This is a genomic window from Rhodococcus ruber (genome assembly GCF_016804345.1).
GTDB lineage: Bacteria > Actinomycetota > Actinomycetes > Mycobacteriales > Mycobacteriaceae > Rhodococcus > Rhodococcus ruber.
The window spans coordinates 2,404,970-2,462,640 of record NZ_CP044211.1 but is presented as its reverse complement, the minus strand read 5'-3'; the positions used below and the strand labels follow the sequence as shown (position 1 = coordinate 2,462,640).

Genomic DNA, 57,671 nt, shown 5'->3' with positions numbered 1-57,671 from the left:
GGCCGCGGCGGCGACGGGAGCCGCTCTCGCTGCGCGCGGGCCGGCCACCGTCCTCGGCGGCGGCGACCTCGACGGGTTCGCTGTGCACGAGGATGCCGCGGCCGTGGCAGTGCTCGCAGGTGGTGGAGAACGCCTCCACGAGACCCGTCCCGAGCCGCTTGCGCGTCATCTGGACGAGTCCCAGCGAGGTCACCTCGGAGACCTGGTGACGAGTGCGGTCCCGGCCGAGCGCCTCGGTCAGGCGTCGCAGCACGAGGTCCCGGTTCGACTCGAGCACCATGTCGATGAAGTCGACGACGATCATGCCGCCGATGTCGCGCAGCCGCATCTGCCGCACGATCTCCTCGGCTGCCTCGAGGTTGTTGCGCGTGACGGTCTCTTCGAGGTTGCCTCCGGCGCCGGTGAACTTGCCGGTGTTGACGTCGACGACCGTCATCGCCTCGGTGCGATCGATGACGAGAGTGCCACCGGACGGCAGCCACACCTTGCGGTCGAGCGCCTTGGCGAGTTGCTCGTCGATGCGGTGTGCGGCGAACACGTCACGCGCGCCCGACTCGGAATCGTGCCGCTCCACGCGGGGCAGCATGTCCGGGGCGACGGTCCGGATGTAGTTCTCGACAGTGTTCCAGGCGTTCTCACCCTCGATGACGAGCTTGGAGAAGTCCTCGTTGAACAGGTCGCGAATCACCTTGACCAGCAGGTCGGGCTCTTCGTAGAGGGTCTTCGGCTGTCCCGAACCGTCGGCCTCGAGCTTGGCGGCCTGCTCCTCGATCGAGGCCCACTGCGTCTGCAGGCGCTGTACGTCGCGGGCGAGTTCGTCCTCGCTCACGCCCTCCGCCGCAGTACGGATGATCACACCGGCCTCGGCCGGGACGACCTCACGCAGGATCTCCTTGAGCCGCTTGCGCTCGGTGTCGGGCAGCTTGCGGCTGATGCCGGTGGACGAGCCGCCCGGCACGTACACCAGGAACCGGCCGGCGAGACTGATCTGCGTGGTGAGCCGGGCGCCCTTGTGCCCCACCGGGTCCTTGCTGACCTGCACGAGCACCCGGTCGCCCGGCTTGAGGGCCTGCTCGATCTTGCGCGAGTTGCCACCGAGCCCGGCGGCGTCCCAGTTGACCTCGCCGGCGTAGAGGACGCCGTTGCGACCCCTGCCGATGTCGATGAACGCCGCCTCCATCGAGGGAAGCACGTTCTGGACGCGGCCGAGGAAGATGTTGCCGACCATCGAACCGGAGCCGGCGCTGGTCACGAAATGCTCGACGAGGACGCCGTCCTCGAGGACCGCGACCTGGGTGATGTTCCCGGGGTTCGCGGTGTCACCGGTCTTCTCCCGCACCACCATGACGCGGTCGACGGACTCGCGGCGGGCGAGGAACTCCGACTCCGTGAGGATCGGGGGCCGACGGCGGCCTGCGTCCCGGCCGTCGCGGCGGCGCTGGCGCTTGGCTTCGAGCCGGGTGGAACCGGTGATGCCCTGAACCTCGTCCTTGGGGGCGCGCGTCTTGGATCGCGGCTCACGTTCGTGGACGACAGTGGGGACCGAGTCGTCCTCGACGGCGGTGTCGGCTCCGTCCGCACTGCCCTTGCGACGACGACGACGACGGCGACGACGGGAAGACCCTTCCCCGGACTCGTCCTCGCCCGGCCCGGACTCCTTCTGCTCGGACTCCGTCTGTCCGGACTCCTTCTGCCCGGACTCCTTCTGCTCGCCTTCGGCCTGGTCCGCGCTCGGCTCGGCGGTCGCGACCTCTTCCGTCGCCGGCTCCTCGGGCTTTGCTTCCGGGCCCTCGCCCTTCTCCGGCGCAGCGCCCTTCTCCGGAGCGGCGCCCTCCTCGGCAGCAGTCTCCGTGGGGGACGTCTCCTCGGCGGTGGTCTCCTCCGACGTCTCGGATTGCTCGCCACGTCCACGGCCCCGGCCGCGTCGACCACGACGGCGACGGCGCGGCTCCTCCTCGGCGGACTCCTCACCCGGCTCCGCCGCAGCGGTCTCCTCGGTGACCTCCTCGGCGACTTCCTCGACGACGGTGGGTTCGGGCGCCTCGGCCGCCCGGCGGGAACGGCGGCGGCGCGGTGCCGCCTCGGCGGGGGCGGTGACTTCCGGCTGCAGGAACAGTGGCGCGCTGACGACGGGTTCGACGGCGCCCGGTTCCGGCGCGGTGAACGCCGGGGTCTCCTGTTCCATGCCGGTGAACAGGGTCGGAGCCGCAGGTGCCGCGGCGGGTTCCTGAGCGGTGGTGTCCTCGACCGCGGTCTCCGGCTCGGCGGCCGGTTCCCCGGCGGGGCCCTCGGCGCCGGCGGGTTCTCCGGGGGGAGCCTCGGCGGTCTCGGCGGCGGGCACCTCGGGTACCTCACCCACCGGTTCCGGTGCGGCTTCCGTCCCGGTCTCGGCGGGCGCACCGAGAGCGGCGCGGATCTGTTCGGCGAGGTCGCGCTGCAGGCTCGAGTGGGCACTGCGCAATTCGGTGCCGAGGTCGGCGGCTTTGGCCATGACCTGCTTGCTCGTGAGACCGAGCAGTTTGGCGAGGGCGTGCACGCGCATCTTCGGCGGCAGCACCACGGTGCCCTCATCGATGGAAGTGTCGTTCGGCGGCGCTTGTTCGGCCACGTAGGTCTCCTCGGGCCCCCGGGCGCGTCCATCCTCGATCTCGAGCGATGTGACGCGGCCACGCGGGGGCGCTGTCTGTGTGGGCTCGCACCGGGAGGCGCGAGATGTGCGGTCTCGCATCGCACGGTCGTCCGGTGCCCGTTTTCACTGCACGGCCGAGCGGTGCCTGGCTGGATCGCGGATCGAGCGCCGGTGCATCCAGCGTGCCACCGGGCGAGGTGTCTCCTGCGTCCCCGGTCACAGCGATGTCGGGCATCGATCCGTGATGTCGTTCGGTCGTTCCGCAACACTCCGAAGCGGGGCGACCTACCTCAGTATCCCACACAGAGGTCCGTGAATACGCCAACGGCGCCCCGAAGGGCGCCGTGGCACGTAGGTCGACGGACGGATCAGGACCCGGCGAGGGCCGGGAACCACAGCGCGATTTCACGCTCGGCCGACTCCACCGAGTCGGAACCGTGCACCAGGTTCTCGCCGGCGTCGAGCCCGAGATCACCGCGAATCGAGCCGGGTACGGCCTTCTCGACGGGGTCGGTGCCGCCCGCGAGCTGGCGGAATGCGGCGATGGCGCGGGGCCCTTCGAGGACCACCGCGACCAGCGGCCGCGAGGTGATGAACTCGATCAGGCCGGGATAGAAGGGTTTGCCCTCGTGCTCGGCATAGTGGGCGGCGGCCACCTCCTCGGTGGCGGTGCGCAGCTCGAGTGCCACGATGTCGAGTCCCTTGCGCTCGATGCGCGAGAGGATCTCGCCGACATGACGACGGGCCACGCCGTCGGGCTTGATCAGTACCAGGGTCCGCTCAGTCACGCGCACAGCGTAGTGGTCAGCCCCGCTGGCCCGGTAGCAGGCCCCGCGCCTCGCGGTCCTTCATGTCCTTGCGCAGGTACAGGATGTAGCCCCACACCGCACTGAAGATCACGCCGACGATGCCGAGCGCGAGGTCGACGAAGAAGCCCAGCAGTGTCAGCACCTGCAGCGCGAGGTTGTACCGGAGCGCCCAGGGCCGGCCCTGCAGCCCGGCGCCCGCGATCATCGCGACGGCGAGGAACACGATGTAGCCACCCGAGAGCCACGTGAGTCCCCCGCCGACGACCGCGACAACCGGTAGCACCAGCAGGACCACGATGGCTTCGAGGACGAGCGTGCCGGCCATGACGCCTCGCAGCCCCTTCCACGGGTCCTTCGCGGGGGGCCGGACGGCGGAGTCCCGGTCCGGCGATGCGGCGGAGTTGTCAGCTGCCTCGCTCACGCGGGGTCCTTTCCGAAGAGAGTGCGGGCGGCGCCGGCGGTCACCACCGAGCCGGTGACCACGACACCCGCCCCCGATACTGCCTCACCCGGCTCGGCGACCTCCTCGGCGATGGCGACGGCGGTCTCGAGGGCGTCGGGCAGTGTCGGCGCGACGACCACGCGTTCGTCGCCGAACCGCGCCACGGCCAGGTCTGAGAGCTCGTCGACGTCCATCGCCCGCGGCGAGCCGTTGTGGGTCACGACGATCTCGTCGAACACCGGCTCGAGGGCGTCGAGCAGACCGGGCACGTCCTTGTCGGCCATCACCGACACCACTCCGACCAGCTTGCGGAAGTCGAACTCGTCGGCGAGGGCCGCAGCGAGAGCCTTCGCCCCGTGGGGGTTGTGGGCGGCGTCGAGGAACACCGTCGGAGCACTACGCACCCGTTCGAGCCGGCCCGGGTTGAGCACCGAGGCGAACGCCGCGCGCACCGCGTCGGCGTCGAGCTGCCGGTCGGCGCCGGCCCCGAAGAACGCCTCCACGGCGGCGAGCGCGAGCGCGGCGTTACGGGCCTGGTGCTCGCCGTGCAGCGGCAGGAAGATGTCGGTGTACACCCCGCCGAGGCCTTGCAGCTCGAGTTGCTGCCCGCCCACGGCGATGCGCCGGGCCAGGACCTGGAACTCGGCGCCTTCGCGTGCGACGGCGGCGTCCGCTTCGACGGCCCGGCGCAGCAGCACCTCCATCACCTCGGGTTCCTGCTGGGCCAGGATTGCGACGGTGTCGCGGGGCACGAGCCCGTCGTCGGGTGCCTTCTTGATGATCCCGGCCTTCTCCCCCGCGATCGTCGCGAGATCGGGACCGAGGTATTCGGTGTGGTCGAGCCCGATCGGGGTGACGACCGCGACCTGCGCGTCGACGACGTTGGTGGCGTCCCAGGTGCCACCGAGTCCCACCTCGACGACGGCGACGTCGACGGGGGCCTCGGCGAACGCGGCGAATGCCATGGCCGTGGTCACCTCGAACTTGCTCATCGCCGGGCCGCCCGCGGCCTGCGACTGCGCGTCGATCATCGCGACGTACGGCTCGAGTTCGCGATAGGTGTCGACGTAGGTGCGCGGGGAGACCGGCGCCCCGTCGATGCTGATCCGCTCCGTGGCCAGCTGCAGGTGCGGGCTCGTGGTGCGGCCGGTGCGCCGGTGCAACCGGGTCAGCAGGGCGTCGATCATGCGGCTCACCGACGTCTTACCGTTCGTGCCGGCGATCTGGATGGACGGATAGCTGCGCTGGGGGGATCCGAGCAGATCCATCAGCGCCGCGATCCGGGTCAGCGAAGGCTCGATCTTCGTTTCGGGCCAGCGCTTGTCGAGTTCGGCCTCGACCAGGGTCAGCTCGGCCAGGTCGACCGGCGACGGCGTCGCCGGGCCGGCCGCGGACCGGTCCTCGCTCACGCCGACCCCAGTTCCTGCAGGCGCGCGGTGATCCGGGCGATCTCCTCCTCCGCGATCTGCCTGCGGGCGGTGATCTTCTCCACGACCGCCGCGGGCGCCTTGGCGAGGAACGCCTCGTTGCCGAGCTTGGCGGACGTGCCCGCGAGCTCCTTCTCGGCGACCGCGAGGTCCTTGCCGAGACGGGCGCGCTCGGCCGCCACGTCCACGGTGCCGGAGGTGTCCAGTTCCACGGTGACGGTGGCACGGGACAGGCGCACCTCGATGGCGGCGGTGGCGGCGAACTCCTCCGCAGGCTCGGTCAGCCGCGCCAGGGACCGTACGGCCGGCACCTGCGCAACCAGGTCGGCGGCGTCGATCTCGGTGAGGCGTGCGGCGACCTTCTGCGACGGCTTGAGGCCCTGGTCGCTGCGGAAACGGCGGACCTCGGTCACGAGCTTCTGCAGATCCTCGACGCGACGCGCGGAGTCGGCGTCGGGCTCGGTGCCGGTGGCGTTCGGCCAGGACGCGACGACCACGGACTCGCCACCGGTGAGGACCTTCCAGAGGGTTTCGGTGACGAACGGGATCACCGGATGCAGCAGGCGGAGCAGCTGGTCGAGGACGTTGCCGAGGACCGCCTTGGTGCCCTGCGCGTACTCGCTGCCGTCGGCCAGCTGCACCTTGGCGAGCTCGAGATACCAGTCGCACACCTCGTCCCATGCGAAGTGGTAGAGCGCCTCGCACGCCTTGGAGAACTCGAACCGCTCGAACGCCTCGTCGACCTCGGCGCGGACCTGCTCGAGCCGGTCGAGGATCCACCGGTCCGCGTCGGTGAGGGCGGTGCGCGCCGGGAGCTCGGTGACGACCGCGCCGTTCATCAGGGCGAACTTGGTCGCGTTGAACAGCTTGTTGGCGAAGTTGCGGGAGGACTGCGCGTGGTCCTCGCCCACGGCGAGGTCGCTACCCGGGTTGGCGCCGCGGGCCAGGGTGAAGCGCAGCGCGTCGGCGCCGTACCGCTCCACCCAGTCCAGCGGATCGATGCCGTTGCCGCGCGACTTGGACATCTTCTTGCCGAACTGGTCGCGCACGAGGCCGTGCAGGAACAGGTCCTTGAACGGCACCTGGACGCCGGATTTCCCGCCGGCGGTGATCGCCTCGTCGTTCGCGACGTACAGGCCGAACATCATCATCCGGGCCACCCAGAAGAACAGGATGTCGTATCCGGTGACGAGAACGCTGGTGGGATAGAACTTCTCGAGCTCCGGCGTCCTGTCCGGCCAGCCCATCGTGGAGAACGGCCACAGACCCGAGGAGAACCAGGTGTCGAGGACGTCGGGATCCTGCTCCCAGCCCTCGGGCGCGGTCTCGTCCGGTCCGAAGCACGCGACCTCGCCGTCCGGGCCGTACCAGATCGGGATGCGGTGACCCCACCACAGCTGCCGCGAGATGCACCAGTCGTGCATGTCGTCGACCCACGCGAACCAGCGCGGCTCCTGGCTGGCCGGGTGGATCACGGTGTCGCCGTTGCGGACCGCGTCGCCCGCGGCCTTGGCGAGCGCATCGACCTTGACCCACCACTGCATCGACAGCCGGGGCTCGATCGTCTCGCCGCTGCGCTCGGAATGACCGACGCTGTGCAGGTAGGGACGCTTCTCGGCGACGACCCGGCCCTGCTCGGCCAGCGCCTCGCGCACCCGGACCCGCGCCTCGAACCGGTCCATGCCGTCGAATCGTGTTCCGGTGTCGGCGATCCTGCCGGCCTTGTCCATGATGGTGGGCATCGGCAGGTTGTGCCGCACGCCCATCTCGAAGTCGTTGGGATCGTGGGCGGGGGTGATCTTCACGGCGCCGGTGCCGAATTCGGGGTCGACGTATTCGTCGGCGATCACGGGGATACGCCGGCCGGTGAGGGGATGCTCGAGGGTGGTGCCGACCAGGTGCTGGTAGCGCTCGTCGTCCGGGTGCACCGCGACGGCGGTGTCACCGAGCATGGTCTCGACCCGGGTGGTGGCGACGATCACGTGCGGCTCGTCGTCGTCCAGGGAGCCGTAGCGCAACGAGACGAGTTCGCCCTCGACCTCCTCGAACTTGACCTCGATGTCGGAGATCGCGGTCTGCAGCACGGGCGACCAGTTCACCAGTCGCTCGGCGCGGTAGATCAGCCCGTCGTCGTAGAGCCGCTTGAACATCGTCTGCACGGCCCGCGAGAGCCCCTCGTCCATGGTGAACCGGTCGCGGGACCAGTCGACGCCGTCCCCGATGCGGCGCATCTGCCCCTGAATGGTGCCGCCGGATTCGCGCTTCCAGTCCCAGACCTTCTCGACGAACAGTTCGCGACCGAAGTCCTCCTTGGTCTTCCCGTCCACCGCGAGTTGCTTCTCGACGACGGTCTGGGTGGCGATGCCGGCGTGGTCCATGCCGGGCAGCCACAGCACCTCGTAGCCCTGCATACGTCTGCGGCGCGAGAGCGCGTCCATGAGGGTGTGGTCGAGTGCGTGACCCATGTGCAGGCTGCCGGTCACGTTCGGCGGTGGCAGCACGATCGAGTAACCGGGCTTGTCGCTGGACGGATCGGCGGCGAAGTAACCGGCGTCCACCCAGCCCTGGTACAGCTCGTCCTCTACGGCGCTGGGGTCCCAGCTCTTGGGGAGGGCGTCGGCGGGGTTCTGGTGGTTCTCTGGCGCACTGGTCACCCCGCAATCGTAGTCAGCGGAGGCAAACCGCCTGCACACGCCCCACGTGCCCGGATCGGGCCTGCTGGACTGCGGATCACGGGTACGGCACCGTGGCAGACGTGAACGAGTTCCGCTTCGCCACGAACGTCTTCACCCTGGAGTCGGCCGGCGCGTTCGCCGGCCGATGCCGCCGCATCGAGGCGCTCGGGTACGACACGCTGTTCGCCGCGGACCACCTGGGGGTCGTCGCGCCGTTTCCCACGCTCGTCGCCGCGGCGCAGGCGACCGAGCGGTTGCGAGTGGGCACGCTCGTCCTCAACGCTCCGTTCTGGAACTCGGAGCTGTTGGCCCGCGACGTCGCGACCACCGACGTCCTCACCGGTGGCCGGCTCGAACTCGGCCTCGGCGCCGGGCACATGAAGTGGGAATTCGACGAGGCCGGCATCGGCTGGGATCCGATCGGCCGCCGCGTCGATCGGCTCGAGGCCCTGATCGAGGGTCTGGGGCGCCGCTTCGCGGAGGGCGGGTACCCACAACAGGCCGAGCTGCGCGCCGGCCTGGACCTGGCACCGCTGCAGCCGGTCCAGCGGTGCGGGTTCGGCGGCACCGGTCCCCCGCTGCTGATCGGCGGTACCGGGGACCGGGTGCTGCAGCTGGCGGCCGAGCGCGCCGACATCGTGGGGGTGGCCGGTGCCGTGCAGGTGCCGGGACAGGCGCCCGGGGTGCTGCGCATCGCGACGGCCGCCGAGGCCGACGAACGCGTGCGGTTCGCCCGCGAGCGCGCCGGCGCCCGCGCGGACCGCCTCGAGTGGCAGGTGCTGGTCCAGGCGGTCGTGGTGACCGACGACCGAGAGGCCGCGGCGCGGGCACTGCTCGAGCGCTTCGGTCCGATGACGAGCGTCGAGGAACTGCTGGACACGCCGTTCGCACTGATCGGCACGGTGGAACGGATGGCCGATCAGGTCCTGCGCGACCGCGACCGCTACGGCTTCACCTACTACACCGTCCACGGGCCGTACCTCGAGGCGTTCGCCCCGGTGCTCGAGCGGGTGCGGACGCTGGGCGGGTGAGCGTCGCCCCCGACGGAGATGCCGTTCGACTCCCGCGCCGCGCACCGCCGGGATCCGCGTCAGCCGAGCACCTCGGGCAGTTCCCGGGGACGCGCGAGCACGTGCTCCGCGAGGAACGCCTCGACCACCTCGTACCAGATCTTCGCGTGCTGGGGGCCGAGCACCCAGTGGTTCTCGTCGGGGAAGTAGAGGAAGCGATGCACGGTGGAGCCGTCCTCGGCGGCGGGTGCCCCCGACTCGGAGAGCAGTTCGTACCACAGTCGCAGCCCCTCCCCGATCGGCACGCGATAGTCCTTGTCGCCGTGGATCACCAGCATGGGAGTGACGATGTCGGCGACATACAGGTGCGGTGAGTTCTCCACCGCCATCTCGGGGGTCATCTCCCGCGCCCAGTACCAGGCCGAATCCGTGGTGGGTCCGAACTGGTCGAGAGCCCACAGGCTCGCGTGGGTGACGATCGCCCGGAACCGGTCGGTGTGCCCGGCCACCCAGTTGGCCATGTACCCGCCGAAGGAGCCGCCCATCGCGGCGGTGCGGTCGGCGTCGATCTCGGGGAGCTCGATCGCGGCATCGGTCAGCGCCATCAGGTCGGTGTAGGGCTCCTTGCCCCATCTGCCCCACCCGCGCCGGACGAAGTCCTGCCCGTAGCCGGAGGACAGGGCGGGGTCCGGGAGCAGCACGGCGTAGCCGCGGGCGACGAGAAGCCACGGGTTCCATCGCCACGACCAGGTGTTCCAGGAGCTGAGGGGGCCACCGTGGATCCACAGCAGCAGCGGTGCGGGGGCGTCGGGGTCGGCGGTGGCCGGCAGGGCCAGCCAGGCCCGCAGCGGGGTGCCGTCGGCGGCGGCAGTGGTCAGTTCCGTGAGGCGGCCGGGGAGGTCCGGCAGCTCGGCGGGAGCGCGCAGAACGGTGACGGCGCCGGAGCCGTCCAGCGGGATCCGCACCGGGTGCGGCGGAGCGTCGTAGGCCGCACGCAGGGCGTAGACGCACGTTCCGTCGGGTGCGACGCGCAGGTCGGTGTAGGCGGCCGGGTCGGTGGTCAACGGGGTGGGGACGTCGGCCCACAACGCGACCTGGAAGATCGGCGCGCGGCCGTGCTCGTCGGCGGTCACGAGCAGCGCCCCGGAGTCGGGACGCCAGACGACCGACGTCGGCCACCGGTCCCATCCGGGCACCAGAACCGTCGTGTCTCCCGATCGAAGATCGAACAGCCGCAACGTGATTGTCGGCGCGGTCTCGGGGTCGGAGTGTGTCTCGTGCAGGAATGCGATCCGGGTGCCGTCCGGCGAGATCGCGGGGGCGAACACGTCGGCGGTCTCGTCGTCGACGAGGACCGTGCGCAGTCCGGTGTCCGTGTCGATGCGCACCAGGGTGGTGCGGCGGGAGGCGAGCGGCCCGGGGACCGACCAGGTGGTGACGACGAACGTGCCGTCCGGGGCGAGGTCGAGGGTGGCCTCGCGCAGCGCGCCCCCGGGTCCGGGAGTCAGGTCCGACAGGGGCGGGTGGAGGCCGTCCGCGAGGGCGAGCAGGTGCGGCTCGGCCGGGCCGAGGTCGTGATCCCAGTGCCGGATCGGGTATCCGGTGTGCAGCACGGCGGAGATCTTGTGCTTCCTGCGGGCGTCCCGGATCCGTTCGTCGTCGCCGTCGGTACGGCCGAGCACGTCCGCCGTCACCACGATCCGGTCGGCGGCCCGCGCGGCGTGCACTGCGCGTACCCCGCCCTTGCGGGACACGACGCGCTGCGCTTCGCCACCGGCCGCCGGCAGCCGCCACAGTGCGACGGGGGCATCGTCGCCGTCCGTCCCGTCGGCCCGGGCCGCGGTGAACAGCAGGTCACCGGTGGCGGTGAAGACCGGGTTCGACTCGCCCTTCGCACCCCACGTGAGCCGCCGGGCGGGCTCCTGTCCGTGCGGGTCGACCTCCCACAAGGCCCCGACGTACCCGGTCCCCTCCTCGTCCAGGGTGGACTGGGCGATCACGACACGGGTCCCGTCCGGCGACAGCGCGAGCGCGGTGACGCGCGGGAGAGCGAGATAGTCGTCGAGGTCGTCGAATGCGGTCATGGTGCCCGAGGGTAGTGCGCGCCGGGGGCGTCACCGGGGAGCCGACACGGCCGTTTCGGACGGCGAATGCCCCTGCCGACCGGCACTGTGGTCTGCGCCGTCGCCGGCGCCGCGTGGGCGCTGCCCCCACGGTCGGACTCCTGGCGCCGCGTCACATGCGCGGTTGCCTCATCGCATCACCGGCAGGATCCGCGCGCCCGACCGGCCCGATGCCGCTTCGATGAAGTCCCGCGCGTCCGGGACGGCGGCGAGCACGTTGCGGGTGCGTTCGAGTGCCTCCGATTCGGGCGGCGGTCCGCCGACCGTGTCGACGACGTCGAGCAGGTGGACGGTCGTTTCGAGGATGGCCAGGTCGAGGAGTGCGCCGAGCGTCACCGAGCCCAGCAGAGGGTGTGGGACGACGGTCTCACGATCGAGGCCGGTCAGGCGATCGAACGCCTGCGGCAGTTCGACGGCGAATCGCTCGACGAGCGTCTCCCGGCCGGCGTCGGTGGCGGCGTGGCGGACCATCTCGGCGATCCGTCGGTGCATCGGTTCGGCGGCGACCGGGTCGGCGTTGAAGACGCGGAGCATCTCCGCGGCGCTGGTGACCTTTGCCGTGCCCTCGGGCGCGGGGTCGGCGATCAGGGCGATCAGGGCGTCGGGTGCGACGTGGACGTACAGGTCCCGAACGGTCCAGCCCGGCAGCCGGGTCGGGGCCGTCCACTGCTCGTCGCTCAATGCCCGGGCCCGTTCGGCCCAGGAGCGCCACAGCCGGATCAGCAGGGCTCGATCCCGGTCGAAGGTCGATGTCACCGCTCCCCCTCGTTCGGTCACCCGCGCGGCGGCCTCGGCCGGTGGGTGGTCGTCTTCCTGATGCTCCCGTCGGTGTCGTAGTAGGTCCACTCACCGGTCTTCCTGCCGTGCTCCCAGTGTCCGCTGTCGACGAGTGTCCCCGCCGCCGTCCAGCGTTCCCAGTAGCCGTGCTTGTCACCGTGGGCGAACCCGCCGCGCTGCAGCAGACCACCGGTGGCGCGGTACCAGGTCCAGGGACCGTGCAGGACGCCGCGGTCGTAACCACCCTCGGAACGTAGCGCCCCACCGGCGGAGAAGTGCCGCCACGTTCCGTGACGCTCGCCGTCGACGTAGGTGCCCACCATCAGCCCGCCGTGCGGGTCGGGCTCCGCCCATTCGCCGGTCTTGCGGCCGTGACCGTCCACGGCGTTCGGGCGCTCGAGGGGCGCGCTCACGTCGTGCCCCCGACCCGGGCCGGGGCTTCGCATACGCCGCTCGGTCCTGTGGCTGTCCGCGAGACATCACTCACAGATACCGACTATATGCAAGCAACTGCTTGCATATCAAGGGATCGGCCGATTCATCGCGTCACGGGTTCGCGCCACATCTTCCACAGGGTCGGCCCTCCGTTCGGGACGGCGATCTCGCCGGTGACCCGGAACCCGAACCGCTCGTAGTAGGAGATGTTCTTCTCCTTGCTCGATTCGAGATACGCGGGCATCCCGTCGGCGTCACAGCGGTCCAGCCGCGACCGCAGCAGGGCCTTCCCGAAACCTCCGCCACGCGCCGCGTTTCCGGTTCCGATGGCGGAGAGGTACCAGTGCGGCTCGGCCGGATGCGCCTCGTCGAGCGCGCCGTCGACCTCGGCGCCGACGCGGGCCCGGCGCCCGAGCGCGCGGATCATCCCCGCAGTGACCAGCACGGACCGCCACCCCGGGGCTTTCCAGCGACCCGGCGGCGCCCACATGGTCGCGCCTCCGGCGGAACCGTCCGGCCCCTCGGCGAGCTCGAGTCCGCCGTGCGACAGCAGATGATGCTGCGCCTCGGCGGCGAACATGCGTGGCAGACCTCGGCGCCGGCGCTCGTCGTCGGGCCACATCCACATCATCACCGGATCGTCGAAGAACGCGTCGGCGAGGGTGCGGGCGAAGACCGGTATGTCCCGTCGGGTGGCCGGGCGGACGACAGGGGTCATGCGGACGAGGCTACCGGCCTCGACGGAGCATCGTTGCCGCCCAGCAGGTTTTACGTCGTTGTCACACAGCGAGAACCGCGCGTGTTTCGTTTTATGCAACACTGTTTCCCTGTAAGAAACAACCGAAGTGCGAGCTGTGAGGAAATGCGATGACCGAAACCGCGAACATCGTCATCGTCGGCGGCGGACTCGAGGGCCTGGCTGCGGCCTGGTCCCTCGCCGAGCGCGGCGAAACGGATGTCCTCGTCCTGGAACGCGGGACGATGTGTTCCGGCATGACCGGCAAGTCCAGCGGCATCGTCCGCTGCCACTACGGCGTTCCGTCGCTGGCCGCGATGGCCTGGCACGGCGTGCAGGTGTTCTCCGAAGCCGAGGAGATCTTCGGGGCCGACATCGGCTTCCGGCAGACCGGATACGTCGTCGGCGTCGGGCCCCAGAACACCGCCCCGCTCGCCGCGAACGTCGAGATGCACCGGGCCCTCGGAGTGCCCGTCGAGACGATCGACGCCGGCGAGGTCCGCCGCCTGCTACCGGGGATAGCCCTCGATCCCTTCGCGGCCTTCGCGTACGAGCCCCTCGGCGGCCACGGCGACGCCTACATGACCGGAATGGCCTACGGCACCCGCGCCCGAGCCCTCGGCGTGCGAGTGCGCCAGGGCACCCCCGTCGCCTCCCTCCTGCAGCGCGAGGGCGGCGAGGTCTACGGGGTGCGGCTCGCGGACGGCTCCGAAATCCACGCGGGCACCGTCGTGCTCGCAACCGGCGTGTGGTCACCGGCACTCGGCGCGACCGCCGGCGTGGACCTCCCGATCCGGGCCCAGCGGGAACAACTCCTGCTCGTCGACCAGGGCGAACCCACCCCCGACATCCCCACCTTCTCCGACCTGGTGAACCTCCAGTACATCCGCCGCGAGCCCAACGGAGAGCTGCTGGTGGGCAACAGCGATCACTCCGCGCCGGAGTGGGCGGACCCGGACGACTACGCCAATCGCGCCGACGACCCGTTCGTGGAAACCGCCGTCGCGAAGCTCGACCGGTTGCTGCCGGCCATGCCCGATCCGCGGCTCGCCTCGTCGTACGCGGGATGCTACGACACCACACCCGACTACAACCCGATCATCGGCCCGTCCCCGGCGCCGGGACTGTTCCTGCTCGTGGGCTTCAGCGGCCACGGTTACAAGATCTCCCCTGCCGTGGGCCGGCTCGCCGCCGACCTCCTGCTCGACGGCATCAGCAGCGACCCCGCCGTGGACGGCACCGACTTCCGGTACTCGCGCTTCGCCGAAGGCAAGCCCCTCGCCAGCCTGAACCCGTACGTCGGGGCCGGGGAGATGCGCTGACGAAACGAACCGCCGGACACGCCGCTGTACCGAGGCCCGGGCGGGGTATAGAACAGAAGGTGAGGCTTCGGCGCGGAAACCGGAGAAGGTACACGTCATGCCGGACGACGAGGATCTGTTCTCGGCCACGGGAGAGCCGGACACGGTTCTCCGCGTGTTCGAGGCGCTGCCGTTCGCACTCGGAGCGTGGCAGGGACACGACCACGTGTACGTCGCGACCAACGCCGCCTACCGTGCGCTGCTCGGACGGGGCGATCTCCTGGGCCGGCCGGTGCGCGAGGCCGTCCCGGAACTCGAGGGTCAGCAGTTCTTCGAGCTGCTCGACCGGGTGGCGGCGACCGGCGTCGCCGAGACCGCCAAGGAATGGCGCATGCAGATCGACACCGACGGCAGCGGCGTGGTCCGCGAGCGCTACTTCGACTTCACCGTCGCCCCCTGCCGCGACCCCGGCTGCGGCGTCGCCGGACTGCTCTTCTTCGCCTCCGACGTGACCGACAGTGTCCTGGCGCGGCACGTCGCCGAGGCCCGGGCCCAGCTGATGTCGGAGAAGTACGAACAGGCCCGCGACGCGGTGACGGTGATGCAGCAGACCCTGCTGGCGCCGTCCGTTCCGGTCGTGCCGGGAGCCGAGGTGGCGGCGGCCTACCTGGTCGCCGCGGAGGACACGGCCGCCGGCGGTGACTGGTTCGACGCGTTGGCCCTCCCCGGCGGCGAGCTCGCGCTCATCACCGGAGACGTCGTCGGGCACGGCGTCGAGGCCGCCGCCGTGATGGGACAACTCCGGGCGGTTCTGCGCCAGCAGATCCTCGCGGGTGCAGACGTCGCCGGCGCCCTGTCCACGCTCGACGCCTTCTCGGCGCACGTCCCCGGCGCCCGCACCGCGACGGTGTGTGTCGCCGTCCTCGACACCGGAAGCGGCCGAGTCCGCTACTGCACGGGCGGGCATCCCCCGCCGCTGGTGGCGAGCCCGGTCGGGACGGTCCGCTACCTGCCTCCCTCGGGCGCGACGCCGATCGGAACCGGCTCGACGTTCCCCGTCGCCACCGACGCCCTCGCCACCGGCGACGTCGTGCTGCTCTACACGGACGGATTGATCGAGCGTCCCGGCCGGCCGCCCCCGGCGAGCACCGCCGAACTCGCCGAGCGGGCGGCTCTGAGCGTGGCCGGCCGCTCGTTCCCGATCCCGGACACACGCGCCCGGACGGTGGATCGGGTGTGCGGGGAGGTCCTCGAATTCCTGCTTCGGGAAACCGGATACAGCGACGACGTGACCATCGTCGCGGCTCAGCGGACGGCGATGCCGGATCCCCTGCACGTGCACCTGCACGCCGACCGGGAGGCGCCGAAGGCGGCGCGGTCGGCGCTGTGGCAGTGGCTCGTGCGTATCGGGGCCGACCATGCGGGGACCGTGGCCGTCGAACACGCGGTCTCCGAACTGGTGTCCAACGTCGTCGAGCACGCCTATCCCGGCACCGACGCCGAGCACAGCCCGGTCGAGATCGGCGGAGTTCTCGACGCCGACGGCTGCCTCCGGATCCGCGTACGGGACCGGGGCCGCTGGAAGACCCCCGCGACAACCCCGGAGTCCCACCGGTTGACGGACAGCCGCGGCCGCGGACTGACGATGGTCCGGCTCTTCGCCGACGATCTCCGCATCGACTGCGACGACACGGGCACGACTGCGACGGTCACGTTCCGGCTCACCCGGAGCGCCCGCGTCGTCACCGAGTTCACCGACGGCGCGATCGTCGGCCGTCCCGAGTCCTCGCGCGACTTCGCCGTCGACGAGACCGCACCCGGCCGCCTCGCGGTGCGGGGCGATGTCGACATCGACACCGCCCCCATCCTCAAGGGTCACCTCGACGTGGCGTCACGCGGCGGAACACTCTCGGTGACAGTGGATCTGAGCGAGGTCACCCATCTCGGCTCCGCCGGGGTCTCGTTGCTCTCGACGGCCCGTGAGCGTGCGGCCGGGCAGCACACCGCCGTGACCCTGGTGGCGCCGCCGGGCACCACCGCGCACCACGTGCTCACCCTGGTCGGACTCCACGGCCGGGCCGCACCCCGCGGGTGGCATCGCCGAACCCTCAGGCGACCCGGAGACGTGAACCCGGCACCGACGAAATGTCGATGCCGGGCGAAATCCTCGTCAGCTCGCGATCTTCCGTCTCCGGGACTGCACGTACTTCTCCCGCTCGGCGACCGACATCCCACCCCACACCCCGTAGGGTTCGCCCATCGTGAGCGCGTGCTCGCGGCACTGCTCGATGACCGGGCACCGATGGCACATCTCCTTGGCCTTCGACTCCCGCTGGTAACGCGCTCGGCCCCGTTCACCGTCGGGCGAGAAGAACACCGAGGAGTCGACACCGCGGCACAAGCCCTGCATCTGCCAGTTCCAGACATCGACGGTCGGCCGGAGGGGGTGAGGTGACAATGGCACGGGGCTCTCCTTGACAGCAGGCTCGCACGCAGTGCGAGCGGACCGGACGAAAGTCTGCGACCTTTCGTTCACTTCGATCCACGCGCCGCGACCCCCGCGAAGGGCCGGGTCTCGGTTCGTCGATCTCATGGACCGGGGAGTACCCCACGCCGCCGGAATTCATGCCAACAGAAAGAGAGATTTGTCGAAGATCCACGAAACTGGGGGCCGGACCGACCGCCCGCCCGGTCCCCGACCCGCATACCGCCTGTTCGCGGGGCGACGCGGCGGTGCCCTCCTCGGACCCGGACCCGCGTCCGGTCGCGCGGAGCCGCCGGGGACGGTCAGCGGCCGGCCATCGCCCGGAGCAGTGGGGCGGCGGGCAGCGACGCGAAGAGCGCCGCCTCGTCGCGCCACGACGACTCCTCGTCGAGGAACCGCAGGATCGGCTCCGCGGAGGACCGGTCGAACAGGCCCGCGAAGGCGCGCTCGAGCACGGCGGGCCGCTCGACGACGGCCCGCAACAGCCCCTGGTCGTACCGGGCGAACCGGGACGGGGCAGGGCGCACGTCGAAAGGATGCCCGTGCCGGGCGAGCGACCGCGCGAGGGCCTCACTGTCGCGCTGGATCCGCTGATAGGCATATCCGCTGCTGCCCTTGAGCATCCCGCCCGCGGCGCCGATCCGCACGATGTTGCCGCGGCGCCGCGCGGGCGGCTGTGAGGCCAACGGCATCCGCGCGGACTCGTCCGCCTCGACCACGTAGGCGTCCTCGTCGGCGCCGAGCACCGTCGCCAGGTACTCCCGGAGTGCCTCGTCGTGGACGGCGGTGCCGACGGGCCCGGCGTCGGGACGCGCGAAACACGTGTGCTCGACGAGGGCGCGACGGTCGTCGGTGGGCAGCACGTACACGAAGGACGCGGCCCGGCCCTGATCGGTGCGGAAGTCGAACAGGGTGGGGACGCCGGGATCGAACAGGGGTGCATCGGCGCGGATCCGCCACCCCCGGAAGTCCAGCCACGCATCGGGGCCCGTCCCGTCGCGCGGGTCACCGCTGTCGGGGCCGCGGCCGTCGAAGACCCACTCGGGGTGCAGTTCCGTGCCGTCGGACAGGCCGACGCGCGGACGGGCCCCGTCGTGCACCCGCGTCACATGCCCGGTGCGGAACCCGATGTCGCCGACTGCATCCGTGATCTCGTCGACCACCGGCACCAGATCGGCGCCGCGGACGACGCCGTACCGGTACCGGCCGAGACCGAGGGTGCGGGACCGTCCGCCGACGTGAACCCGGATCCGGGCGAACCGCGCGGAGACGGCGGCGTCGAGGAGTCCGGGCCGGCGGGACCAGAACGCCCATCCGGCTTCTCGGATGTCGCGGGCGCCGTCGTCGACGAGCACCACCGGACCGGGTCGCGCCGGGGCGGTGGCGAGATGGGCCGCCAGCGACAGCCCGCTCAGGCCCGCCCCCAGGACGGCGATACCGCCGTCGACCGGTTCGTTCCAGGCTCGCACGCTCGACCCTCCCCTCGCCGGAGCCGTCTCCTTCGTCACCGTACCGGCCACCGGGCACGGTCGTGCGGTCCTACGCGGCGTAGGTCCGTGTCCGTTCCCGCAGCCAGGCCATCGCCGGCCTGCGGTAGGAGTCGATGCCCTTGTACGCGGCGATCTCGCCGGGCAGCTCCTCGACGATGTCGGCGAGCTGTTCGGCCCACACCGGGACCTGCGCGATCTCCTCGAGCGGCGCCATGTAGGTGCGGATGTTGAACACGAGCGTTCCTGTCATGGGCAGCCGGATCAGGTGCTCGAGTTCGATGCGCAGCTGGATGCGGCCCCAGTCGCGGTCGGCGACGAGCCGTGGCATGTCGTCCATCCAGTCGGGCATCGTCTCGAGACTGGTGTCCCGCCGCCGCGAGCCGACCGCGGAGAAGGTCCAGTTCACCCGCCGGTACGGCCGCTCGGTCGTGAGCCGGCGCATGAACTGCTCGGCGCGGTCGGTCACCCCGTTCGAGGTCAGGCCGGGTACGGGACGGTGTATCTCGTGCAGGCTCATGCCGATGTCGAACTTGACGGACCAGTCGGCGGACGACGTGACCAGCGCCGCGTCGAACCACAGGTGCCCGTCGCGCTCGGTCACCAGCAGCACGTCGTCGGGCAGCTGGCATCCGATGAAGACCAGCGGGTGTTCCGGCAGGGTGGACAGATCGCCGAGCGCGAACCGCTGATCGATCCCGAGAAGGTCGTTGCGCCAGCGATACCCCTCGTTCTCGACGTCGAGATGCATGACGTCGGGGAAGGAGGCCGTCATGTCCCGCATGTAGTAGAGCATCAGATCCCAGCAGGCCGGCGTCATGTGGGGCAGCATCTGCACGCGGCCGGGGTCGGCCGCGAGGATCGCGCGACGCAACCGCATCATCTCGACGTACTCGGCGGGGCTCTTGCCGAGGTCGACGATGTGCTCGCCCCAGGCCCCGGCGGCGGTCTCGGTGCGGCGCGGCGCCGGTTCGACGTTCACGGCGTAACGGAACGTCCTGTCGCCCTCGGGGAAAGGCCACGGCAGGCAGGACAGGTCGCTGGCGACGGAGGTGGTCACGAAGGTTCCTTTCCGGATGGCGGGTCAGGCCACGGCGCCGAGGTAGGTGCCGTGATGTCCCGACAGATGAGGACGGATCTCGAGGTCCAGGCCGCACGAACCGCAGGCGACGACCGCCCCGGGAGCGGCGTCGACGGACTGGGTGGTGGCGCAGTGCGGGCAGAACAGCGACACTCCGTCGGCGGCGGTGACGTAGGTGGTCGTCTCACACGGCAGCAGGCCGGCGGTGCGCGCCGCAGCCGTCGCTGCCATCGCTTCCCGCCGCGGTCCGGCGATCAGCACGCGGGTACCGGCGCGAGCCTCGCGCACGAGCCGCGCCACCTCCGCAGCGCTCGCGTCCGGAACCACGGTGGCGACGCGGCCGGCGGCGAGCGCCTGCGCCGCCCAGGCCGTCACCGCGGCCCGCGCGTCGGCGCAGTCGCCGAGGCTGAACAGCAGGTGGATGCGCCCGCCCGGATCGATCGGGGGCACCGCACCGGTGACGAATCCCGAGTTCTTCACGGCCGCACACCTCCGAACTCGCGCAACCACTTCAGACCGGGTTCGCGGGTGCGCGTGATGCCCTTGTAGTCGGCCATGTCCTCGGGCAGTTCCTCGAGCACCCGGTAGAGCCGGTCGGCCCATTCCGGCACCAGCGCGATCTCCTCGAAGGGCAGCAGGTAGGTGCGGATGAGGAACATGATCGCGCCGGACGCGCCGAGACGGATCAGGTGCTGCACCTCGACCCGCAGGTGCAGGCGACGGCCGACGTCGTCGAGTGGGCCCTCGGCGAGCAGGCGCCGATCGCGTCCCCATTCGGGATACGTCTCGGTGGCCGTGTCGAGCCGGCGGTCCACGGTGAGGGTCCAGTTGGTGCGCCGATACCGTTGCCCGGCGTGCAGTCCCATGAGGAAGGACTGGGCGCGGGTGATCACCCCTTCGGCGTGGATGCGGGGCACGGGACCGTGGATCTGCAGGAAGCTCATCCCGACGTCGAAGCGCAGCGACCAGTCCGCGGCGAACGTCACCAGGCCCGCGTCACCCCACAGGGCGCCGTCGCGCTGATCGAGCAGCACGACGTCCTCCTGGATCTGCCGGCCGATGTACAGCAGCGGCGGCTCGGGCAGGGTGGCGGACTGCCCGTAGACGAACGCCTGCTCGAGGTCGAGGGCGCGGTTGCTCCACCGCCGGACGGTGCCGTCACGGTCGAGCGCGAACGTCTGCGGGTATGCCTCGGCCAGCATCTTCATGAGGGTGAGCATCGCGTCCCACTGCGCGACCTCCATGTGCCCGAGCGCCTGGAAGCGGCTCGGGTCGGCGTCGAGCACGCGCCGTCGTTCGGCGAGGTCGTCGAGAAGGAAGCCGTCCATGTCGACCGGGTGCTCGCCCCAGCCGCCGGCCGCCGTGTCCGCGCGGGTCCCGGCCGGCTCGACGTTGGTGCTGTACCGGTAGGTGTCCCGCGGGAAGGGGAACGGGAACCGCGCGACGCGTTCCGGGAGCACCTCGAATTCGGTTGCGGCAGTCACAGGTCCAGCTCCAATCGCTCGCCGCCGGCGCGGGAGACGCACGGCATCATGCAGTCGCCGGCGTGCTTCTCCGCGTCGGTCAGGTACAGGTCGCGGTGCTCGATCGCGCCGTCCGCCACCGGGATCCGGCACTCGCCGCACACCCCCTGCCGGCACAGGTTGGGCACCGGTACCCCGCGCGCCTCGAGCGCTTCGAGCAGGCTCACGCCGGAGTTCACGGCGATGTCGACCCCGGTGCGGCGCAGATGCGCGGTGAACGGGGTTCCGGGCTCGAGGTCGCCGACACCGAAGTGCTCGTAGTGGATGCGGGCGTCCGGCCAGCCCGCGCCGCGGGCGCGACGGGTGAGTTCGTCGATGAGACCGGAGGGCCCGCACACGTACAGGTGGGTGCCGAGCGGCTGATCGAGCAGGGCCGGGCCGAGTGCGGCCCAGAACTCTTCGGGGGTGTGGTAGGTGTGCAGGCGGTCTCCGCACAGTTCGCGCAACTCGCCGAGGTGCGGGCCGTCGCCCTCGCGGAAGGTGTAGTGGACCTCGAAGGAGCGGCCCCACTCAGCGGCGGCGCGGGCGTGCGAGAGGATGGGTGTGACGCCGATACCGCCGGCCACGAGCATGTGGTGACGCGCGGTGAGGATCGGCGCGAAGGCACTTCGGGGCCTGCTGACCTCCACGACGTCCCCGACCTCGAGGGCGTGGATCCAGCGGGAGCCGCCCCGGCCGGTCTCGTCGAGCCGCACGGAGATCGAGTAGCTCTGCGGTTCGAGCTCCGGACCGGTCAGGGAGTAGGAGTTGCGGCGGGGCCGGCCGTCGTCGTGGGCGCCGCAGGAGAGCACGACGTGGCTGCCCGGGGTGAACGACGGCAGCGGCGCACCGGTGGGGTCGACGAACCGCACGTGCCGCACTCCGGTGGCGACGGTGGTCACCTCGGCGACGGTGAGGGCGAGGGTCGCGTCGCTGCGCCGGACGGCCGTTCCGGCATCGGATACGAGGGTCATCAGCTTTCCTCCGCGTCGAGCTGGTAGCCGAGATATGCGCCGTGGTGGCGCGAAACGTGGTGGTACACGACGAGTTCCGCCGAACACGCGGGGCACGTGCTGGTCTGCCCGATCGCGGCGGTGGCGTCGTGGGTGTGTCGGCAGTGGGCGCAGTACACCGTGCGCGTGTCCGTGGTCAGCACCTCGGGCAGGATCTCGTCGTCGAGCGCCCCCGCGGCGACGGCCACGGCCCGGGCGGCGAGGACGGCGGCCTCGTCGCCCACCAGCACGAGCCGCCAGCCGACGCGGGCCGCGGAGAGCTGGCGCTGCAGCACCTCCGCGGCCGCGTCGCCCCAGGTGGCGGGCGCCCGTAGCCAGCTCACTCGCCGGCCTTCGAAGGAGGTCACCAGGCGGCGGGCGTGGTCGGTGGCGGCGTCGCCGAACGACAGGACGGTGACCGTCCTGCCGCCGTCGGCCACGGTCCGCTCCTCGTCCCAGCGCGGCACGCTGGTGGTCTCCATACAGACGCTCATGGCCGGATCCTTACGGCGCGAACGTGCGCTGGCCGACGTAGAACGCCAGGGCGCCGTGGGGGGTGGTGAAGCGGATCCGCGAGCCCTTGGGGAAGAAGATCGCGTCCTTGGCGCGGGCGATCTCCACCTGGCCGGTATCCAGGTTCTCCAGGCGGAACTCCCCTTCGAGGACGACCTTCATCTCGTCGTACTCGTACAGATAGTCCAGCGGGGCGTCGGTGTGCGCGAGCTTGAAGTAGCCCGCGGCCATCTCCGACCCCTCGGGGTTGGGATAGACGTCGTCGATGAAGCCCTCGGTGCCCGGGAATTCCTCGGTGGACATCTGGGGCAGGGTCTTCCAGAAGTCGGCGGTGACGCGGAATGCGGGAACCGTGGTGGTTTCTGCCATGAGTGCTCCTAGGAACGAGGCCGGCTGCACCGGCCGTGGGCGGGAGGACGGAACGTCGATCGCTGACGTGAAACAGACAGTAATGAGATGAAACGCACCGACGGTTGCCGACGCGTTAACGCGTGTAACCGAATCCTCTCAGCGTCAGGAACATTCGTTTCTCCCCCGAGCGGCACGGGCCGAGTCGGACCGTCACCACAAACTCACGGCGGCGTAACACGCCCGTCATGCATGCTATGTTTCATTGCATTCGACAGCGATTCACCTTATGAAACTTCGCAGCCGAACCCCAGGAGTCCCCATGACGCTCGAAGCCACCGACCTCCCCGTGATGCGTCTGCCCTCCACGGACGCCCCCGCCGATGCCGCCGGCTCCGCCGATCTCGCCGCACTCGCCCGCGCCACCGACACCCGCTTCATCCTCGCGGTGTTCACTAACCTCGCCGGCAAGCCCTGCGCCAAGCTCGTCCCGGTCGAGGCGGTCGACGAGCTGCAGTCCGACGGGGTCGGCTTCGCGGGCTACGCCGCCGGAGCCATGGGTCAGGTCCCCAGGGATCCCGACCTCGTCGCTATCCCGGATCCCACCTCCTTCACGCCGATCCCGTTCGTGCGCCCGGGCCTTGCGCTGGTGCACTGTGATCCCCACGTCGAGGGCAAGCCCTGGCCCTACGCCCCGCGGGTGATCCTGAAGGAGGTTCTCGGCAAGGCGGCCGAACGGGGCCTGTCCGTCAAGGTCGGCGCCGAGATCGAGTACTTCCTCGTCCAGCGCGACGAGGACGGGACGCTGCGCACCGCCGACGTGCTCGACACCTCCCGGCAGCCCTGCTACGACGCCCGTGACGTCACCCGCATGTACGAGCACCTGACCTCGATCTCCGCGGCGATGAACTCCCTCGGCTGGGGCAACTACGCCAACGACCACGAGGACGGCAACGGGCAGTTCGAGCAGAACTTCCAGTACGCCGACGCGATGACCACCGCCGACCGCGTCGTCACCCTGCGCTACCTGATCTCGGTGCTCGCCGAGCAGCGCGGCATGACCGCGACCTTCATGCCCAAGCCGTTCGCCGACCGCACCGGCTCGGGCATGCACATGCACCTGTCGCTGTGGCGGGAGGACGGCTCCGCCTTCCCCGACGCCGAGGACCCCCGCGGTCTCGGCCTGTCCGAGACCGCCTACGCGTTCATCGCCGGCATCCTCGACCATGCCTGCGCCCTGCAGGGCGTGATCGCCCCGACCGTCAACTCCTACAAGCGGACCGGCGCCACCGCGACCAGCTCCGGCGCGACGTGGTCGCCGCGGCACGCCACCTACGGCGGCAACGACCGCACCCACTACCTCCGCGTTCCGGACGGCAACCGCGTCGAGCTGCGCGGCGGGGACGGCTCCGCCAACCCGTACCTCGCTGCCGCCGCGACCGTCGCGGCGGGCCTCGACGGCATCGACCGCAAGCTCGATCCCGGCGCACCCGGCGGCACCCCGAACTCGGAGACGCTGCCGATGACCCTGCTGCACGCGATGGACGCGCTCACCGCCGACCCCGTCGTCACCGGCGCCCTCGACGCCGCCGGCCCGGGCGTCGCCGAGTACTTCGCCTCCCTCAAGCGGGAGGAGTTCTTCCACTGGCACAACACCGTGACCTCGTGGGAGATCGACAGCTACCTGACCGCCTTCTGACCCGTTCGGTCCGAACGGGCCACCGCGAACGACGACCTGTAAAGGAGAGACGACCCATGTGCGGAATCGTCGGGCTTCACCTGCGTGACGCCTCCCTCGCCCCCCGGCTGGGTGGCCTGCTGACCGGCATGCTCGGCCAGATGGTCGACCGGGGACCGGATTCGGCCGGAGTCGCCCTCTACGGCGACCCCACCTTCTCCCCCGCCGGCCACGCGTCGGTGTCCCTGCTCGGCGCCGCCCCGGACGTCGCCGCCACCGCCGGTGCCGCACTCGGCGTGACCGTGACCGCGATCGACCTGGCCCCCACCACCGTGCTCCACGCGCCGGTCCCGGCCCAGTTGCTCGCCGACACCGTCCGCGCCGTCGACCCCGGTGCAACGATCATCGGCTTCGGCGACGACGTGACCGTCCTCAAGGGCATGGGCGATCCGGTGGCGCTGGCCGAGCGCTTCGGGATCCCGGCCGCCTCCGGCTGGCAGGGCGTCGGCCACACCCGCATGGCCACCGAATCGGCCGTCACCGCCGCCGGCTCGCACCCGTTCGCCGTCGGCCCGGACCAGTGCCTGGTGCACAACGGCTCGTTCTCCAACCACCTGTCGGTCAAGCGCGAACTCGAGGCCGAGGGTGTGGCATTCGACAGCGAGAACGACACCGAGGTCGGGGCACGGTTCGTCGCCAAGCACCTCGCCGAGGGCGCCGACCTGGAGAAGGCCCTGCGTTTGCTCGGGGAGCGCTTCGACGGGTTCTACACCCTCCTCGTGTCGACGTCCGACTCGTTCGCCGTCGTACGCGACCCGATCGCCTGCAAGCCGGCGATCGTCGCCGAGACCGACGCGTACGTCGCGATGGCCTCCGAGTTCCGGGCCCTCGCCGGCCTGCCCGGCATCGCGGACGCTCACATCTTCGAGCCCGAGCCGGAGCGGGTCTACGTATGGCACCGCTGACCAGCACCGACGCTTCCCCCATCTCTTCGACGCCGGAGACGACCATGCCTGCCGAGACCCTGCCTTCCGAGACCCTGCCCACCGACACGCTTCCCGCCGACATGCTTCCCGCCGGCACGACGTACGACCTCGACGTCACCACCACGCGCGAACTCAACGCCGCACTGCAGGCCACCGAAGCCCCGGCCGCGGTGACCGTGACCAATCCCCAGGGCAAGCACGCCCTCGCGTGCGGGCTCGACCGGCCGATCGACGTGCGCATCGAAGGCCACGTCGGCTACTACGCCGCCGGGATGAACAAGCATGCGACCGTCACCGTCGCGGGCAACGCCGGGGTCGGGGTCGCCGAGAACATGATGTCGGGCACCGTGCGCGTCACCGGGGACGCCTCCCAGTCCGCCGGCGCCACGGCCCACGGCGGGCTGCTGGTGATCGAGGGCAATGCCGCCGCCCGCTGCGGCATCTCCATGAAGGGCGTCGACATCGTCGTCGGCGGCAGCATCGGCCACATGAGCGCCTTCATGGGACAGGCCGGACGGCTCGTCGTCCTCGGCGACGCCGGCGAGGCCCTCGGCGATTCGTTGTACGAGGCGCGCATCTACGTCCGCGGCACCGTCGCCTCCCTCGGTGCGGACTGCGTCAAGAAGGAGATGCGGCCCGAGCACCTCGAGGAACTGCGCGAACTCCTCCGGGCGGCCGGCTTCGACGCCGACCCCGCCGAGTTCACCCGCTACGGCTCCGCCCGCGGGCTCTACCACTTCCACGTCGACAACGCCTCGGCGTACTGATCGCACCGCCCGCACCGCATCCCAGGAGACTCCCATGACCTTCCAGCCCGGACTTCGTGAGTCGGCCACCTTCGACCGCAACGTCATCCACGAGATCCAGCGTGCCGCCGAGACCGGCATCTACGACATCCGCGGATGGGGCGCCAAGCGCAAGCTTCCGCACTTCGACGACCTGCTGTTCCTCGGCGCGTCGATGTCGCGGTACCCGCTCGAGGGTTACCGCGAGAAGTGCGAGACCGACGTGGTCCTCGGCGACCGGCACGCGAAGTACCCGCTGCACCTCGACATCCCGGTCACCATCGCCGGCATGAGCTTCGGGGCGCTGTCCGGGCGGGCGAAGGAGGCTCTCGGGCGCGGCGCCAGCGAGGTCGGCACGTCCACCACCACCGGCGACGGCGGCATGACGCCGGAGGAACGCGGTCAGTCCAAGCACCTCGTCTACCAGTACCTGCCGTCGCGCTACGGGATGAACCCCGACGACCTGCGCAAGGCCGACGCGATCGAGGTCGTCCTCGGCCAGGGCGCCAAGCCCGGCGGCGGCGGCATGCTGCTCGGGCAGAAGATCACCGAGCGCGTCGCCGGAATGCGCACCCTGCCCGTCGGTATCGACCAGCGCAGCGCGTGCCGGCACCCCGACTGGACCGGCCCGGACGACCTCGCCGTCAAGATCATCGAACTGCGCGAGATCACCGGGTGGGAGAAGCCGATCTACGTCAAGGTCGGCGCGACCCGCACCTACTACGACGTCAAGCTCGCCGTGAAGGCCGGGGCCGACGTCGTCGTGGTCGACGGCATGCAGGGTGGCACGGCCGCCACGCAGGACGTGTTCATCGAGCACGTCGGCATTCCCACCCTCGCCGCGATCCCCCAGGCCGTGCAGGCGCTGCAGGAGATGGGAATGCACCGCACCCCCGGTGGCGTGCAGCTCGTCGTCTCCGGCGGCATCCGGTCCGGCGCCGACGTCGCCAAGGCCATGGCCCTCGGCGCGGACGCCGTCGCCATCGGCACCGCGGCGCTGATCGCGTTGGGCGACAACAACCCCCGGTACCAGGCGGAGTACGAGAAGCTCGGCTCGGCCGCCGGGTTCTACGACGACTTCCAGGACGGCAAGGACCCCGCCGGCATCACCACGCAGGATCCGGACCTGCAGGCCCGGTTCGATCCGGTCGAGGGCGGCCGCCGCCTCGCGAACTACCTGCGCGTGCTCACCATGGAGGCCCAGACCATCGCACGCGCCTGCGGCAAGTCGCACCTGCGCAACCTCGAGCCGCAGGACCTCGTGGCCCTGACCATCGAGTCGGCCGCCATGGCGCGGGTGCCACTGGCCGGCACCAACTGGGTGCCCGGCCAGGGCTTCTGAGCCGCTGCCCGCCTTCCACCGAGCGAATGTGCCTTACCGTCGGCCTGTCCGACGGTAAGGCACATTCGCTCGTTCCGTGTGCCTGCCCCTCGCACGATCGTCCACTGTCGGGAAACAGCACGTACAGTGAGGACATGAGCAGCCCCGAGCGCCCCGTACTGTACGACGCGCCGGGCCGGGAGGTCCCGCGGGACACCCCGACCGGGGTGGACCTGGAACGCGCCATCGCACAGGAGGTCCGCAAGTTGCGGATCGCCAGCGGGCTCTCCGTGGGCGACATGGCCGCGAAGGTGGGCATCTCCAAGGCGATGCTGTCGAAGATCGAGAACGCCCAGACGTCGTGCAGCCTCTCGACCCTCGCCCGCCTGGCCGCAGGTCTCGACGTACCGGTGACGTCGCTGTTCCGCGGCGCCGACGCGCAGCGCGAGGCGGTGTTCGTCAGGGCCGGCCAGGGCGCGGAGATCGTCGGCCGCGGCACCCGCGTCGGACACCACTACGAGTTGCTCGGCACGCTGCGGGGCCAGCACAAGCGGCTCGAGCCCGTGCTGGTGACGCTCACCGACGCGAGCGAGGTCTTCCCGCTGTTCCAGCATCCGGGGACCGAGCTGCTCTACATGCTCGAGGGCGAGATGGTCTACGGGCACGGCGAATCCGAGTACCGGCTCCAACCCGGCGACGCCCTGCTGCTCGACGGCGAGGGCATCCACGGGCCGAACGAGCTCGTCACCCTGCCCATCCGGTTCCTCGCGGTCACCGCGTACCCGGACAAACACCAGGACTGATCCCGCTCTCCACCACGAGCGGGGGGTTTCCGCGTCGAGAGGGACACCGCCGCGGTGCATCGCGGGTGCAGGCAGCGGTAACCGCCCCCTCGTCGCGAGAATCTCCCGCTCGACGACGAACGAGGCCCCCGCCGTAGCGGGGGCCTCACCCGTTGTCGGTCCTCGGTCAGAGCTTCTCGGCTGCCGCCTTGGACGTGAGTGCCGTCGCCGCCTCCGCGACCGACGCCGCCTCCGTACGGGACGTGCCGGTGAAGCCCACCGCGTCGAGCACGTACGCGGTTTCGCCGTGCACGACGACGTCGAGGCCTTCGTATTCGGTCTCCGGGTCGACGCGCAGGCCCATGACCAGGTCCAGACCCTTGGCGATGATCCAGGTGACCGCGAAGGAATAGGCCAGCACCGCGAGCACGGCGACGGTCTGGGTGCCCAGCAGACCGAATCCGCCGCCGTAGAAGAGCCCGGTGGCACCGCTCGGCGCCGCCGGCACGGCCAGGAATCCGATGAGAATCGTGCCCAGGACACCGCCGACGAGGTGGATGCCCACGACGTCGAGCGCGTCGTCGTAGCCCAGGCGGAACTTCAACGAGATCGCGAAGCAGCACAGCGCGCCGGCCAGGGCGCCGACGACGAGCGCGCCGATCGGCGAGACGGCCCCGCAGGCCGGGGTGATCGCGACGAGGGCGGCGATGAGGCCGGACGCCGCACCGAGGGTGGTGGCGTGGCCCTCCCGCAACCTTTCGACGATCAGCCAGCCACAGATGCCGGCGCACGCCGCGGCGAGGGTGTTGAGCACCACGACGGAGGCGCTGTTGTTCGCGGCGAGCGCGGAACCGCCGTTGAAGCCGAACCAGCCGAAGAACAGGATGCCGGCACCGAGAACGGTCAGCGGAAGGCTGTGCGGCCGAGGCGGATTGAGGAACGAGCGGCGCTTGCCGAGCACGAGGATCACCGCGAGAGCCGCGATGCCGGCGTTGATGTGCACGGCGGTGCCGCCGGCGAAGTCGACCGCGCCGAGGGTGTTGGCGATCCACCCGCCGACGACGGACCCGTCCTCCGAGTCGAACGCGAACACCCAGTGCGCGACGGGGAAGTACACCAGCACTGCCCACAGCCCGGCGAACACCATCCAGGCCGAGAACTTCATGCGGTCCGCAAGGGCGCCGCACACGAGGGCGACGGTGATGCCTGCGAACAGCAGCTGGAATCCTGCTATCAGGGCCGGGGGCAGCCCCGGTTCGGCCGGCGCCGCGAGCAGCTGGCCGAGCCCGAGATACTCGAGCGGGTTGCCGAGCAGTCCGGCACCGCCGAGCGAGTCTCCGAGCACGGCCGAGTAGCCGAACAGCACCCACAGGACTCCGACCAGTGCGAATCCTGCGAACGTCATCATGATCATGTTGAGCGTGCTGCGGACGCTCACCATGCCGCCGTAGAACAGCGCGAGCCCGGGAACCATCAGCGAGACCGCCGTGAAGGCCGCGAGAATCCAGGCGGTATCGGCGGCAGCGATTGCCTCTTCCATAGGTGTCCACCTTGTCCAGTCCCGAGGGATCGCCCCTCGTCCGTGTCGCGGTGACTGTCTTATGTTGTTAATCACCGTCACCTGAGAGTGAACTCGCTGTGTAATGTGCGTGGGAGCCGCCGGTGAACTTCGTGTAACGGCAGCTCGCGCCCGGAACTGCCACCCCCGATCGCTCGCTCGGCGGCAACCGGTAGCGTTCGAACTGGTATGCGCATCTCCCGCGGGTGAGGATGGACACATGACTCGACACGGTCCGCTGCACGACATCGTGGAATCCGACCTGGAGGTCACCGGGCCGAAGGACCACGCCGCCGGTGTCCCGGCGGTCCTGGTGTCGCTGAAGCGCGCCTACGAACAGATGGGCGTCGCCCGCACCGCCGCGACGCTGCCGCGTCTGAACCAGCGGCACGGCTTCGACTGCCCGGGCTGCGCCTGGCCCGAGACTCCCGGTCACCGCAAACCCGCGGAGTTCTGCGAGAACGGCGCCAAGGCCGTCGCCGAGGAAGCCACCCTGCGCACGGTCACGCCCGAATTCTTCGCCCGGCACTCCGTCGCCGAGTTGTCGCAGAAGACCGACTACTGGCTCGGACAGCAGGGCCGGCTGACCCATCCGATGGTGCTGCGCCCGGACGCGAGCCACTACGCCCCGATCGAGTGGGACGACGCGTACCGGCTGATCGCCGACCACCTGCGCGACCTGCCCACCCCGGACCACGCCGTCTTCTACACCTCGGGCCGCACCAGCAACGAGGCCGCGTTCCTCTACCAGCTGCTGATCCGCAGCTACGGCACCAACAACATGCCCGACTGCTCCAACATGTGCCACGAATCGTCGGGCAGCGCACTCGTCGAGAGCATCGGAATCGGCAAGGGCTCGGTGTCGGTGCCCGACCTCGAACAGGCCGACCTGATCCTCATCGCCGGACAGAACCCCGGCACCAACCATCCGCGCATGCTCTCCACCCTGGTGAAGGCCAAGGAGAACGGCGCGAGGATCATCGCGATCAATCCCCTGCCCGAGGCCGGGCTGCTCCGGTTCAAGGACCCGCAGCGCGTCGACGGCGTGCTCAGGCACGGCACCGACATCGCGGACGAATTCCTGCAGATCCGCCTCGGCGGCGACCTGGCCCTGTTCCAGGGACTCGGCAGGCTCCTGTTCGAGGCGGAGGACGCGGCCCCCGGCACCGTGATCGACCGGGCTTTCGTCGACGCCCACTGCGCGGGCTTCGACGAGTACGAGCGGCACATCCGCGCGGTGGATCTCGGCACGGTCGTCGAGGCCACCGGGCTGAGCGAGGAGCAGCTGCGCGCCACCGCCGCGGACCTGGCGCGCTCGCAGCGCACCGTCGCGTGCTGGGCGATGGGACTGACCCAGCACACCCATGCCGTCGCCACCATCGCCGAGGCCGTCAATCTCCTGCTGCTGCGGGGAATGATCGGCAAGCCCGGCGCGGGTGTGTGCCCGGTGCGGGGACACTCCAACGTGCAGGGCGACCGGACCATGGGCATCTGGGAGAAGATGCCCGAGTCGTTCCTCGCCGCGCTCGACCGCGAGTTCGGCATCACGAGTCCCCGCGCACACGGGTACGACACCGTCGACGCGATCCGTGCGATGCGCGACGGACGGGCGAGCTTCTTCATGGCGATGGGCGGCAACTTCGTCGCCGCGACCCCGGATACCCGTGCCACCGAGGAAGCGCTCCGGCGCTGCGACCTGACGGTGCAGATCTCGACCAAGCTCAATCGCAGCCACCTCGTGCACGGCCGCACCGCACTGATCCTGCCCACTCTCGGCCGGACCGACCTCGACGTGCAGAAGAGCGGCAGACAGCTGGTCTCCGTGGAGGATTCGATGTCCATGGTGCACCTGTCCCGCGGCCGGCTGCACCCCGTCAGCGACGAACTGCGCAGCGAGGTCGCAATCGTGTGCCGGCTCGCGCGCGAGTTGTTCGGCCCCGACCACTCCGTCCGGTGGTCGGCGTTCGAGGGCGACTACGACCTGATCCGCGACTCGATCGGGCGCGTCGTGCCCGGCTGCGAGGACTACAACACGAAGGTCCGCCGACGCGACGGGTTCCAGCTGCCGCACCCGCCGCGCGACAACCGCGAGTTCGACACCCCCACCGGCAAAGCCAACTTCAGCGTCAACGACCTCGTCTGGGTGCCCACTCCCCCGGGCCGGCTCGTCCTGCAGACCCTGCGCAGCCACGATCAGTACAACACCACGATCTACGGACTCGACGACCGCTACCGCGGCGTGAAGAACGGCCGCAAGGTCGTCTTCGTCAACGCCGAGGACATCACCGAACTGGGCCTGACCGACGGCGATCTCGTCGATGTCGTGTCGGAGTGGCAGACCGGGGACACGGTCGAAGAACGCCGGGTGAAGAGCTTCCGGGTCGTCGCCTACGACACCCCGCGCGGCAACGCCGCCGCCTACTACCCGGAGACCAACCCGCTGGTGCCGCTCGACCACGTCGCCGAGAAGTCCAACACCCCGGTCTCCAAGGCGATCGTCGTGCGGCTCGAACCGGCCGGGACGGACTGATGGGCCGAGTCACCGCCCGCCGGCCCGTCCTGCGGATCACCGCGGACGGGCAGGCGCGCCGGCCGGACAGCCTCGCGGTGGAGGAACCGCTCGAGATCCGCCTGGACGGCCGCGCCCTCACGGTGACCATGCGGACCCCGGGACACGACGTGGAACTCACCCACGGCTTCCTCCTCGCGGAGGGCATCATCGGCGGCCGCGAGGACGTCGCCGTGGTGCGCTACTGCGACGGGGTCGACGACACCGGCGCCAACACGTACAACGTGCTCGACGTGCAGCTCGCGCCCGGGGTCGCGGTGCCGGACGGGGCGGGCGCACGCAACTTCGTCACGAGTTCCGCATGCGGGGTGTGCGGGAAGGAGTCCCTCGATCAGGTGCGCACCCGTACCCGGTTCCCGCTGACCGACGGTTTCGCGGTCTCCGCCCGCGCCCTCACCGGAATGCCCCCACGGATGCGTCAGCGGCAGAAGGTCTTCCAGAGCACCGGGGGCCTCCACGCCGCAGCGCTGTTCACCCCCGACGGCACCCTGCTGGCGCTACGGGAGGACGTGGGCCGGCACAACGCGGTCGACAAGGTGCTCGGCTGGGCGCTGACCGAGAACCGGATCCCGTTGTCGGACAGCGTGCTCGTCGTCAGCGGGCGGGCGTCCTTCGAGCTGGTGCAGAAGGCCGTGATGGCGGGAGTACCGGCGCTCGGCGCGGTTTCGGCCCCGTCGTCGCTCGCGGTCGATCTCGCCGCGGAGGCGGGCCTGACACTGGTCGGCTTCCTCCGCGGCGACTCGATGAACGTCTACACCGGCACCGTCGCGTGAATCGACGGTCCGGACCTCAGCTGCAGACGGCCGCCGGCGCCTCGCCGGAGCTCACCTCCTCGACGAACGAGCGCACGTCGTCGTGGGCGGCCTCGAGCACGCCGCGGTGGTCGGCGCCGTCGTAGACCTCGTACGAGACGGGGGATCCTTTGCTGCACAACGAGTTCGTGACCTCGTCGGTGATCTGGCGGGAGACGAGCACGTCGGTCGTCCCTTGCACGACGAGCGTCGGCACGGTCAGCGTCAGGGCTTCGGGTTCCTGCGTGGCGAAGTACTCGGTCAGGCGACCGACGTCGGCGCCGGGCGCGAACACCTGGTCCACGGGCACGGTTGCGGCCGCGGCGCGCACGTCGTCCATGCACCCGGTGCGCGCCGCCGCGAGCAGCGGCCGGGAGGCGTCGGTGAGCATCGCGTCGGCCGCGATGTCCGGGTCGGCGGCCTCGGCGCCGAGCAGGAGGACGGGCAGGAAGCTCAGCGCCTGCGCGATGCCCGGACCGCCGGTTTCGAAGTAGGCGGCCGTCTCGCTGGTGCGGCTGCCCGGCGCATAGGCGACCGCTCCCTGCAGTTCGAGCTCGGGGGCGCGCTCGGCACCGTGCGCGGCGGTGAACAGCGCGGCGTGCCCGCCCTGGCTGTGGCCCATCGCCGTCCACCGGGTGCCGACCCCGGGATCGGCTTCGCGGGCCGCCCGCACGATGTCGACGACGGTGTTCGCGGCGCTGTCGCCGTTCATGTACGGGTGGCCGCCGGGCGTGCCGAGCCCCTCGTAGTCGGTCTGCACGACGACGTAGCCGTCCGCGACCCACCGATCGAGCATGGCGGTGGTGCGGGACAGGTAGCCGTGGGCGGGTCCGCCGACCGTGTCGGCGGACGGTGCGCAGGCGTCCCCGACACCGGTGGTGCCGTGGGCCCAGCTGATCACCGGCCACCCACCGTCGGGAGCATCGCCCCGGGGGATTGCGACGGTCCCGGATACGAGGATGGTGCGGCCGGCCGCATCCTCGGACAGGTAGGTGATCAGGTCGGTACGCGCCGCACTGGGCAGTGCCGCAGCGGTGGTCAGGGGGCGGGAGCTGACGAGTGCACCGGGTGCGCGCTCGGACGGCGGCGGATCCGACTCCGAACACGCCGATGCAGCCACTACCGAGGACAGAGCGAGCGCGACGACGATGCGCCTGCCGGAAAGTCGGGTCACGAGTTCCTCCGTTAAGATGCTCGTATTAAATGGAAAGTTGAGCTTCTTAGTACAGTGGACGTCATGGTCGTGTCAACGGGTCGTCTCGCCCTGCTCGATGCCGCGGAGGAACTGATCGCGCACCGCGGCATCCACGGCGTCTCGGCGCGGGAGGTGGTCAAAGCCGCCGGTCAGCGCAACAATTCGGCCGTCGCGTACCACTTCGGGTCGTGGCACGGACTGCTCGACGCGGTGTGGACCCGGCACGCACCGCGAGTCAACGCGGAACGGGCCGCCCTCGTGGACGCCGCCCGCCTCGACACGCCGCCGCGCCTGGAACGGCTGGTCTTCGCCTACGTCCACCCCCTCACGACCGAGGTCGCCCGCGGCCGGCCCAGCTACTGGGCCCGCTTCAACGAGCAGTGGCTCGCCGTGGCGCCCCTGGAGTTCCTGACGATCCCCGCCTCCGGCGCGTCCCGTGCCGACTACTACCCGACCGACGAGTCGCTCACGGTGCTCACGTCGCTGTTCGAGGCGATCGTGCACAGTCTCGAGCTGGCCGAGGCCGAGGCCCGGCGCCGGGTCGGCCTGACGGTGCGGTTCGTCATCGGCTCCTACGCCACCTGGGAACGCGCCCACGACGTGGGGGAAGCGCCCGAACTGGGAGCGTTCGAGTCGGAGATCGTCGATCTGGCCTGCGCGATGCTCCGCGTGCCCAAACGGTAGCCGCCCCGGAGGACGCACCCGGACGTGCCGGTCAGACGGCGACCTTCTCCGCTTCGATCAGGGCGGTCATGTGCGCGAGCATCCGCTCCGCATCGGGCTCCACGCCGGTGAAGATGCGGAATGCGTCGACGGCCTGGAAGACGGCCATCCCCGCCCCGGTCAGCGTCGGGGCGCCGAGCGCCCGAGCCCGCAGGACGAGCTCGGTCTCGATGGGCCGGTAGACGACCTCGGCGACCCACAGGTCGGGCCGCAGCAGCGCCGGGTCGAAGGCCGTCCCGGGGTGGGTGGCCATGCCGACGGGCGTCGCGTGGACGAGGCCGTCGGCGGCGGCCAACAATCGGGGCAGCTCGTCCGGCGTCGCCGTACCGACAGCGGCGCCCGGGAACAACACGGTCAGCTTGTCGCGCAGCGCGGTGGCTCGCGCGAGATCGGCGTCGACGACGGTGAATTCGCGCACGCCGCGGGTGAGCACCGCATAGGCGACCGCCGCACCGGCTCCCCCGGCCCCGAGCTGGACCACCCTGTCGAGGGCGACACCGCCCAGACCCCGGTCGAAGTTGCGACCGAATCCCGACCAGTCGGTGTTGTGCCCGATCGCCCGGCCTCCGTCGAAGAGGACGGTGTTGACGGCACCGAGCCGGCTCGCCTCCGGGGAGAGGTCGTCGAGGTGCTCGATGACCGCCTGCTTGCACGGATGGGTGATATTCAGGCCACGGAAGCCCAGGTCGTGCGCGGAGCGGAGCAGCCGCGGCAGATCGGCCACCGCCAGACCCAGCACGTCGAGGTCGACGATCTTGTAGACGTAGCGCATACCCTGTCGCGCGCCCTCCGCCTCGTGCATGGGCGGGGTCAACGACGCACCGATGCCGGTTCCGATGAGGCCGCAGAGGATGGAGTCGGTCATGGCGGGCCTTTCCCAGCGCAATGTACGAACTAGTGAGTTACAAGACACAGCGTACGGCCACGGAGGGCACCGGCACAACACCCGGTCGATAGGGTGGCGCCATGGCAACCGAGCAGACCACCGGCCGACGCCGCCGCAACAGCGACCTCACCAGGGAGAACATCCTCGAGGTGGCCACGGCGGAGTTCGCGGACAAGGGGCTGTCCGGAGCCCGGGTCGACGAGATCGCCGAGCGCACGCAGACCACCAAGCGGATGATCTACTACTACTTCGGCGACAAGGAGGGCCTCTACCGGGCCGTCCTCGAGAACTCGTACGGAACGATCCGCGCCCAGGAGCGCGAGCTGGACCTCGCGGACCTCGGCCCCGTGGAAGCCATCCGCACGCTGGCCGAGGCCACGTTCGACCATCACGACCAGCACCCCGACTTCATTCGCATCGTCGCCAACGAGAACATGCTCCGCGGCGAGCACATCCGCCGGTCGACCCGGCTCGCCGGCCTGGGGGCGCCCGCCGTCGACGTGCTCACCGGCATCCTCGAACGCGGCCGGGCCGACGGAATCTTCCGCGACGGCGTGGACGCTCTCGACATCCACCTGGTGATCAGCAGTTTCTGTGTCTTCCGCACCGCCAACCGGTACACCTGGAAGGCACTGTTCGACCAGGATCTCGCCACGGACGAACTGCGGACCCGGCACCGGCGGATGCTGGGCGATCTCGTGGTCGCCTACCTGACGACCGCACCCGACTGAGCGACCCCGACGCCACGGCACACCGGCACGCCTCCCGAAAATTTATGAACTATCTAGTTCATACATCTTGCGGTGGGCGTGTGATGGCGCCTACATTCGGAACGACGCAGAACGAACCCGGGTTCGTATCTCGAACATCCCCCATCTTTTCCGCACAGGAGACGCGATGACCGCGCACACCCTCGACACGCCGGAGAATTCCGGTATGACGACCGCTGCCCGCCCGCACGACACCACCAAGGTCAAGCGCGCGGCGTCGTCGGCCTTTCTCGGCAGCATGCTCGAGTACTACGACTTCTACATCTACGCCTCCGCCGCTGCCCTGATCTTCCCGACGGTGTTCTTCCCCGACAGCGGGCACGCGGCACTGCTGTCCCTGTCGACCTTCGGCGTCGCCTACGTCGCGCGTCCCCTCGGCGCCGTGGTCCTCGGCCACTTCGGTGACCGGGTCGGGCGCAAGAACGTCATGCTGTTCACCCTCATCCTGATGGGTGTCGCCACCTTCGGCATCGGCCTGATCCCCAGCGCCGAGTCGATCGGCGTGCTCGCCCCCGCCCTGCTCGTACTGATGCGCATCTTCCAGGGCATCTCCGCCGCCGGCGAGCAGTCCGGCGCCAGCTCCCTGACCCTCGAGCACGCCCCGCAGAACCGTCGCGCATTCTTCGCGAGCTGGACGCTCAACGGCACCCAAGCCGGCTTCATCCTCGCCAGCCTGGTGTTCCTGCCCGTCGCGGCCATGCCCGACGACATCCTCTACAGCTGGGGCTGGCGCGTCCCGTTCTGGGGCAGCCTGCTCGTGCTCGTCGCCGCGTACGTCATGCGGCGCAAGCTCGAGGAGCCTGAGGAGTTCGCGGAGACCAAGAAGGCCGACGACGTCGCCAAGCTGCCGGTGGCCGACCTGCTGCGAACCCACTCCGCCAACCTGGCTCGCGTGGTCTTCTGCGCCTTCGTCGCGGTCGTGAGCACGATCTTCGCCGTCTTCGGCCTGGCGTTCGCGACCAGCGACGAAGTGGGCATCGCCAAGTCGACGATGCTCGCGGTCGCGATCGCCGCCAACGCCGTCGCCCTGTTCAGTCAGCCCGCCCTCGCCGCCCTGTCGGATCGCGTCGGCCGTAAGCCCGTCTTCGTCACCGGCGTCCTCGGCTCGGCGGTGTTCGTCTTCGTGTACTTCCAAGCCATCTCGACCGGTAACGTCGCGCTGATCTTCGCCGCCGGCATCGCCCTGATGGGTCTGCTCTACGCCGCACCCAATGCGATCTGGCCGTCGTTCTACGCCGAGATGTTCAACACGAAGGTCCGCTACTCCGGTATGGCGATCGGAACCCAGCTCGGCTTCGCCATCGCCGGCTTCGCCCCCGCCATCGGCACCGCGCTCATGGGCGGCGACCCGACGAACTGGCTGCCCGTCGCCATCCTGACCTCCGGCGCCTGCCTGGTGTGTGCGGTCTCCGCGCTGTCCGCGAAGGAGACCTTCCGCACCCCGTTGCGCGAGCTCGGCAACCGGATCTGACCCTCCCCCTCAGGGACCGAATGTCACATCGCGTCGATCACATCGATGCGATGTGACATTCGGTCACACAGGTTCCGGCCATACGAGTAGGCCCCGGCACGTCGTGTGCCGGGGCCTACTCCGTGTTCCGCGATCAGGCGGTCTTGTCGCGACGCTCGCGCTCGGGCTTGCGCGGCACGATCGTAGGAAGCACGTTGTCGTTGACGGTTTCGGCGGTGACGACCACCTTGGCGACGTCGTCGCGGCTCGGGATGTCGTACATCACCGGCAGCAGGACCTCCTCCATGATGGCGCGCAGACCGCGGGCGCCGGTACCACGCAGAATCGCCTGGTCGGCGACGGCTTCCAGGCCGTCCTGGGTGAACTCGAGTTCCACCCCGTCCATTTCGAAGAGCCGGACGTACTGCTTGACGAGCGCGTTCTTCGGCTCCGACAGGATCTGCACGAGCGAATCCTTGTCGAGGTTCGTCACCGAGGCGACGACGGGCAAGCGACCGATGAACTCGGGGATGAGCCCGAACTTGATCAGGTCTTCGGGCATGACCTCGGCGAAGTGATCGGTGGTATCGATCTCGGCCTTCGACTTCACCTCGGCGCCGAAGCCGATCCCGCGCTTGCCCACCCGGTCCGAGACGATCCGCTCGAGTCCGGCGAAGGCACCGGCGACGATGAACAGCACGTTGGTGGTGTCGATCTGGATGAACTCCTGGTGCGGGTGCTTGCGCCCGCCCTGCGGCGGTACCGACGCCTGGGTGCCCTCGAGGATCTTCAGCAACGCCTGCTGGACGCCCTCACCGGACACGTCGCGGGTGATGGACGGGTTCTCGCTCTTGCGGGCGATCTTGTCGACCTCGTCGATGTAGATGATCCCGGTCTCGGCGCGCTTGACGTCGTAGTCGGCCGCCTGGATGAGCTTGAGGAGGATGTTCTCGACGTCCTCACCGACGTAGCCGGCCTCGGTCAGGGCGGTGGCGTCGGCGATCGCGAACGGCACGTTCAGCATCTTCGCCAGGGTCTGCGCCAGGTACGTCTTGCCGCAGCCGGTGGGTCCGAGCAGCAGGATGTTCGACTTGGCCAGCTCGACCGACTCGCCACGCGTATCGCGCGCCTTCTCGCCCGCCTGGATGCGCTTGTAATGGTTGTAGACCGCCACCGCCAGGGTCCGCTTCGCGGAGTCCTGCCCGATGACGTAGTTGTCGAGGAACTCGCGGATCTCGGCCGGCTTGGGCAACTCGTCGAGCTTGACCTCGTTGGACTCGGCCAGCTCTTCCTCGATGATCTCGTTGCACAGGTCGATGCACTCGTCGCAGATGTAGACCCCTGGGCCCGCAATGAGCTTCTTGACCTGCTTCTGGCTCTTTCCGCAGAAAGAACATTTGAGCAGGTCGCCCCCGTCACCGATACGTGCCATCTGTCAGGTCCCTACTTCCTCGTGAGCGTGCAACCGATCCCGCGACCGCCGACAGCGCCGGTCCGGGGAGCGGGCCCTTGGAACGACCGTACCCGGAGACAGCGACGGCGGTCGACCGGTTCCGGGCGATTCGGGCCATTATTTGTGCGCCGCAGCGGCAACGCCGCTCGAGCACACCGGCCCGGTCCCGGAGGCGCGCGGGGCGCACTCCGGGCCGGGCCGAGGCGGTTACTTCTGAGCCGAGAGCTTGCGGTACTCGAGCACGTTGTCGATCAGACCGTAGTCGACGGCCTCCGCGGCGGTGAGGATCTTGTCGCGGTCGGTGTCCTTGCGAATCTGGTCGGGATCCTTGCCGGTGTGCTTGGCCAGCGTCGTCTCCATCAGGCGGCGCATGCGCTCGATCTCCGCTGCCTGGATCTCCAGGTCGGACACCTGGCCCTGGATGCCGCCGGTGGCGGGCTGGTGGATGAGCACGCGGGCGTTGGGCAGGGCGAGCCGCTTGCCGGGGGTGCCGGCAGCGAGCAGCACCGCCGCCGCCGATGCGGCCTGGCCGAGGCAGACGGTGGTGATGTCGGCCCGCACGTACTGCATGGTGTCGTAGATCGCCATCAGTGACGTGAAGGAGCCGCCGGGCGAGTTGATGTACATCGTGATGTCGCGGTCCGGGTCCAGCGACTCGAGCACCAGCAGCTGAGCCATGACGTCGTTCGCGGAGGCGTCGTCCACCTGCACGCCGAGGAAGATGATGCGTTCCTCGAAGAGCTTGTTGTACGGGTTGGACTCCTTGACGCCGTAACTCGAATGCTCGATGAACGAAGGCAGGATGTAGCGGCTCGCCGGGGATGCGGGGGCGGTGCCCCCAGGTGCGGCAGCAGCTTGGCCGCCGAGCTGGCGCGGATCGAACAGGTTGGTCATCGCTTCTCCAGGAATTCGTGGGGCGTAGAGCGGATCGGGGGGCTCGGAACTAGTTGCCGGTGCCGCCGGCCTGCTGCGCCCGCGAGACGACGTGATCGACGAAGCCGTACTCGAGCGCTTCCTTGGCGGTGAACCAGCGGTCGCGGTCCGAGTCCTTCGTGATCTGCTCGACGGTCTGGCCGGTGTGCTCGGCGATCAGTTCCGCCATTTCCCGCTTGGTGTGCGCGAACTGTTCCGCCATGATCGCGATGTCACTCGCGGTACCGCCGATACCGGCGGACGGCTGGTGCATCATGATCCGCGCGTGCGGCAGGGCGTACCGCTTGCCCCGCGTGCCGGCCGAGAGCAGGAACTGCCCCATGGAGGCAGCCAGACCCATCGCGAAGGTCGCCACGTCGCACTCGACGAACTTCATGGTGTCGTAGATCGCCATGCCGGCTGTGACGGATCCACCCGGGGAGTTGATGTAGAGCGAGATGTCGCGAGTCGGATCCTCCGCGGACAGCAGCAGGATCTGCGCGCAGAGCTTGTTCGCGATGTCGTCGTCGACCTGGGTACCGAGGAAGATGATCCGCTCGCGCAGCAGCCGCTCGTAGACCGAGTCGCTGAGGTTGAGCCCAGCGGTGGCCGAGGTCATCGTGGGACCGATGGATGTCGCCGGATTCTGAGGAGTCACGGTACCTGCCTTCTCGTCAATCGTGGATTGCTGACACTGACAGTAACGAAGTGGGGCGGCACCGGATGCCCGGTGCCGCCCCACTTCGCTCAAAGCGGAAATTTCCACTCGGCGTACCCGGCGGAGGACCGTTGCCACGCCCCGCATGCAATCGCGCGGTGCGGCAACGGATCTCGGCCGACTACTCGGATTCGCCCTCGCCGCCCGGAGCCTCGGCGTCCTCGGACTCGTCGTCGCTCTTCGTGCCGAACAGCTCGGAGGTGTCGACCGTGGCGCCACTGGTGTCGGTGACGGTCGCGCGGTCGACGACGCTGCCGAGGGCCTTGCCGCGACGGACGTCCGCGTAGACGGCGCCCAGCTGGTTCGCCTGGCCGATCTGCTGGATGAACTGCTCCGGCGGAATCCCGTAGCGCTGCGCCTGGAAGAAGATGCGCTCGGTGAGCTCTTCCTGCTCGACGGTGGTGCCTTCGGCCTCGGCGATCGCGTCGAGCAGCAGCTGCACCTTCACGGCGCGCTCGGCGGACTCACGGGTGTCCTTGTCGAACTCCTCGCGGCTCGAGCCCTGCTCTTCGAGGAGCTCGTCGAGCTTGGTCTCGTCGTGATCGAGCGCGTGGATGGCGTCGTGCAGGGCGCCGTCGATCTCGGCCTGGACGACGGCCTCGGGCAGCGGCACCTCGACCGTCTCGAGCAGCACGTCGAGAACCTTGTCGCGGATCTGACCGGCCTGCTCGACCTTCTTGACCCGGGAGACCCGCTCGCGCAGGTCCGCCTTGAGCTCGTCGAGGGTGTCGAACTCGCTCGCGAGCTGGGCGAACTCGTCGTCCTCGGCGGGCAGCTCGCGCTCCTTGACACTGTTCACCGTGACGGTGACGACGGCCTCGTCGCCGGCATGGTCACCGGCGACCAGCGTGGTGGTGAACTCCTTCGACTCGCCCGCGGACATGCCGACGAGCGCCTCGTCGAGGCCGTCGATGAGCTGACCCGACCCCACCTCGTGGGACAGACCGGTGGTGGAGGCCTCGGGGACCGCCTCGCCGCCGACGGTCGCGGACAGATCGATGGACACGAAGTCACCGTCCTGCACCGGACGCTCGACACCGGTGAGGGTGCCGAAACGCTGACGCAGCGACAGCAGCTGCTCCTCGACCGCCTCGTCGGTGATCTCCACGGGATCGACGGTGACCTCGATGGTGGAGAAGTCGGGCAGGGCGATCTCGGGCCGGACGTCCACCTCGGCGGTGAAGACGAGCTCGACGTTGTCCTCGAGCTTGGTGATGTCGACCTCGGGCTGGCCGAGGACCTTGACCTCGTTGGCGGTCACTGCCTCGCTGTAGCGGGCCGGGATGGCGTCGTTGACGACCTGCTCGAGCACGGCGCCCCGCCCGACGCGGGCCTCGAGCAGCTTGCGCGGAGCCTTACCCGGCCGGAAGCCGGGCAGTCGGATCTGGCTGGCGAGTGCCTTGAACGCGCGGTCGAAATCAGGCTGGAGCTCCTCGAAGGGCACCTCAACGTTGATACGGACTCGCGTCGGGCTGAGCTGCTCGACGGTGCTCTTCACGGACATGCTCCTTCTGTCGTGCTCGTGTGTCGTTCTGTTCGTGCTCGTGTGTCGTTCGATCAAGCTGTCACCGGGTGCGCGGTCTTCCACCCAGTTCTTCCTGGTCGGGATGACAGGATTCGAACCTGCGACCCTCCGCTCCCAAAGCGGATGCGCTACCAAGCTGCGCCACATCCCGTCAACACCGGCACCCGGAACCTTCCGGGGACCCGCGGGAGAATCCTACGGCCCCCCGATTATGAAATCCAAAGCGAGGTTCGGTACAGTCTGTTCCTGCACGCGGCGGACCCGGAAACCCGGGTCGATCGCATGCATGGGGATGTAGCTCAATGGTAGAGCCCCAGTCTTCCAAACTGGCTACGCGGGTTCGATTCCCGTCATCCCCTCCACCGGACCGTCACCGGTCCCGCCGCTCCTCGGCGTCGGCGAATTCGCAGAACGCGGTGTACGCCCGCGAACCGTAGATCGTCGCGGGACCTCCCTGCATGAGGAATGCGACGCCGATCGCCTCGGCCGCCTCCTGCCTGCTCGCTCCGGCACGGACGGCGCTGCGCGCATGGGAGGCGATGCAGCCGTCGCATTCGTCGACGACGCCGATCGCGAGGGCGATCAGTTCCTTGGTCCTGGTATCCAGGGCTCCGGGAGCGAAGGCGGCCTTGCTCAGTGCGTTGAAACCCTGATAGACCTCGGGGATCGCCGCACGCAGCGCCCGGTGCTGCGGATTCAGTACGTTGAGGATTTCCTGGTAGTGCCCGTGCTCGCTCATGAGCCGACGGTAGACATCCACCCCCGGCGCGGGCATCGAATCGGCGGATTCGGGGCGTGTCACACAGCGTGCGAGAGCCGCAGCAGCCCGTCGATCTCGTCGGTGAAGGCGCGGACGAGATTCTCGGGATCGGGCACCCGGTCCGCGTCCGCCTTGAAGCCGACCCGGACCCTGCCGCTGTAGCTGAAGATCGAGACACCCAGGGTCTGCTCGCCTGCGCCGGGCACCCAGGCGAGCACACCGCGGATCTTCGTTCCTCCCAGGTACCGGTCGCCCGTCGGGCCGGGGACGTTGGTGGTGACCCCGATCGCCTTGTCGGAGAAGAAGTCCACGAAGAACCTCTCCAGTTCCGGGCCGGTACGCCCGATCGCCTTGATCAGGCCGAAGGTGAGGGTCACCTCCGGTGAGTGCTTGATGACCTCCATGCGCCGGTGGGTCTCGACGATGCGTTCGAGCGGAGTCGCCAGCGCCGACGGGTATTTGAAGAGCACCAGTGCGAACTGGTTCCCGAGTTCCTTCGGGAGGGGCTGGTCGAGGGGGCGAACGTTGACGGGCACCATCGTGGGTACGTCCTGCGGCTCGCCGCCGTGCTCACGGATGTACGTCGCGAGTGCGCCGGCGACGGCTCCCATGAGCACGTCGTTGACGGTGGTGCCGGTCTCGTGACCGATGTGCTTGATGTCGTCGAGCGGAAAGGGCTCGCACCACACCGCGCGCTTGGCCGTTCCCGGTCGGCCACTGAGCGGCGTGTGCGGCTTGGGACCGAGCACGAGCTTGTCCGCGATCCCGCCGGTGCGTTCGACCTGGGTGAAGGCGTCGCCCAGGACATGCGGGTCGAGCAGTTTGGGCAGGTCCCACAGCATGTGGGCGACTCCGGACGCGGCACCGGCGGTGGTCGCTATCGCGGTGCCGGCCAGTTTGGCCGCGCCCTCGAGGAGACCGGCACGGTGCTCGGGCTCGGTAGCCCCGGGGGCGTCGAGGTCACTGTCCGGAGTCTCGCCGGTCATCGAGAGCATCACCTGGTTGAGCGCGATGCCGTCGGCGATGCAGTGGTGGAGCCGGGTGTAGACGACGGCTCCGTGCCGGTATCCGTCGACGAGGTGCATCTCCCACAGCGGGCGGTGACGATCGAACGGCACCGGCATCCGCTGCTCGATGTACCGCTGCAGCGTCGCGTCGTCACTGCGGGGCAGGGTCGTCCGGATCAGGTGGTTGTCGAGATCGAACGCCGGGTCGTCCTCCCAGTGCGGCGACCCGATGTGGGTGCGCGGTTGCACCGGGCGTTGCCGGAAAGCGGGGTAGGCGTCGACGAAGCGGCGTTGCACGAGGGACACCACGCGCGACCAGTCCACGGGCCCCTCGAAGAACATCAGCGAGTCGATGATCATGAGGTTCTCGGGCCGGTCCATGTTGAGCCAGATGGTGTCCACCGGCCCCATCGCTCTGTTCACCACGGATGTCCCTTCTCGAGTGGGCGTCTACGAGTTTTTCACCGGCACGCGGACCGCGGAAGGGTCATTGGCCCTCGGACCGCGACGCGAACACCCCGCCCAGCTCGCGCAGGGCGGGGTGTTGCCGCGGCGGAGAATGCGGTGGAGGCGCAGTCTCGTCGAGGTGCGGTCAGCGGCGAAAGAGTCCGCCGAGGGTGTGTGCCTGCGCACCGGGGGTGGTGTCCTGGCCGCAGGTGCAGCGCTCGGGTGCGGGCACGGAACGCATGACGGCATCGACATGCTGGCCGCAGCCGCCCCAGCCGGTCTTCCCACAGTTCGGGCAGGTGACGGGGTAACACATGGGGTCCTCCTAGGGGTGACAGGGTCGGCGTCAGGCGCCGGCGGCGGCCTTCTGGTCGGCGATCCGGGCGTGGACCTCGGTCATGTCCAGCGCCTCGATCTGCCCGATGAGGTCTTCGAGGGCGGCCGCGGGCAGGGCGCCGGGCTGGGAGAAGACCAGGACGCCCTCTCGGAACGCCATGATCGTCGGAATCGAGCGGATGTCGGCCATCGCGGCGAGCTGCTGCTCGGCCTCGGTGTCGACCTTGGCGTGCACGATGTCCGGGTGCGCCTGTGACGACTTCTCGAACACCGGGGCGAAGGCGCGGCACGGACCGCACCACGACGCCCAGAAGTCGACGAGGACGATGTCGTTGCCGAGGATTGTGGACTCGAAGTCCGCGAGGGTGAGATTCTTCGTTGCCATCGGATGGTTCCTTTCGTTCTCGTCGGCGCCGGTCAGGCGGGGACGTGGGCCTCGGCCCAGGCGTTGTACCCGCCGAGCAGGTCCGACACGTTCTCGAAGCCCTGCGCCCGCAGCAGCGACGCGGCCACACTCGACCGCCACCCGCCGGCACAGTGCACCACGATCGGCTTGCCGGTGGGCACCTGCTCGAGCCGCGCCCGCAGCTGCGCCAACGGAATCGGCACCGCCCCCGGAATCGTCCCGAACTCCCGCTCCCCCGGATTGCGGATGTCGACCAACGCCACCGCATCGGCGGCGAGCATCTCGTCGAGCTCGGCGACCGTGGTGCGCGGCGCGCTCTGCACCAGCTCCGCCAGCTCCGCCGGGAACACCCCGTCGTGATCGACCGTCAGGTACCCCAGCGCGTTGTCCGACCCGATCCGGGCCAGCCGCACCGCCGCGTCCTGCTCCTCCCCCGGATAGGTGATCAACACGATCGGCTCCCCCACCTCGGCGACCATGCCGCCGGTCTCGGCGAACCGCCCGTCGAACCCGACGTTGACCGACCCGCGCAGATGCCCCGCCGCGAACTCGTCCACGCTGCGCGCATCGAGCACCCGGGTCCCGGCGGCCAGCTCCGCGCGCACCCGCTCCGGGCTCAGCGCCGGGATGGCCCGGCCCTGATCGAGCAGCGGATGCAGGCTCTTGTTCAACCCGGCATCGACCGAGAAGTACGACGGCGCCGCGGGCTGGCCCTCGGTGACCAGCGCGACGAACGCCTCCTCGCTCATCGGCTGCACCGACGGGTTGCTCACCCGCTGCTCCCCGATCGTCGAGGTCAGCTCCGCCGACAGGTTCTTCCCGCACGACGAGCCGGCGCCGTGCGCGGGCATCACGGTGACCTGATCGGGCAGGGTCAGCAGCTTCTCGTGCACCGTGTGGTACATCGCCCGGGCCAGGTCCTCGGTCGACGAATCCCCCAGGTTCACCAGGTCCGGCCGGCCCACGTCCCCGATGAACAGCGAATCCCCGGTCAGCACCGCCGTCGGCGTCGCCCCCGGATGCTCGCGCACCAGCACCGAGATCGACTCCCAGGTGTGCCCCGGGGTGGACAGGATCTCGAGGTCCACCTCCCCGAGCGAGAGGTGCTCGCCGTCGCGCAGCCGGCGGATCGGGTAGTCCGCCTCGGCGGCCTCGCCGAACCCGATCCACGCCCCGGTCGCCTCGAGCAGCTCGAGGTGCCCGGAGACGAAGTCGGCGTGGAAATGGGTGTTGATCACACCCTCGATGCTCAGCCCGTGCCTGCGGGCGTCGTCGAGGTACTCGGTGACGTCCCGGCGCGGATCGACCACGATCGCCCGGCCGGTGCTCTCGTCACCGATCAGGTACGACGCGTGCGACAGGCACTCGATGTAGTACTGCTCGAGAATCATTCGGTTCTACCTCTCCTCGGCCGCGAAGACCGGTCGCGTTCTGCGTTGACCCCATCCTGACATATACCCCCCTGGGTATGTCAAGTACCCCCTGGGGTATGCGGGTGGAGTGCGTCACGAAGGCGACCCACGGCCTGTGTCCGCCTTGCATATACCCCCTCCCGTATGCTTATCATTGTCGCCGACATACCCCCCGGGGTTTATTGCCCACGGCGATCGCCCCTCGCGCGTTCGCGCCACCGACCCGAAAGGCCCCCATGACCGAGCCGAGCCCCGCAACCCTCGATCCCGCCGCCCTGCGCGAGCTCCTCGACTCCGGCAAGAACGTCCGCGTCGTGGACGTCCGCACACCCGGCGAGTTCGAGTCCGTGCACATCCCCGGCGCCTACAACGTCCCCCTGGACCTGCTGCGCGAGCACCGGGACGAGTTCCTCGCCCACCTCGACGAGAACGTCGTCCTCGTGTGCCGGTCGGGCCAGCGCGCCACCCAGGCCGAAGAGACCCTCCGCACGGCCGGGCTGTTCAACGTGCACATCCTCGAGGGCGGCATGACGGGCTGGGAAGCCAACGGCTTCTCCGTCAATCGCGGCGTCGAGCGCTGGGACCTCGAACGGCAGGTCCGCCTCGTCGCCGGCTCCCTCGTGCTGACCTCCGTCCTGGGCAGCATCGCGGTCCCCAAGCTCAAGTGGCTCGCCGCCGGTGTCGGCGGCGGCCTCACCTTCGCCGCGCTGTCCAACACCTGCGCGATGGGGATGCTGCTCTCCAAGCTGCCCTACAACCGCGGCGCCTCGTGTGATCCGCAGACCATCGTCGCCCAGCTGGTCGATTCGAAGACCGCTCCGGCCGAAAGGAACTGATCATGATCGCGCTGACCGTTGCGCTGGCGGTCCTCGTCGGCGTCACCCTCGGACTGCTCGGCGGCGGTGGATCGATCCTCACCGTCCCGCTGTTGGCGTACGTCGCCGGTATGGACGCCAAGGAGGCCATCGCCACCTCGCTGCTCGTCGTCGGCGTCACCAGCGCGGTCGGCGCGATCTCCCACGCGCGGGCAGGCCGCGTCCAGTGGCGCACCGGCATCCTGTTCGGCCTGGCCGGCATGGTCGGCGCCTACGCCGGCGGCCTGCTCTCGCGCTTCGTTCCCGGCAGCATCCTGCTGCTCGCCTTCGCCGCGATGATGATCGCCACCGCCATCGCGATGCTCCGCGGCCGCAAGAACAAGACCGCGGCTTCGGACGGCACCCACTCGATGCCGGTCGGCAAGATCCTCCTCGACGGCGTGGTCGTCGGCCTGGTCACCGGCCTCGTCGGCGCCGGCGGCGGGTTCCTCGTCGTGCCGGCCCTCGCCCTGCTCGGCGGACTGCCCATGCCCGTCGCCGTCGGCACCTCGCTGATCGTGATCGCCATGAAGTCCTTCGCCGGCCTCGGCGGCTACCTGTCCACCGTGCAGATCGACTGGCGCCTGGCGGCGATGGTCACCGCCGCCGCCGTCGTCGGCAGCCTCATCGGCGGACGCCTGACCTCCATGGTCGACCCGGACTCGCTGCGCAAGGGCTTCGGCTGGTTCGTCCTGATCATGTCCTCGGTCATCCTCGCCCAGGAGATTCATCCTCTGGTCGGCATCGCCGCAGCGGTACTCACCCTCGTCGCCGCCGGCACCACCTTCGCCTGCAGCCGCAGTACCCACTGCCCCCTGCAGCGACTCGGACGACGGACGGAAGCCGCCACCTCGGCCGCCTGACGGCCGCACAACCCGGACGAAAGTCACTATCGATACCACGGCCCGGCGCCTAGAGTTCGGAGTATCCGCTCCGGATTCCGCGCCGGGCCGTGGTGCCGTCCCCGGTCCGACGGTGCGGACGGAGCGAAACCCGATCGTCCCGGCGGCCCGTGTGAGAAGTTACCGAGATGAGCAACGCAGCCGACCGTCACATGCAGCAGACGGACTACCTCACCTGGAGCATGGAGCGCGACCCCGCGCTGCGCTCGACGATCGTGGCCGTCGTCCTGCTCGACGCCTCACCCGACTGGGACCGTCTGTGCGAGATGATGGACCGCGGCACCCGCGAGGTGCCCAGCTTCCGCCATCGCGTGGTCGAGGTGCCCTTCGGGCTCGCGCCGCCACGATGGGTCGCGGATGCGAACTTCGACCTGTCCTGGCACATGCGCCGGGTCTCGCTGCCCGGGCCGGCAAACTTCGACGACGTCCTGGAGTTCGCTCGGACCACGGCCATGGCCGCGTTCGACAAGGACCGGCCGCTGTGGGAGATGACGGTGGTCGACGGACTCGCCGGCGGTCAGGCCGCGCTGCTGATCAAGGTGCACCACGCGCTCACCGACGGAATCGGCGGTATGCAGATCACTGCGCGGCTGGTCGACTTCGACCGCGACGGCACGCCCCGCGAACCCGCCCCGGAACCGCCCGCCCCGGAGTCCCCGGACAGCCTGGACCTGGCCGCCGAGGCGATCGGCTGGGACTGGTCGCAGCTCCGCGGACTGGCGGGACGCGGGCTGGCCTCGATCTGGCCGACCACCCGGGCCGTCGTGACGAACCCGATCGGTTCCGCCCGTAGTGCCGCGGGGGTCGCGGTGTCCGTCGCCCGTTACCTGCGCCCGATCCTGCGACTGGAATCCCCGGTCATGACGCAACGCAGCCTCAGCCGCCGGCTCCACGTGATCGACGTGCCGCTCGACCGGCTGCGCGATGCCGCTCACCGCGGCGGCGCCACCCTCAACAGCGCCTTCCTCACCGCAGTCCTCGTCGGCCTCGCCGACTACCACCGCCGCCACGGGACCGACGTCGACGAGCTACGGGTCACGATGCCGCTGAGCATCCGCACCGAGCAGGACACCCTCGGCGGCAACCGGATCAACCTCGCGCGTTTCCCGCTGCCCGTGCGTTCCGACGATCCCCTCACGCTCATGCAGGAGGTGAACAAGATCGTCGAGGGCTGGCGGCACGAGCCTGCGGTGCCGATGGCGCAGGCCCTCGCCACCCCTCTCAATCTGCTCCCCCCGGCTGTCGTCGGCGAGATGCTCAAGCACGTCGACTTCCTCGCCTCGAACGTGCCGGGGTCGCCGGTGCCGCTCTACATGGCCGGCGCGAAGGTCGAACGGTACTACGCGTTCGGTCCCACCCTCGGCTCGGCGTTCAACGTCACCCTGATGTCGTATCTGCACACGTGCTGCGTCGGATTCACTCTCGACACGGGCGCGGTTCCCGACCTCGAGGTGTTCGACGACTGCATGCGCGGCGGATTCCACGCCGTCCTCGACGCCTGAGCCGCCGGTAGGCTGGACGTCGACCGTCCAGTCCGCCGGAAGGGACCGCCGTGGAACTCCTACTGATCGTCGCCGTCCTCGTCGCCGTCGTGTTCCTGGTGTCCGCGGCGCAACGGAACAAGTCGGGGCGCGGAGCCCACGAACTCGACGACGCGAAGGCCGATGCCCGCCAGGCCATCGAACGGCTCGGCGGGCAGATCTACAACCTCTCCGGCACGGACGCCGCATCCAAGCAGGCGCTCGCCGATGCGTCCGAGCGCTACACCGCCGCCGGATCACAGATCGAGCAGGCCCGGACGCCGGTGCAGGCGCGACTGGCCAAGCAGACCGCTCTCGAGGGGCTGTACTACATCCGCGCCGCTCGTCTCGCGATGGGCATGGATCCCGGTCCCGAGATCCCCACGCTGGACGGCCAGCAGACGGCCGGCCGGGTGACCGAGAACCGAGAGATCGATTTCGAGGGACGCAAGGTGGCGGCCTCACCGGCCCCGTCGTCGCGCACCCCGAACTACTTCCCGGGCGGTCGCGTCGCGGGCCGGCCGGTACCGGCCGGCTGGTACTCCGAGCCCTGGTGGAAGCCCGCCCTCGTCGCGGGGGCGTGGGGCGTCGGATCGATGCTGCTGTTCTCGGCGATGTTCTCCGGCATGGCCGGGGTGCCCTACGACGCACAGGCGTTCGAGCAGGGCTTCGACTCCGGATACGACCAGGGCCTCGAGGCCGGCCAGGACGGCGGGGACTACGGCGACGCCGGTGGTGACTACGGCGGTGGTGACTACGGCGGCGGTGACTACGGTGGCGGCGACTTCGGGGCCGGCGGCGACTTCGGCGGTTTCGACTTCTAGCCAGTCTGGCAGGCGGGGCACCAGAACAGGTTGCGGCCCTGCATGATCGAGTGCAGGACGGGTGTGGTGCACAACCGGCAGGGCTCACCGGCACGCCGGTAGACGTAGGTCCGGGGACGGCCCTTCGCGTAGGCCGGTGCCCCGCGGTCGTGTTCGCGTCGCACGACGTGGATCGCGCCGCGTCGCACTCCCGTCCGCATCAGCACGACGAGATCGTCCCAGATGCCGTCGAACTCGGCTCGGGTGAGATCACGTCCGGGGCGCTGCGGATGGATGCCGTGCCGGAACAGGACTTCGGCCCGGTAGATGTTGCCCACCCCCGAGATCACCGACTGGTCCATGAGAAGCGAGCCGATGGCACTGCGGGACTTGCAGATTCGCGCCCACGCCCGCTCGGGGTCGGCGTCCTTCCGCAACGGGTCGGGGCCGATCCGCGCGGCGATCGCCGCCACCTCGTCCGGGGTGAGGACCTCGCACGCGGTCGGACCGCGCAGGTCGGTGCCGTACTCGGCGCCGACCATGCGCATCCGTACCTGCCCGACCGGGTCCGGCATCGGAACCGGCGCCTCCGTGAACGAGCCGTACAGACCCAGGTGCACGTGCACCGTCAGGCCGTTGTCGTAGTGGTGCCACAGATGCTTGCCGAGAGCCTCGGCGCGGAGCAGCACCCGGCCGTCGACGAGCGCCGCATCGTCGGCGAAGCGCCCCTGCGGGCTCGACACCCGCAGGGGCGCACCCGAGAAACGCCGCTGGTGCAACCGGGCGAGCCGGTGCAGGGATGGTCCCTCCGGCACGGTCGATCAGGCTCCGTTCGTCAGGACGGCGCGCCGGGAACTTCCGGGGCCTGCCCGGTCTTCTCGTACTCGCTCAGGATGTCGATGCGCCGCTGGTGCCGTTCTTCCCCCGACCACGGGGTGGCGACGAACGCGTCGACGATGGCCAAGGCGTCCTCGAGGCTGTGCATGCGCCCACCGATGCCGATGAGCTGCGCGTTGTTGTGCTCGCGGGCCAGCTTGGCGGTCTCCACGCTCCACGCGAGGGCACAGCGGGCACCCGGCACCTTGTTCGCCGCGATCTGCTCGCCGTTGCCGCTGCCGCCGAGAACGATGCCGAGGCTGCCTTCGTCGGCGACGACGCGGCGCGCGGCCTCGATGCAGAACGCCGGGTAGTCGTCGAGGGCGTCGTACTCGTACGCGCCACAGTCGACGGCCTCGTGGCCGTTGGCGGTGAGGTGTTCGATGATCTGGTTCTTACGTTCGAAGCCGGCGTGGTCGGCACCCAGGTAAACGCGCATGGCGTCGAGAATAGGCGGCTGCGCCGCCGGTGTGTCCTTTGGGCGGCTGTAGCCGCCCAAAGGACACACCGGCGCCGAAGGCGCCTACTCGAAGCTCGGGTCCTCGGTGCGCGTGCGCTTGAGTTCGAAGAAGTGCGGGTACGACGCCATGGCCACCACCCCGTCCCACATCCGCCCTGCCTCCTCGCCGCGCGGGATCCGCGAGAGAACCGGACCGAAGAATGCCACGCCGTTGACGTGGATGGTCGGCGTGCCGACATCCGGACCGACCGCGTCCATGCCGGCGGCGTGGCTGGTGCGCAGCGCCTCGTCGTAGGCGTCGGTCTCGGCCGCTCGCGCGAGGTCCGGATCCAGGCCCAGGTCGGCGAGGGACTTGGCGATCACCGCCGGGAAGTCCTTGTTGCCCTCGTCGTGGATCTGCGTGCCCATCGCCGTGTACAGCGGTTCGAGGACCTCGTCGCCGTACTTCTGCGCCGCGGCGATCGCCACGCGCACCGGGCCCCATGCCCTGGTCATCAGTTCCCGGTAGTTCTCGGGCAGGTCGTCGTTGCCCTCGTTGAGCACGGCAAGGCTCATCACGTGGAACTTCGCCTCGATGTCGCGGACCTGCGCCACCTCCAGGATCCAGCGCGAGGTGATCCAGCACCAGGGGCACAACGGGTCGAACCAGAAGTCGGCGGTGTCCTTCGAGATCGGGTCGCTCACGGGGTCTCCTCGCTGCAGAAATTCGGACTACGGTCCGATTCAACGCCGGTCGTCGTCGGATTCTTCCCGAACCGCCGGTTCCCGCGCCTCCACCGACGTACCGTCGAAGGACCGGTGCCGCACGGAACGGGGATGCGCGATGTCCAACGAGAAGCTCTTCGTCATCGTCGGTGGTGGGCTCGCCGGAGCCAAGACGGCCGAGCAGCTGCGCGCCCGGGACTTCCCCGGCCGGATCCTTCTCCTGGGTGCGGAGGAGCACCTCCCCTACGAGCGGCCTCCGCTGTCGAAGGAGTATTTCGCCGGTACGAAACAGCTCGAAGACTTCACCGTGCAGCACGGTGACTGGTACCGCGACCACCGGGTCGAGGTCGAACTCGGCGTCACCGTCACCGCCCTCGACCCGGGAGCCCACACCGTCACCCTGCCCGACGGTTCCACCGTGCGCTACGACAAGCTCGCCCTCGCGACGGGTTCGCGCCCGCGACGGATCCTGCTGCCAGGCATCGACGCCGCGGGCGTGCATATGCTGCGCACCGTCGAGCAGTCCGACGCGCTGCTCGCGGCCGTCCGCCGCGACGAGGGTCCGGCGCCGCGCCTGGCGATCGTCGGCGCCGGCTGGATCGGTCTCGAGATCGCTGCCGGGGCGCGCGGACACGGCACCGACGTGACCGTCGTCGAAGCCGCCGCCCAGCCGCTGTCCGGCGCACTCGGCGAGCAGATGGGCGCCGTGTTCGCGGACCTGCACCGGAGCCACGGTGTGGACCTGCGTCTGTCGACGACGGTGTCGGAGATCCTCACCGTCGAAGGCCGTGCCACCGGCCTGCGCCTCGGCGACGGCACCGAGATCCGGGCCGACGCGGTCCTCGTCGCCGTGGGGGCGCAGCCCAACGTCGAACTCGCCCGCGACGCGGGACTGACCGTGGCGAGCGACGGCGTGGCAGTCGATGCGTCTCTCGCGACGAGCGATCCCGACATCGTCGCGGTCGGCGACATCGCCGCCGCCGAGCATCCGCTGCTGCGGACCCGGATCCGGGTCGAACACTGGGCCAACGCGCTCAACCAGCCCGACGTGGCGGCCGCCACCATGCTGGGCCGGCCCGCCTCCTACGACCGCCTGCCCTACTTCTTCACCGACCAGTACGACCTGGGCATGGAGTACGTCGGGCACGCACCCGCCGAGGCGCGGGTGATCACCCGCGGCGACGTCGGCTCCCGGCAGTTCCTCGCGTTCTGGCTCGACGCGGCCGGCCGGGTCCGCGCCGGGATGAACGTCAACATCTGGGACGCGGGCGACGACATCCGCGCGCTGATCTCCTCCGGCGAATCCGTCGACCCGCACCGACTCTCCGATCCGCAGGTGCCCCTCGCGGAGGTCGCCGGGTGAACCGGTCCCTCACATGATGGGATGGCACCCGAGTCGCATCCCGTCTTGAGAAGGAGTCTTCCGTGGCACCACCGAATCTGACCCGCGAGCAGGCGGCCGAGCGGTCCGCGGTCCTGACCGTCGACAACTACCGCATCGAGCTGGATCTGACCGACGGCGCGGGCGCTGCGGGAACGACCACGTTCCGTTCGACCACCACCATCACATTCGACGCCACGGACGGTGCGTCGACCTTCGTCGACCTGATCGCGCAGTCCGTGCACTCGGCCACCCTCAACGGCAAGTCCGTCGACGTCTCCGGATACACCGAGGAGAACGGGATCGCGCTGAGCGGACTGGCCGCGCGCAACGAACTCACCGTCGAGGCGGACTGCCTCTACACGAACACCGGCGAGGGCCTGCACCGGTTCGTCGACCCCACCGACGACGCGGTCTACCTGTACTCGCAGTTCGAGACCGCCGACGCGAAGCGGATGTTCGCGTGCTTCGACCAGCCGGACCTGAAAGCCACGTTCGACATCGCGGTGACCGCGCCGGCGGACTGGTCGGTGATCTCCAACTCCGAGACCGTGCACAACGTCACCGCGGAGCCGGGCCGGCACGTCTTCCGTACCACCCCGCGGATGAGCACCTACCTCGTCGCGCTGATCGCCGGGCCTTACGCGCAGTGGACCGACGTCTACACCGACGAACACGGCACCATCCCCCTCGGCATCTACTGCCGCGCCTCGCTGGCGGAGTTCATGGACGCCGACCGGCTGTTCACCGAAACCAAGCAGGGCTTCGCGTTCTACCACGAGAACTTCGGCCTGCCCTACGCGTTCGGCAAGTACGACCAGCTGTTCGTCCCCGAGTTCAATGCCGGCGCGATGGAGAACGCCGGCGCGGTGACGTTCCTCGAGGACTACGTCTTCCGCTCCAAGGTCACCCGCTACTCGTACGAACGCCGCGCCGAGACCGTACTCCACGAGATGGCGCACATGTGGTTCGGCGACCTGGTGACCATGCGCTGGTGGGACGACCTGTGGCTCAACGAGTCGTTCGCGACCTTCGCGTCGGTGCTGTGCCAGTCGCGGGCCACCGAGTACACGAACGCGTGGACCACGTTCGCGAACGTCGAGAAGTCATGGGCCTACCGCCAGGACCAGCTGCCCTCGACCCATCCGATCGCCGCGGACATCCCCGACCTCGCGGCGGTGGAGGTCAACTTCGACGGCATCACCTACGCCAAGGGCGCGTCCGTGCTCAAGCAGCTCGTCGCCTACGTCGGGGAGGAACCGTTCCTGGCGGGCCTGCGGGAGTACTTCCGCGAGCACGCCTTCGCCAATGCCACGTTCGACGACCTGCTCGCGGCGCTGGAGAAGTCGTCCGGCCGGGACCTGTCGGGATGGGGCGCGCAGTGGCTCAAGACCACCGGCCTGAACATCCTGCGTCCCGACTTCGACGTCGACGACGACGGGCGGTTCACCCGTTTCGCGGTGATCCAGGAGGGTGCCGATCCGGGCGCCGGGGAACATCGGGTGCACCGGCTCGCGATCGGGGTCTACGACGACGACGGCTCGGGCAAGCTGCTCCGCACGCACCGCGTCGAGATCGATCTCGACGCCACCGAGCGCACCGAGGTGCCGGAACTCGTCGGCGTGGACCGCGGCCGGCTCGTGCTCGTCAACGACGACGACCTCACCTACTGCTCGGTGCGTCTCGATCCCCGGTCGCTCGAGGTGCTGACGGACCGGATCGGCGACATCGCCGAGCCGTTGCCACGCACCTTGGCATGGTCCGCCGCATGGGAGATGACCCGGCAGGCCGAGATGAAGGCCCGCGACTTCGTGGCGCTGGTGCAGCGCGGTATCGCGACCGAGACGGAGGTCGGCGTGGTGCAGCGGTTGCTGATGCAGGCGCACACCGCGCTCGGCAGCTACGCCGACCCCGGCTGGGCGACCGAGCGGGGCTGGAACGACTACGCGAACCGGCTGCTGGAACTGGCCCGCGAGGCGCAGCCGGGCTCGGATCATCAGCTCGCGTTCGTCAACGCGTTGACCACGGCCCGGCTCGCGCCGTGGCACACCGAGGTGCTCGGCGAGCTGCTCGGTGCCGATCCGGCGAACGTCGGGCTGGCCGGACTGGTCGTCGACACGGATCTGCGGTGGCGGATCGTGCAGGCGCTGGCCGCGGCCGGCGAGATCGACGCCGAGGGGGTGGAGTCGCCGTTCATCGATGCCGAGGCCGAGCGAGATCCGACGGCTGCCGGCGCGCGGCAGGCCGCCACCGCGCGGGCGGCGCGGCCGCAGGAGGCCGTCAAGGAGCAGGTGTGGGAGACGGTGGTGGGCGACGATTCGATCCCGAACATCACCGCTCGCGCGATCATCGGCGGCTTCGCGCCGGCCGGACAGGGTGAGCTGCTCGAACGGTACGTCGCGCGGTACTTCGCCGACGTGCCGGGCGTGTGGGAGCGCCGCTCCAGCGAGGTCGCGCAGACCGTCGTCGTGGGGCTGTACCCGTCGTGGTCGATCAGCGAGTCGTCGGTGGCGGCGGCCGACGAGTTCCTCGCCGGTGATCACCCGCCGGCCCTGCGCCGGCTGATCAGCGAGGGTCGCGCGGGGATCGTCCGGTCGCTGAAGGCCCGGGCGTTCGACGCGTCCTAGCCGCCCTACGCGTGTGGCCGAATGTCACATCCGGTCGACGGAATCGACCCGATGTGACATTCGGCCACAGCAACGAGGGGCTCTACGGCGCGGTGATCGCGTTCGCCATGACGCGGATCGCACTGACGATGCCGTCGATCAGGTCGCCCTGGCCGAACGACGAGATCGCCGCGGTCACGCCGAGCTGCGCGATCCGGTTGTCGACGCGGTCGGCGACGCCGCGTCCGCTGCGGATCTCGATGGCGCGCTGGTTCGGGTACACGGCGATGAGCACCGAGTTCGACGATTCCGGCGTGGTCGG

At 69.9% G+C, this 57,671-nt stretch carries 50 protein-coding genes, 2 tRNA genes and 1 pseudogene (2 of these 53 running past the window's edge); 20 read left to right on the top strand and 33 right to left on the bottom strand.

Features of this window, described 5'->3' with window-relative positions; genetic code table 11:
• The 5 genes from F1734_RS11535 to F1734_RS11515 form a co-directional block, all read right to left on the bottom strand.
• Positions 1-2,608: the 5' portion of a translation initiation factor IF-2 N-terminal domain-containing protein gene (locus tag F1734_RS11535; RefSeq protein ID WP_203011703.1), read on the bottom strand. 605 nt of this gene lie to the left of the window's left edge; only the first 2,608 of its 3,213 coding nucleotides appear in the window; its start codon is at positions 2,606-2,608; its stop codon lies beyond the left edge, outside the window.
• Positions 2,609-2,997: 389 nt separating this feature from the next.
• Entirely contained in the window at positions 2,998-3,417 is a 420-nt protein-coding gene (ndk, locus tag F1734_RS11530; protein WP_203011698.1) for a nucleoside-diphosphate kinase, read from the bottom strand.
• 16 nt (positions 3,418-3,433) lie between these two features.
• Entirely contained in the window at positions 3,434-3,859 is a 426-nt protein-coding gene (locus F1734_RS11525) for a DUF4233 domain-containing protein (protein ID WP_010592810.1), read from the bottom strand.
• Positions 3,856-5,289 (bottom strand): bifunctional tetrahydrofolate synthase/dihydrofolate synthase, encoded by a 1,434-nt coding sequence (gene folC / locus F1734_RS11520; RefSeq protein WP_010592811.1) that lies wholly within the window; start codon positions 5,287-5,289, stop codon positions 3,856-3,858. The genes F1734_RS11525 and folC overlap by 4 nt, the downstream gene beginning before the upstream one ends.
• Positions 5,286-7,961, bottom strand: coding sequence for a valine--tRNA ligase (locus tag F1734_RS11515; RefSeq protein ID WP_010592812.1), 2,676 nt, complete (start codon positions 7,959-7,961; stop codon positions 5,286-5,288). Before F1734_RS11515 ends, folC begins: the two co-directional genes overlap by 4 nt.
• A 101-nt stretch (positions 7,962-8,062) precedes the next feature.
• Here F1734_RS11515 and F1734_RS11510 point away from each other — a divergent pair, with 101 nt between their 5' ends.
• Positions 8,063-9,013 carry a TIGR03621 family F420-dependent LLM class oxidoreductase gene (locus F1734_RS11510; protein WP_040271716.1) on the top strand — a complete coding sequence of 317 codons (951 nt, stop codon included), beginning with the start codon at positions 8,063-8,065 and terminating at the stop codon, positions 9,011-9,013.
• A gap of 59 nt (positions 9,014-9,072) precedes the next feature.
• Here F1734_RS11510 and F1734_RS11505 read toward each other — a convergent pair whose 3' ends face one another.
• The 4 genes from F1734_RS11505 to F1734_RS11490 all read right to left on the bottom strand — a co-directional run bounded on the left by F1734_RS11505 (position 9,073) and on the right by F1734_RS11490 (position 13,045).
• The gene (locus tag F1734_RS11505) at positions 9,073-11,076 is read right to left on the bottom strand and encodes a S9 family peptidase (RefSeq protein WP_010592814.1); all 2,004 of its coding nucleotides are present in this window, start codon (positions 11,074-11,076) and stop codon (positions 9,073-9,075) included.
• 168 nt (positions 11,077-11,244) lie between these two features.
• Entirely contained in the window at positions 11,245-11,871 is a 627-nt protein-coding gene (locus tag F1734_RS11500) for a maleylpyruvate isomerase N-terminal domain-containing protein (protein WP_010592815.1), read from the bottom strand.
• 17 nt (positions 11,872-11,888) lie between these two features.
• Complete coding sequence (locus F1734_RS11495; RefSeq protein WP_017680513.1) at positions 11,889-12,305, bottom strand: toxin-antitoxin system YwqK family antitoxin; 417 nt, start codon at positions 12,303-12,305, stop codon at positions 11,889-11,891.
• A gap of 125 nt (positions 12,306-12,430) precedes the next feature.
• A complete protein-coding gene (locus F1734_RS11490; protein ID WP_010592817.1) occupies positions 12,431-13,045 on the bottom strand; it encodes a GNAT family N-acetyltransferase in 615 nt (204 codons plus the stop codon).
• Positions 13,046-13,194: 149 nt separating this feature from the next.
• On the opposite strand from F1734_RS11490, the gene F1734_RS11485 reads away from it, so the two are divergent.
• Complete coding sequence (locus F1734_RS11485; protein WP_010592818.1) at positions 13,195-14,385, top strand: NAD(P)/FAD-dependent oxidoreductase; 1,191 nt, start codon at positions 13,195-13,197, stop codon at positions 14,383-14,385.
• Between the two features lie 97 nt (positions 14,386-14,482).
• Positions 14,483-16,493, top strand: a pseudogene (locus tag F1734_RS11480) (SpoIIE family protein phosphatase).
• 41 nt (positions 16,494-16,534) lie between these two features.
• Here the strand turns inward: F1734_RS11480 and F1734_RS11475 are convergent.
• The 8 genes from F1734_RS11475 to F1734_RS11440 form a co-directional block, all read right to left on the bottom strand.
• Entirely contained in the window at positions 16,535-16,774 is a 240-nt protein-coding gene (locus F1734_RS11475) for a WhiB family transcriptional regulator (protein ID WP_017680511.1), read from the bottom strand.
• Between the two features lie 377 nt (positions 16,775-17,151).
• A complete protein-coding gene (locus tag F1734_RS11470) occupies positions 17,152-18,318 on the bottom strand; it encodes a lycopene cyclase family protein (RefSeq protein WP_140188525.1) in 1,167 nt (388 codons plus the stop codon).
• A 70-nt stretch (positions 18,319-18,388) separates the two neighbouring features.
• The gene (locus F1734_RS11465) at positions 18,389-19,396 is read right to left on the bottom strand and encodes a heme-dependent oxidative N-demethylase family protein (RefSeq protein ID WP_059174747.1); all 1,008 of its coding nucleotides are present in this window, start codon (positions 19,394-19,396) and stop codon (positions 18,389-18,391) included.
• A gap of 24 nt (positions 19,397-19,420) precedes the next feature.
• Complete coding sequence (locus F1734_RS11460) at positions 19,421-19,897, bottom strand: dimethylamine monooxygenase subunit DmmA family protein (RefSeq protein ID WP_010592822.1); 477 nt, start codon at positions 19,895-19,897, stop codon at positions 19,421-19,423.
• Positions 19,894-20,901, bottom strand: a complete 1,008-nt coding sequence (locus F1734_RS11455) for a heme-dependent oxidative N-demethylase family protein (protein WP_017680509.1) — start codon at positions 20,899-20,901, stop codon at positions 19,894-19,896. Before F1734_RS11455 ends, F1734_RS11460 begins: the two co-directional genes overlap by 4 nt.
• Complete coding sequence (locus tag F1734_RS11450) at positions 20,898-21,893, bottom strand: PDR/VanB family oxidoreductase (protein WP_203011696.1); 996 nt, start codon at positions 21,891-21,893, stop codon at positions 20,898-20,900. The genes F1734_RS11455 and F1734_RS11450 overlap by 4 nt, the downstream gene beginning before the upstream one ends.
• A complete protein-coding gene (locus F1734_RS11445) occupies positions 21,893-22,405 on the bottom strand; it encodes a 50S ribosomal protein L32 (protein ID WP_225222742.1) in 513 nt (170 codons plus the stop codon). The genes F1734_RS11450 and F1734_RS11445 overlap by 1 nt, the downstream gene beginning before the upstream one ends.
• 10 nt (positions 22,406-22,415) lie before the next feature.
• On the bottom strand, positions 22,416-22,793 hold the full coding sequence (locus F1734_RS11440) for a cupin domain-containing protein (RefSeq protein ID WP_006937276.1): 378 nt from the start codon (positions 22,791-22,793) through the stop codon (positions 22,416-22,418).
• Between the two features lie 301 nt (positions 22,794-23,094).
• Between F1734_RS11440 and glnT the strand changes: the two genes are divergently transcribed.
• From glnT to F1734_RS11415, 5 genes are all read left to right on the top strand, one after another.
• Complete coding sequence (glnT, locus tag F1734_RS11435) at positions 23,095-24,471, top strand: type III glutamate--ammonia ligase (protein ID WP_010592825.1); 1,377 nt, start codon at positions 23,095-23,097, stop codon at positions 24,469-24,471.
• A 56-nt stretch (positions 24,472-24,527) separates the two neighbouring features.
• Complete coding sequence (locus F1734_RS11430; protein ID WP_006937281.1) at positions 24,528-25,415, top strand: class II glutamine amidotransferase domain-containing protein; 888 nt, start codon at positions 24,528-24,530, stop codon at positions 25,413-25,415.
• 101 nt (positions 25,416-25,516) lie between these two features.
• Positions 25,517-26,203 (top strand): GltB/FmdC/FwdC-like GXGXG domain-containing protein, encoded by a 687-nt coding sequence (locus tag F1734_RS11425; RefSeq protein WP_029539893.1) that lies wholly within the window; start codon positions 25,517-25,519, stop codon positions 26,201-26,203.
• Positions 26,204-26,237: 34 nt separating this feature from the next.
• Positions 26,238-27,563, top strand: a complete 1,326-nt coding sequence (locus F1734_RS11420; RefSeq protein WP_006937284.1) for an FMN-binding glutamate synthase family protein — start codon at positions 26,238-26,240, stop codon at positions 27,561-27,563.
• Positions 27,564-27,697: 134 nt separating this feature from the next.
• Positions 27,698-28,345, top strand: coding sequence for a helix-turn-helix domain-containing protein (locus F1734_RS11415; RefSeq protein WP_010592827.1), 648 nt, complete (start codon positions 27,698-27,700; stop codon positions 28,343-28,345).
• 166 nt (positions 28,346-28,511) lie between these two features.
• Here F1734_RS11415 and F1734_RS11410 read toward each other — a convergent pair whose 3' ends face one another.
• A complete protein-coding gene (locus F1734_RS11410; RefSeq protein ID WP_010592828.1) occupies positions 28,512-29,864 on the bottom strand; it encodes an ammonium transporter in 1,353 nt (450 codons plus the stop codon).
• 238 nt (positions 29,865-30,102) lie between these two features.
• On the opposite strand from F1734_RS11410, the gene F1734_RS11405 reads away from it, so the two are divergent.
• Complete coding sequence (locus tag F1734_RS11405) at positions 30,103-32,412, top strand: FdhF/YdeP family oxidoreductase (protein ID WP_010592829.1); 2,310 nt, start codon at positions 30,103-30,105, stop codon at positions 32,410-32,412.
• Positions 32,412-33,224 carry a formate dehydrogenase accessory sulfurtransferase FdhD gene (gene fdhD / locus F1734_RS11400; protein WP_017680501.1) on the top strand — a complete coding sequence of 271 codons (813 nt, stop codon included), beginning with the start codon at positions 32,412-32,414 and terminating at the stop codon, positions 33,222-33,224. The genes F1734_RS11405 and fdhD overlap by 1 nt, the downstream gene beginning before the upstream one ends.
• Before the next feature lie 16 nt (positions 33,225-33,240).
• Here the strand turns inward: fdhD and F1734_RS11395 are convergent, their stop codons facing one another.
• Complete coding sequence (locus F1734_RS11395) at positions 33,241-34,416, bottom strand: alpha/beta hydrolase family protein (protein ID WP_010592831.1); 1,176 nt, start codon at positions 34,414-34,416, stop codon at positions 33,241-33,243.
• A 63-nt stretch (positions 34,417-34,479) separates the two neighbouring features.
• On the opposite strand from F1734_RS11395, the gene F1734_RS11390 reads away from it, so the two are divergent.
• Positions 34,480-35,121, top strand: coding sequence for a TetR/AcrR family transcriptional regulator (locus tag F1734_RS11390; RefSeq protein ID WP_238424151.1), 642 nt, complete (start codon positions 34,480-34,482; stop codon positions 35,119-35,121).
• A 31-nt stretch (positions 35,122-35,152) separates the two neighbouring features.
• Here F1734_RS11390 and F1734_RS11385 read toward each other — a convergent pair whose 3' ends face one another.
• Entirely contained in the window at positions 35,153-36,025 is an 873-nt protein-coding gene (locus tag F1734_RS11385; protein ID WP_017680499.1) for a shikimate dehydrogenase, read from the bottom strand.
• A 101-nt stretch (positions 36,026-36,126) separates the two neighbouring features.
• On the opposite strand from F1734_RS11385, the gene F1734_RS11380 reads away from it, so the two are divergent.
• Both F1734_RS11380 and F1734_RS11375 read left to right on the top strand, forming a co-directional pair.
• Complete coding sequence (locus F1734_RS11380; RefSeq protein WP_040271698.1) at positions 36,127-36,777, top strand: TetR/AcrR family transcriptional regulator; 651 nt, start codon at positions 36,127-36,129, stop codon at positions 36,775-36,777.
• A gap of 166 nt (positions 36,778-36,943) precedes the next feature.
• Positions 36,944-38,287, top strand: coding sequence for an MFS transporter (locus F1734_RS11375; RefSeq protein ID WP_010592835.1), 1,344 nt, complete (start codon positions 36,944-36,946; stop codon positions 38,285-38,287).
• A 133-nt stretch (positions 38,288-38,420) separates the two neighbouring features.
• Here F1734_RS11375 and clpX read toward each other — a convergent pair whose 3' ends face one another.
• The 5 genes from clpX to F1734_RS11350 all read right to left on the bottom strand — a co-directional run bounded on the left by clpX (position 38,421) and on the right by F1734_RS11350 (position 43,025).
• Positions 38,421-39,698 carry an ATP-dependent Clp protease ATP-binding subunit ClpX gene (gene clpX, locus F1734_RS11370; RefSeq protein WP_003938129.1) on the bottom strand — a complete coding sequence of 426 codons (1,278 nt, stop codon included), beginning with the start codon at positions 39,696-39,698 and terminating at the stop codon, positions 38,421-38,423.
• A 228-nt stretch (positions 39,699-39,926) separates the two neighbouring features.
• The gene (locus F1734_RS11365) at positions 39,927-40,613 is read right to left on the bottom strand and encodes an ATP-dependent Clp protease proteolytic subunit (RefSeq protein WP_003938128.1); all 687 of its coding nucleotides are present in this window, start codon (positions 40,611-40,613) and stop codon (positions 39,927-39,929) included.
• Positions 40,614-40,662: 49 nt separating this feature from the next.
• On the bottom strand, positions 40,663-41,289 hold the full coding sequence (locus tag F1734_RS11360) for an ATP-dependent Clp protease proteolytic subunit (protein ID WP_003938127.1): 627 nt from the start codon (positions 41,287-41,289) through the stop codon (positions 40,663-40,665).
• Positions 41,290-41,470: 181 nt separating this feature from the next.
• Positions 41,471-42,847: a trigger factor gene (gene tig, locus F1734_RS11355; RefSeq protein WP_203011693.1), complete on the bottom strand. Its 1,377-nt coding sequence runs from the start codon at positions 42,845-42,847 to the stop codon at positions 41,471-41,473.
• Between the two features lie 101 nt (positions 42,848-42,948).
• Positions 42,949-43,025: transfer RNA gene (locus F1734_RS11350), tRNA-Pro, on the bottom strand.
• A 137-nt stretch (positions 43,026-43,162) separates the two neighbouring features.
• On the opposite strand from F1734_RS11350, the gene F1734_RS11345 reads away from it, so the two are divergent.
• Positions 43,163-43,236: transfer RNA gene (locus F1734_RS11345), tRNA-Gly, on the top strand.
• Between the two features lie 8 nt (positions 43,237-43,244).
• Here the strand turns inward: F1734_RS11345 and F1734_RS11340 are convergent.
• From F1734_RS11340 to F1734_RS11325, 4 genes are all read right to left on the bottom strand, one after another.
• On the bottom strand, positions 43,245-43,613 hold the full coding sequence (locus F1734_RS11340) for a carboxymuconolactone decarboxylase family protein (protein WP_010592839.1): 369 nt from the start codon (positions 43,611-43,613) through the stop codon (positions 43,245-43,247).
• Between the two features lie 59 nt (positions 43,614-43,672).
• Positions 43,673-45,067, bottom strand: coding sequence for a wax ester/triacylglycerol synthase family O-acyltransferase (locus F1734_RS11335; protein WP_238424149.1), 1,395 nt, complete (start codon positions 45,065-45,067; stop codon positions 43,673-43,675).
• Between the two features lie 367 nt (positions 45,068-45,434).
• Entirely contained in the window at positions 45,435-45,809 is a 375-nt protein-coding gene (gene trxA / locus F1734_RS11330; protein WP_010592841.1) for a thioredoxin, read from the bottom strand.
• A 32-nt stretch (positions 45,810-45,841) separates the two neighbouring features.
• Positions 45,842-47,221 (bottom strand): MBL fold metallo-hydrolase, encoded by a 1,380-nt coding sequence (locus F1734_RS11325; RefSeq protein ID WP_203011692.1) that lies wholly within the window; start codon positions 47,219-47,221, stop codon positions 45,842-45,844.
• A gap of 257 nt (positions 47,222-47,478) precedes the next feature.
• On the opposite strand from F1734_RS11325, the gene F1734_RS11320 reads away from it, so the two are divergent.
• The 4 genes from F1734_RS11320 to F1734_RS11305 all read left to right on the top strand — a co-directional run bounded on the left by F1734_RS11320 (position 47,479) and on the right by F1734_RS11305 (position 51,342).
• Complete coding sequence (locus F1734_RS11320; RefSeq protein WP_010596415.1) at positions 47,479-48,078, top strand: rhodanese-like domain-containing protein; 600 nt, start codon at positions 47,479-47,481, stop codon at positions 48,076-48,078.
• A 2-nt stretch (positions 48,079-48,080) separates the two neighbouring features.
• Positions 48,081-48,959, top strand: coding sequence for a sulfite exporter TauE/SafE family protein (locus F1734_RS11315; protein ID WP_017682004.1), 879 nt, complete (start codon positions 48,081-48,083; stop codon positions 48,957-48,959).
• Positions 48,960-49,126: 167 nt separating this feature from the next.
• On the top strand, positions 49,127-50,500 hold the full coding sequence (locus tag F1734_RS11310) for a wax ester/triacylglycerol synthase domain-containing protein (protein WP_010596412.1): 1,374 nt from the start codon (positions 49,127-49,129) through the stop codon (positions 50,498-50,500).
• A gap of 50 nt (positions 50,501-50,550) precedes the next feature.
• Positions 50,551-51,342, top strand: a complete 792-nt coding sequence (locus tag F1734_RS11305; RefSeq protein ID WP_010596411.1) for a hypothetical protein — start codon at positions 50,551-50,553, stop codon at positions 51,340-51,342.
• Here the strand turns inward: F1734_RS11305 and F1734_RS11300 are convergent.
• The 3 genes from F1734_RS11300 to F1734_RS11290 form a co-directional block, all read right to left on the bottom strand.
• Positions 51,339-52,136 carry an Fpg/Nei family DNA glycosylase gene (locus tag F1734_RS11300; protein ID WP_102030782.1) on the bottom strand — a complete coding sequence of 266 codons (798 nt, stop codon included), beginning with the start codon at positions 52,134-52,136 and terminating at the stop codon, positions 51,339-51,341. The two genes, F1734_RS11305 and F1734_RS11300, sit on opposite strands and share 4 nt — an antisense overlap.
• A gap of 20 nt (positions 52,137-52,156) precedes the next feature.
• The gene (locus tag F1734_RS11295; protein WP_010596409.1) at positions 52,157-52,636 is read right to left on the bottom strand and encodes a ribose-5-phosphate isomerase; all 480 of its coding nucleotides are present in this window, start codon (positions 52,634-52,636) and stop codon (positions 52,157-52,159) included.
• An 84-nt stretch (positions 52,637-52,720) separates the two neighbouring features.
• Positions 52,721-53,341: a mycothiol-dependent nitroreductase Rv2466c family protein gene (locus tag F1734_RS11290; protein ID WP_059174766.1), complete on the bottom strand. Its 621-nt coding sequence runs from the start codon at positions 53,339-53,341 to the stop codon at positions 52,721-52,723.
• Between the two features lie 139 nt (positions 53,342-53,480).
• On the opposite strand from F1734_RS11290, the gene F1734_RS11285 reads away from it, so the two are divergent.
• Together F1734_RS11285 and pepN are read left to right on the top strand one after the other, a co-directional pair.
• Positions 53,481-54,725 (top strand): NAD(P)/FAD-dependent oxidoreductase, encoded by a 1,245-nt coding sequence (locus tag F1734_RS11285; RefSeq protein WP_203011691.1) that lies wholly within the window; start codon positions 53,481-53,483, stop codon positions 54,723-54,725.
• 62 nt (positions 54,726-54,787) lie between these two features.
• Positions 54,788-57,370 (top strand): aminopeptidase N, encoded by a 2,583-nt coding sequence (pepN, locus tag F1734_RS11280; RefSeq protein ID WP_203011688.1) that lies wholly within the window; start codon positions 54,788-54,790, stop codon positions 57,368-57,370.
• 82 nt (positions 57,371-57,452) lie between these two features.
• Here the strand turns inward: pepN and F1734_RS11275 are convergent, their stop codons facing one another.
• Positions 57,453-57,671: the 3' end of a DUF5130 family protein gene (locus F1734_RS11275; protein ID WP_026138056.1), read on the bottom strand. Its footprint extends 258 nt past the window's final position; the window shows 219 of its 477 coding nt (coding positions 259-477); its start codon lies off the right edge, out of view; its stop codon occupies positions 57,453-57,455.

Coding starts and splice junctions, on each gene's coding strand:
- F1734_RS11505 (WP_010592814.1), bottom strand. CDS start 11,076: ATGACCGCATTCGACGACCTCGACGACTATCTCGCTCTCCCGCGCGTC.
- F1734_RS11490 (WP_010592817.1), bottom strand. CDS start 13,045: ATGACCCCTGTCGTCCGCCCGGCCACCCGACGGGACATACCGGTCTTC.
- F1734_RS11485 (WP_010592818.1), top strand. CDS start 13,195: ATGACCGAAACCGCGAACATCGTCATCGTCGGCGGCGGACTCGAGGGC.
- F1734_RS11475 (WP_017680511.1), bottom strand. CDS start 16,774: ATGCAGGGCTTGTGCCGCGGTGTCGACTCCTCGGTGTTCTTCTCGCCC.
- F1734_RS11450 (WP_203011696.1), bottom strand. CDS start 21,893: ATGACCCTCGTATCCGATGCCGGAACGGCCGTCCGGCGCAGCGACGCG.
- F1734_RS11445 (WP_225222742.1), bottom strand. CDS start 22,405: ATGAGCGTCTGTATGGAGACCACCAGCGTGCCGCGCTGGGACGAGGAG.
- F1734_RS11440 (WP_006937276.1), bottom strand. CDS start 22,793: ATGGCAGAAACCACCACGGTTCCCGCATTCCGCGTCACCGCCGACTTC.
- glnT (WP_010592825.1), top strand. CDS start 23,095: ATGACGCTCGAAGCCACCGACCTCCCCGTGATGCGTCTGCCCTCCACG.
- F1734_RS11430 (WP_006937281.1), top strand. CDS start 24,528: ATGTGCGGAATCGTCGGGCTTCACCTGCGTGACGCCTCCCTCGCCCCC.
- F1734_RS11425 (WP_029539893.1), top strand. CDS start 25,517: ATGCTTCCCGCCGGCACGACGTACGACCTCGACGTCACCACCACGCGC.
- F1734_RS11420 (WP_006937284.1), top strand. CDS start 26,238: ATGACCTTCCAGCCCGGACTTCGTGAGTCGGCCACCTTCGACCGCAAC.
- F1734_RS11415 (WP_010592827.1), top strand. CDS start 27,698: ATGAGCAGCCCCGAGCGCCCCGTACTGTACGACGCGCCGGGCCGGGAG.
- F1734_RS11410 (WP_010592828.1), bottom strand. CDS start 29,864: ATGGAAGAGGCAATCGCTGCCGCCGATACCGCCTGGATTCTCGCGGCC.
- F1734_RS11405 (WP_010592829.1), top strand. CDS start 30,103: ATGACTCGACACGGTCCGCTGCACGACATCGTGGAATCCGACCTGGAG.
- fdhD (WP_017680501.1), top strand. CDS start 32,412: ATGGGCCGAGTCACCGCCCGCCGGCCCGTCCTGCGGATCACCGCGGAC.
- F1734_RS11390 (WP_238424151.1), top strand. CDS start 34,480: ATGGTCGTGTCAACGGGTCGTCTCGCCCTGCTCGATGCCGCGGAGGAA.
- F1734_RS11385 (WP_017680499.1), bottom strand. CDS start 36,025: ATGACCGACTCCATCCTCTGCGGCCTCATCGGAACCGGCATCGGTGCG.
- F1734_RS11380 (WP_040271698.1), top strand. CDS start 36,127: ATGGCAACCGAGCAGACCACCGGCCGACGCCGCCGCAACAGCGACCTC.
- F1734_RS11375 (WP_010592835.1), top strand. CDS start 36,944: ATGACCGCGCACACCCTCGACACGCCGGAGAATTCCGGTATGACGACC.
- clpX (WP_003938129.1), bottom strand. CDS start 39,698: ATGGCACGTATCGGTGACGGGGGCGACCTGCTCAAATGTTCTTTCTGC.
- F1734_RS11365 (WP_003938128.1), bottom strand. CDS start 40,613: ATGACCAACCTGTTCGATCCGCGCCAGCTCGGCGGCCAAGCTGCTGCC.
- F1734_RS11340 (WP_010592839.1), bottom strand. CDS start 43,613: ATGAGCGAGCACGGGCACTACCAGGAAATCCTCAACGTACTGAATCCG.
- trxA (WP_010592841.1), bottom strand. CDS start 45,809: ATGGCAACGAAGAATCTCACCCTCGCGGACTTCGAGTCCACAATCCTC.
- F1734_RS11325 (WP_203011692.1), bottom strand. CDS start 47,221: ATGATTCTCGAGCAGTACTACATCGAGTGCCTGTCGCACGCGTCGTAC.
- F1734_RS11320 (WP_010596415.1), top strand. CDS start 47,479: ATGACCGAGCCGAGCCCCGCAACCCTCGATCCCGCCGCCCTGCGCGAG.
- F1734_RS11315 (WP_017682004.1), top strand. CDS start 48,081: ATGATCGCGCTGACCGTTGCGCTGGCGGTCCTCGTCGGCGTCACCCTC.
- F1734_RS11310 (WP_010596412.1), top strand. CDS start 49,127: ATGAGCAACGCAGCCGACCGTCACATGCAGCAGACGGACTACCTCACC.
- F1734_RS11295 (WP_010596409.1), bottom strand. CDS start 52,636: ATGCGCGTTTACCTGGGTGCCGACCACGCCGGCTTCGAACGTAAGAAC.
- F1734_RS11285 (WP_203011691.1), top strand. CDS start 53,481: ATGTCCAACGAGAAGCTCTTCGTCATCGTCGGTGGTGGGCTCGCCGGA.